We start from the raw sequence: 57,671 nt of genomic DNA on the forward strand, positions 1-57,671 counted from the left end.
AAAATGCTTTTGCGAGATTAAAACATTTCCGTGCTATTGCAACTCGATTTGATAAACTAGCACGCAATTATAAATCTATGATCCGTATAGCCTGCATATTTATTTGGTGCAAAGCCAAATGAGGACACACCCTAATCATATTTAAATAAAAAACCGGCGCCTAAACGCCGGTTTTTTACATCACTAACTTTCGTCAGTTCTGGAAAAGCTTAGATTGAAGCAAGTGCAGCATTAAATGTAGCACTTGGACGCATTACTGCATTTACTTTCTCTTGATCAAGAGCGAAGTAACCACCGATGTCTACAGCCTTACCTTGTACTTCTGCAAGTTCAGCAACGATCTTGTCTTCGTTTTCAGCAAGTGCTTTCGCAAGAGGAGCAAACTTCGCTTTAAGTTCAGCATCTTCGTCTTGTGTAGCAAGCTCTTCAGCCCAGAATTTAGCCAGGTAGAAGTGGCTGCCACGGTTATCCAGTTCACCTGTACGGCGTGAAGGAGACTTGTCGTTGTCCAGCAAGATACCGGTTGCTTTATCTAAAGTTTGAGCAAGAAGTTTCGCACGAGCATTGTTTTCTTTAATGCCCATTTCCTCTAATGACACTGCAAGTGCCAAGAATTCACCTAAAGAATCCCAACGCAAGTGGTTTTCTTCTACAAGTTGTTGTACGTGTTTAGGTGCAGAACCACCAGCCCCAGTTTCGTACATGCCACCACCGGCCATTAACGGTACGATAGACAACATTTTTGCAGAAGTACCCAGTTCCATGATTGGGAACAAGTCTGTGAGGTAGTCACGAAGAATGTTACCTGTTACAGAAATGGTATCCAGACCGCGAGCAACACGTTCAAGCGTATAACGCATTGCACGAACTTGAGACATGATGTGAATATCTAAACCAGTTGTATCGTGATCTTTCAAGTATTTTTGTACTTTCTTGATCAGTTCATTTTCATGTGGACGGTACGGGTCAAGCCAGAAGATTGCAGGCATGCCAGAGTTACGTGCACGAGTTACTGCAAGTTTCACCCAGTCACGGATCGGAGCATCTTTCACCTGACACATACGCCAGATATCGCCTTCTTCCACGTTTTGTGACATCAACACTTCACCTGTTTCAAGGTCAGTGATGTTCGCAATACCTGCTTCAGGAATTTCGAATGTCTTGTCGTGTGAACCGTATTCTTCAGCTTTTTGTGCCATCAAACCAACGTTTGGCACAGTACCCATGGTACGTGGGTCGAAGTTACCATTCCATTTACAGAAATTGATCATTTCCTGGTAAATACGTGCGAATGTAGATTCAGGCATGACTGCTTTAGCATCATACTGTTTACCATCAGCACCCCACATTTTACCACCGGCACGGATCATTGCAGGCATAGAAGCATCTACAATGATGTCGTTAGGAGAGTGGAAGTTGGTGATGCCTTTAGCTGAATCAACCATCGCTAGTGCTGGGCGGTGTTCTTGACACGCGTGCAGGTCACGGATGATTTCGTCACGCTGTGACTCTGGTAAGGTTTCAATCTTTTCGTAAAGATTAGCCATACCGTTGTTTACGTTAATGCCTAATTCGTCGAACAGTTTACCGTGTTTTTCAAATGCATCTTTGTAGTAAATTTTCACACAGTGACCGAATACGATCGGGTGTGAAACTTTCATCATGGTTGCTTTAACATGTAAAGAGAACAAAATGCCTGCTTCACGGCAATCTTCAAGTTCTTTTTCATAGAAATCGCAAAGCGCTTTCTTGCTCATGAACATTGAGTCAATGATTTCACCATCAAGCAAAGCAAGTTTCGGCTTGAGAACAATGCTTTCACCAGACTTAGTGATGAGTTCCATTTTTACATTGCGTGCACGGTCAAGTGTCATTGATTTTTCACCGTGGTAGAAGTCGCCTTCATCCATGTGTGAAACGTGAGTTTGTGACCATTGTTTCCACTCGCTCATTGAGTGCGGGTGTTTTTTCGCATAATTTTTTACAGCAGTCGGCGCGCGACGGTCAGAGTTACCTTCACGCAGAACCGGGTTTACAGCAGAACCGAGGCATTTGCTGTAACGTGTTTTAATTGCTTTTTCTTCCTCAGTCACCGGGTTTTCCGGATAGTCAGGAAGAGCGTAGCCTTTCGATTGAAGTTCCTTGATACAAGCTATCAACTGGCCAACTGACGCACTAATATTTGGGAGTTTAATGATATTAGTGTCTGGGTCTTGTGTGAGATTGCCAAGCTCTGCCAGGGTATTCGGTACTTTCTGCTCATCGCTGAGGAAGTCCGTAAATTCTGCAAGCACACGTACGGCTACAGAGATGTCTTTTTTAACAATCTCTACACCAGCTGGCTTGGTAAAGGTTTCAATGATCGGCAGCAGGGAGTAGGTCGCCAATAGTGGCGCCTCGTCGGTCAATGTGTAAATGATTTTTGACTTTCCACCAGCCATATATAGCCCCTTGCTTTAGATTGAGTTTGTCAGTACCGAGCTTTTGGCTCAGTTCTGCGAACCGGTTTGCTTAAATAAAACATTAAAAGTATTGGCGCTTATTTGCACCTCAGCCGAACAGCAATATCTTGCATATTGGTCTTTGGCTGAAAATTTGTATACATCAGTGTTGTTCACCAATCCCCCTATTCTACGTGAAATTTAGTTATTTTTCGAATCGGGGTGAGGCTTCCGGTCTCTCATGTGGCAATTCCCCGTATTTGGTCATATAAGTAGAGAATCTTGCTTAATAAGTTATATAATTTATTATTATCAATAACTTATTTGTATGAATTCCTCCTGCATAAAAAAAACCGGCGGGCGATTTTTTGCCGATTTATAAACTAATTACTTAGGACATGTTGGGTATCATGGAAATAAATTATCTAGCAGGGAAGAAGAGGCAAATTTTTCTTAGATTGATTGGACAATTATTGGGGGGAGATAAGCATTTATTATTGTTATTCATGACTGCACTGAAAAGTGTGCTGGCAACGATTATGATCATTACTGTCATCGAAAATGGGTTGCAGATCTGATGTAAAAGAAGAAGTTAAATAAATGAATAGCTGTTCTGAGCAGTAGTATTTGAACAGGAGAGTCTTAGAGGGACAGGAAATGCGTTGAGAGGGAGACTCAAAAAAACAGCAAGGCTAAAAAGATGATTTTTTAATTGTTGTGCAAGCAATATGGCAATTTACTGTATATGATTTCTGTAACATAGAGTATGCCTGAACAATTGAATGATGAGCTGATCAATTGTGCTGTGTTTTAAACAAATGGATGATGAGCTAAACACTTAATCATCGGACTGTCCCGATGAAAACTGGAAACCATGCTATTGTAGTCAAATGTTGACTAAGGATAGCTTTAGATTTTCGCTTCGAGTCCGACCCTCGAGATATATTCAAACAATATAAGTGATTAATAATAGATTGGTTTTTTATTGTTTGAATAGAATTGCGGTATGCTTTTGATGCTAAGGTGAAAACTAGAGTAAACATTAGGTGTAAATTGTCACTGTTTGTCTTTATTCATTGTCTTCAATATGAAACTTTGTTAATAAGATGAAACATGATAATTATTTCTTTAAAACAACAAATAATAGTGATTGGATGAATCAAATATGAAAATGCAGTTGCTTGAAATAGGCTCGGAAACTGAGCAGCTTAGTGCATGTAAAATCTCACTATTGTTAGGTGTTTTTACAGCAACGAATCAGCTTGAGCGTTTTTTAAGGTTTTCCCGCAACATGCTTGGTGCTGAACAGGCGGTACTGGCTTTTCATCATGAGCCTTATATCTGGTATTCCTCCAATCATGGTTTTAAGGCCTTTTGCTCGCCTGATGAAACCGGTTTAAGTTCTTATTTTGAAGAGCATCCTTTTATTGATCATCAGCATAGTCAATATCCGAATCTGGTGCAGCATGTGAGTCAATTCGGCGTAGAGGCTAAGCGTTATCTGGCTTTTGATTTGCGTTTAAGTAACGGTACTTCAATTGGTCAGGCGCTTTTTTTTGATCAGCAGAAAAAACCGTTTCATCCTGAAAGTATTACCAATGTCAGTGACTTGACCAACAGTCTGATCCATATGATTGAACTGAAGGCAGATCATGCTGAACTGAAGGAAATGTACGAGCAGCAAGCGGCGCTCAATTTCAGTAAAACCAAGTTTTTCCAGATTATTGCCCATGACCTGAGAGCCCCATTTCATGGTTTGCTCGGCTTTTCAGAAGTGCTGGCGCAAGAGCGTGAAACACTGGATGAATCCAGCATACAGAATATTGCTGAATATTTGTATGATACGGCACAATCGACTTATAACCTGCTGGAAAGCCTGCTGAATTGGGCAATGGCTGAAGGCGGACGTTTCATTTATCATCCCATAAATTTTGAATTAAAACAGTCAAGCAAGATTGTTTGTGATGTACTGAATAGTCTGGCCGTAAAGAAAAATATTCAGTTAATTGACCAGATTGAAGAAGGCATCAAGGTCTATGCCGATATCAACATGATTACTTCAGTGATACAGAACCTGGTTTCCAATGCTTTGAAATTCACCCCGACCGATGGTACGGGGCGCGTCATGATTCAGGCAAATGAGTCCGAAGCAGGGGTGCATATTTCTGTGCGGGATACCGGTCTGGGGATGAGTCGGGCACAAATGGATCAGCTGTTCCAGCAGTCGGTTACGGTCAGTATTAAAGGGACTGCAGGAGAAAAAGGTACCGGTCTGGGCCTGGTCTTGTGTAAGCGTTTTATTGATTTGAACCATGGGCAAATTTTTGTAGATTCTACAGAAGGTGAAGGTACGACATTTAATGTGATTTTACCGGCAGCCACCAGTGCCCATCAGGCTTTAGCCCAGGAACAGCCTAAAATTGAAAAAGTAAAAGTATAGAAAATCAATTTTTCTTTTCCACTATTTCTTTTCAGCTGCTATAACTAGAAAAAAATCAGGCTGAAGGTTTTAAGATGAATGCGGAACAATTGCACAACACATTGCGTGCGAGCCAATATGCAGAACAGGTGTTGGGAAAACACAGCGCTCTATTAGAACAAGATTATGCAATTGATCAATTTCTCCTTCCTTTAACCACCATTCAAATCCAGAACATTGTTCATGACACGCTAGAGCAGATTACAGATGAAAGCACCTGGATGCATGCCATTCGTGTGCTTCGCGCGCGCTTGATGTTCCGCTGGATTTGGCAGGATGCCAACCGGTTGACGGATGTGATAACCCTGACACGTGAGCTTTCCGATTTTGCCGATGCTGCTATTTGCGCGGCTAAAGATTTTGCCCGTGCTCCATTGGTGGCCAAGCACGGTGAGCCTATCGGCTACGGTGGGGCTGTGCAGGATTTAATCGTGGTCGCCATGGGCAAGCTCGGGGCACAAGAGCTTAACCTTTCAAGTGATATTGATCTTATTTTCGCTTTTGATGAACAGGGCGAAACCAATGGTCGCAAATGTATTGATGTACAGCAGTTTTGTATTTTATGGGGGCAAAAGCTGATTTATCTGCTTGATCATATTACCGCAGACGGTTTTGTGTTCCGTGTCGATATGCGCCTGCGTCCCTGGGGGGATGGTTCAGCTTTGGCGATTAGCCATGTGGCCCTGGAAAAATATTTAAGCCAGCATGGCCGTGAGTGGGAGCGCTATGCCTGGATTAAAGCCCGCATAGTCACCGGTGGAACAGAAGGTGATGAATTATTGGAGATGACCCGTCCTTTTGTGTTTCGTAAATATGTCGATTACACCGCCTTTGAAGCCATGCGTGAAATGAAGGCGATGATTGAACGCGAAGTACAACGCCGTAATATCGAAGATGATATCAAGCTTGGAGCAGGGGGGATTCGTGAAGTCGAATTCATCGTTCAAGTGTTTCAATTGATTTATGGTGGCTCAAAACTTGAATTGCAGGATCGCCAGTGTCTGGTCAGCCTGCATCATTTGGGTGAAGTGGGGCTTCTTGAACAAAATGCCGTACTTGAACTGGAAGATGCCTATCTGTTTCTGCGCCGGATTGAACATGCCATTCAGGCACTCAATGACCAGCAGACCCAGTCCTTGCCCAATGAACCTGATTTAAGAAATCGCATGATTGAAACGCTGGGTTTTGACAGTTGGGAGCAATTTTTAGAGATACTGAATCAAAAACGCGCCAAGGTCATCTACCAGTTTGAGCATTTGATTAAAGAAAAAGAACCTGATCCGTTAATTGAAAGCTTTACTCAATTAGAGAAACAGCTGGATGAAGTGCTGGATGAAGATGCCAAAAATCTGGTGCATGAATTCTGGAATGGGCATGCGCTGAAAAAATTGCCCGCCAAAGCGGTACAACGCCTGAAAACTTTTTGGCCACATTTGATTGAAGCGATTTTACAGTCTGATAAACCGCAAGTGGCACTGTTACGTTTGATGCCTTTGGTCGAATCGGTCCTGCGCCGTACCGTGTATCTGGTAATGTTGATTGAAAGTAAGGGTGCGCTACAGCGTCTGGTGAAAATGGCCACGGTGAGTCCATGGATTTGTGAGGAACTGACCCATTATCCGGTACTGCTGGACGAATTTTTATCGATGGATTTTGAATTGCCGAAACGTCAGGATCTGGAAGATTCACTGCGCCAGCAACTGTTGCGCATTGAGATTGATCAGGTTGAAGATCAGATGCGCGTGCTGCGTTTATTCAAGAAATCTAATGTATTGGCTGTGGCAGCCAGTGATGTGCTGGCGGAAAGTCCATTGATGAAAGTCTCCGATGCATTAACCGATATTGCAGAAGTATCCGTTAATGCGACATTAAATCTGGCTTATCAAATTACTGCTAAAAAGCATGGCTATCCTTTAGATGTAGAGGGGCAGCGCTGTTCACTCGATCATATGGCATTCGCGGTCGCAGGCTATGGCAAGCTAGGTGGCATTGAACTGGGTTATGGCTCGGATTTGGATCTGGTATTTATTCATTATATGAGTGAACAGGGTGATACCGATGCTATTAAACCGATTAGCGGTTTTGAGTTTGCCATACGCGTGGCACAGAAATTCATGTCGCTGATGACCACACAAACCTTAGATGGGCGCGTGTATGAAATTGATACCCGCTTACGTCCATCGGGTGAGGCTGGCTTACTTGTGACCAGCCTCAAAGCCTTTGAACAATATCAATTAAAAAGTGCTTGGGTATGGGAGCATCAGGCGCTGGTTCGTGCCCGATCCATTGCCGGTGAAGCTTCCCTGCGAGAAAAGTTTGAAGATTTACGCTGCCGCATTTTGACCCAGCCACGGGATGAGGCGAATGTTCGAGCAGAAGTGCTGAAAATGCGTCAAAAAATGAAAGACCATTTAGGCTCTTCCAAAGAGCAGCAAAAAGATGGGATTTTTCACTTAAAACAGGATGCAGGTGGTATCGTTGATATCGAATTTATGGCACAGTATGCGGTATTAGCATGGAGTGGGTCGAATCCTGATCTCGCCCATTACTCCGACAACGTACGAATCCTTGAGGATGCCGCAAAAACGGATCGCTTATCCAGCGCCGACGCGACAGCATTGATTCAAGCTTATCTCCGTGAACGAGCCGAGAGCCACCGTTTAGCCCTTGCAAATCAATCCATGCAAGTTGCAGCTGACGACTGGTACGATACCCGAGAGGTCGTTTGCAAGTTATGGCAAAGATTAATTGATCCAACTGCAACTTTTGCGTTGGATAGAAATGACTGTGTATAAAAATTTGGAGTGTGTGCCATGAATTTGGCTGATCGTGATGGTTTTATCTGGCAAGATGGACAAATGGTTGACTGGCGTGAGGCGAAAATCCACGTCCTAACTCATACATTACACTACAGTATGGGTGTCTTTGAGGGTGTCCGTGCTTATGAAACACCAAATGGTACCGCGATTTTCCGTCTCCAAGATCATACCAAGCGTTTGCTTAACTCTGCAAAAATCTATCAAATGAAGGTTCCATTTGATCATGCAGCACTTGAGCAGGCTCAAATTGATGTAGTACGTGAAAATAAATTAGCTTCATGCTATTTGCGTCCAATTATCTTTATCGGTTCGGAAAAACTCGGTATTGCTGCAACGGATAATACTATTCATGCCACTGTGGCAGCATGGGGCTGGGGTGCTTACCTGGGTGAAGAAGCGATGGCGAAAGGTATTCGCGTAAAAACTTCATCATTTACCCATCACCATCCAAACGTGACCATGTGTAAGGCAAAGGCTTCAGGTAACTACACTTTGTCTATTCTTGCCCATCAGGAAGTAGCACATTCGGGTTATGACGAAGCAATGCTGATGGATCCGCAAGGTTATGTATGTCAGGGTTCTGGCGAAAACGTATTCCTGGTAAAAGATGGTGCATTGCATACACCGGATATCGCTGGCGGTGCTTTAGACGGTATTACCCGTCAAACTATCATTACCATTGCCAAAGACTTGGGCATTGAAGTATTTGAACGTCGTATTACCCGCGATGAATTCTATATTGGTGATGAAGCCTTCTTCACCGGTACTGCAGCTGAAGTGACTCCAATCCGTGAATATGATGACCGTATCATTGGCGAAGGCTGTCGTGGTCCAATTACGACAAAAATTCAGAAAGCATTCTTTGATGCAGTTCAGGGTAAAGATCCTAAATATGCACACTGGTTAACTTACGTAAAATAAGTTGATCGGTTAAGATGAGGAGGCGGAACGAAAGTTTCGCCTTTTTTATTGCTTAATGGTGTAAAAGGAAACAATACAACATGCATATTGTCTACGTCAGTGATGCTAAAGCGGGGCACCGTTCGCAAGCAGTCGGTTTGTATAAGGCCATGCAGCGCATAAGCAATAGCGAAGTAACTTTCCAGGAAATCGCCATTCAGCAATTGCCAATTTTCACGCTGTTAACAGGTATATTGAGTCATCAATTGACACTGTTTGAAAAGCAGCCGGATTATATTTTGGGAGTCGGCAGCCATACCCAGTCACGGGTTCTGCTACTGGGTAAAGTATATCCTCAGGCGAAAACGGTTATTTTAATGAAACCGAATTTTCCTTTCAGCTGGTTTGATTATGCCATTATTCCTGAACATGATGGTGTACCTGAATCTAGGCATGTTATTACCACTCAAGGTGCTTTAAACCCGATTGTCAATGAGCAGCGCCATCAAGCCAATCGGATCTTGATTGCTTTAGGTGGTTCTTCCAAACGTCATCAATGGAATGAAGCAAAAGTGTTGTCAGCAATTCAGCAGATCGTAGAAAATCATCCTGACGGTAAAATTATTCTGACTACCTCACGTCGTACACCATCCGAATTTCTGGCTCATTTAGTTAAGCAACCTTATAGTCAGTATTTGCAAATTTTTCCGGTAGAACAAACCCCGCAAGGCTGGATCTTTGAGGAAATGCAGCAGGCAGAAGCAGTTTGGGTCACGGAAGATAGTGTTTCCATGATTTTCGAGACTTTAACAGCCGGTTGTAAGGTGGGAGTGATTGGGATTGATCGATTAAAAGAAGATCGGATTACCCAATCGATTGATCACATTATTCAATCTCATTTGGTTTCTGAGAGTACTTCAATTCAAGCGTTACCTGAACCTCATGCTTTTAAAGAAGCAGAGCGTGTGGCAACATATCTTTTAGCAAAATAATCAGGTTGCTCTTGTGATTTATATTTTTATTCTCCTGTTGGTCTTAGTCATGGCGTTTAGTTATAAATATGCATGGTGGAAACCAGCGGTAGACTGGAAACGACCTCGTGTGCTGATGTATCACATGGTCAGGAACCATATTGATGGTGCCAAGTTTAATAAATTACGGGTAAAACCGGCGGAATTTGAAAAGCAGGTAGCATGGATGAAAGCAGAAGGCTTTCATTTTGTGACTATGCAGGAATTACAACAAAATTGGGGTAGACACCCTGAAAAAACCGTCGCGATTACTTTCGATGATGGTTATCTGGATAATCTGGAAAATGCTTACCCAATATTAGAAAAGTATCAGGCTAAAGCGACCATTTATGTAGTGGTAGACCGACATGATCGAGATTGGTCAACCTATAAAAAAGCGCATCATAATAGTGGTGAACTGGCGCGTGAGCCAAAACTGAATGATGAGCAAGTAAAGTGGTTAGCAGATTCGGGCGTGGTCGAAATTGGTTCACATACCATGACCCATGCCAATTTGGCTAAACTGAGTGATGAAGAGTGTTTGGCAGAACTAACTCAATCCAAGCAAGCTCTTGAAACTGTAACCCAGCAACCGGTCAGCAGCTTTGCCTATCCTTTTGGTATTTATTCCGGGCGTGATGTGGATCTGGCAAAGCAAGCCGGTTATAGCAATGCAGTAACCACTGAAGAAGGTATAGATTTAGAGCAGCCCGATTTTATGCAGTTACAGCGAATTAAAATCAGCGGTAAGGATTCATTGTTTGCGGTGAAATTGCGTTTGAAACTGGGTAAACGGGAGGGCTAGTCGATGAAAGTAACATTGGTCATGGCAGGTGATGAAGAGGGGGGGCTGGAAAAACATGTTGTTGAATTGGCCAATAGTCTAATGAAACATCACCAAGTCACAGTTATTGCACATGAAAAGTACCGTAGTCGTTTAAAAACAGAATTTATCGCAATTGATCTGTCGAAGAGTAGAAGAAATATTATTATTCTGTATCAAATTTATAAAGCATTGAAAGGGCTTCAGTCTGATATTGTACATGTGCATGGGAATAAAGCTGCTGCAATGGTGGGGAATGTTTTAAAATTTCTATCGACTAAAAGTGTTGCCACTTTACATAGCCGTAAAAAAAATACCAAAATGTTTAAGGGTTTTGATGCGGTGATTGCAGTGAGTCCCAATGCCGCAGAAACCTTAGAACACCCTAATAAGTACATTATTCTAAATGGAATTGAACCGCCTGAGCTTAATTCCGATATTAATAAAATAACTCCACCTGTCGTTTTGGCTGTAGGAAGATTAGTGCCCGTTAAGGGTTTTGATCTTTTAATTCAAGCATGGCAAGACATACCAAATGCACAGCTTTGGATTGTAGGTGAAGGTTTTGAAAAGCAAAAGTTGGCAACACTTATTAATGAGCTTGCTCTGGAAAAGAGTATAAAGTTACTGGGTTTTCGTAATGATATTACTGATTTGATGCAGCAAGCTTCTCTTTATGTGATGTCATCTCATTATGAAGGATGTCCATATACCATGATAGAGGCTTTGCTTTGTAAAATACCTATGATATCAACAGCTGTAGGGGCAATGACCCAAATTTTACCTAAGCAGTACCTCTGTGCTGAAAATGATGCAAATGCATTACATCATCTGATCGTACATGCTTTAGAAAATTTAAAACAAGTAGAGCAGGATTTTATCCCGGTATTTGCTGATGCAGAAAAAAACCTAGTTTTAGATGGAATGGTCAAGAATATTGAAATGGTCTATCGTGAGGTGTTAGATGGAAAATAGTCACCTGATGATTTTAGCTTTAACGGATGGTAAAGCAGGACATGAAACACAAACCAAGGGGATAATCACCTTACTGAATAACGGAAATCAATATGAAGTACAGTGGCTCAAGATTTACAAAGTCAGTAAATTAACGAAGCATATACTCAAAGCTTTTTTGCCTATTGTAAGCCCGAAATGGGCATTAGGTTTTTATCTGGATACTGTTCAATTACAAGTTTTACAGTCAGATTGTGCTCTCCTTGTTTCAGCCGGTGGTGAAACACTTCTGCCAAATGCCTTGCTTAAAAAGTATTTTCAGCAGCAGGGGAAAGCTACCAAGAATGTGATTGCAACCTCATTAAGAGGGATTCCAGCTTGTTATTTTGATGCTGTATTTACTATTGATGATAAATACAAAAATCAAAAACCTTTTATTTATTACCCAATTGCACCAAATAAACAACTTACTTTTCAATTGGAACATAGAGTTCAGCAAGCAAAGCAAAATCTGGATTGTATGGAACAGAAAGTACTGATTATTTTAATTGGTGCAGATACTAAAACATCCAAAATTGGGACTTCTTCTGAATGGATTGAGTGGATTAAGTACTTGGCGCTGAATTATCCAGATTGGAAAATTCTGATCAGTACATCCAGGCGTACACCCGAAGCTTTTGAGAAGGATCTACAGCAAGCCTTCACAAGAAATCCACAGATAGCTTTAACACTAGTCAATCATGGTCAGCAATGTGATATTGCTGATTATATTTATGCAGCGGATTTAATCATTTGTTCACCTGAATCAACCTCGATGATCAGTGAGGCGTTGGTGAGTGAAAAGAAAGTATTGATTCCTGTATTCAAATCCAGTGTATTTCATAAGGAACTTGAAAATTATCTAGCTAAGTTTGAGCAAGAGCGATGGCTTAGTAAGGTTTATATAGATAAAATGGCAGACCTAATTGGAGTTGTTGAGAAGATTACACCGCAGAAACATAGAATGAATTTGCTCGATCAATTCAAAAATATTTAACTCTCACCATAGAAGTTAACTATTTATATTGATGTTCTAAAAATTCTTCTTTGATATGATTTGTGTGCTCTAGATTTTTGGGGGGAAAATGAGATTTTTAATTACAGGTGGTGCAGGCTTTATTGGATCTGCAGTGATTCGCCATATTATTCAGAATACAGAACATGAAGTCTTAAATGTTGATAAACTAACCTATGCCGGTAATCTAGAATCGTTAAGTTCCATTTCTAATTACTCTCGTTATCAATTCTCCCAAACCGATATTTGTAATCGTGCCGCACTAGATCAATTATTTACAGATTTCCAACCTGATGCAGTGATGCACTTGGCTGCAGAATCCCACGTAGACCGTTCGATTTCTGGGCCTTATGCTTTTATTGAAACCAATATCATCGGCACTTATCAAATGTTGGAAGCAAGCCGCGCTTACTGGTTAGGCTTAAATGAAAAAAAGAAGGCTACATTCCGTTTTCACCATATTTCAACAGATGAGGTCTATGGTGATTTAGAAGGAACAACGGACTTATTTACAGAAAAAACCCCTTATTCTCCTAGTTCACCTTATTCAGCAAGTAAAGCGAGTTCAGACCATCTGGTTCGTGCTTGGAATCGGACCTATGGATTACCGATTTTAGTGACCAACTGTTCCAATAACTATGGTCCTTACCATTTTCCAGAAAAACTCATTCCATTAATGATCTTGAATGCTTTGCAAGGAAAAGCACTTCCAGTCTATGGTAATGGCCAGCAAATCCGTGACTGGTTATTTGTGGAAGATCATGCCCGTGCACTTTATACTGTCGTGACTCAGGGGCAAGTTGGTGAAACCTATAACATCGGTGGTCACAATGAAAAAGCCAATATTGATGTAGTTCTTACCATTTGTTCTTTACTCGAAGAACTGGCTCCTAATAAACCACAAGGTGTTGAACGTTATCGAGACTTAATTACGTATGTAAAAGACCGCCCAGGCCATGATGTACGTTATGCGATTGATGCTTCAAAAATTGAACATGAATTGGGTTGGACACCGAAAGAATCATTTGAAACGGGATTACGTAAAACGGTTGAATGGTACTTAAACAATAATGAATGGGTTGAACACGTTCAAAGTGGTGAATATCAATCCTGGTTAAATAAGCAATACCAAGGATAAGCATGAAGATTTTATTGCTTGGAAAAAATGGTCAGGTTGGGTGGGAACTACAACGTGCTCTAGCTCCTTTGGGTGATGTTATTGCATTAGACCGGCATGGTCTAGCAGGACTGTCCGGTGATATGACCCAGCCACGGGCGATTTATAACACGATCATGACGGTAAAACCTGATGTGGTCGTGAATGCTGCTGCCTATACAGCCGTGGATTTAGCTGAAACAGAGCAGGATCAAGCCGATTTAGTGAATCATCAAACGGTAAAAGCTGCAGCTGAAGCGTGCCAACAAGTCAATGCACTGTTTGTGCATTACTCGACAGACTATGTTTTTGATGGCTTAGGTCAGACTTCATTTCTTGAAACGGATCGCATTGCACCCTTAAATGTTTATGGTCAAACCAAAGTGCAAGGTGAGCAGGCAATTATTGCAAGTGGTTGTGATTACCTAATTTTCAGAACCTCATGGGTCTATGCTGCTCGAGGAAAAAATTTCCTGAAAACTATGCTGAATTTGGCTCAGCAGCGAGAAGAACTCTCTATCATTGATGATCAAGTGGGTGCCCCTACCTCGGCTGAGTTGATTGCGGATATTACGGCACAGGCCATTCCACAAACAGCGGCTGACAGCATGAAAACAGGGGTTTATCACCTTGTAGCAAGTGGTGAAACTTCATGGTTTGGGTATGCCAATTATGTTTTTGAGCAGGCACGAGTCTTTGGATTGGAATTGGCTGTACAAAAGGTCAATCCCATTCCTACCACGGCGTATCCAACTCCAGCCACACGACCACATAATTCACGATTAAACAATCAAAAGTTACAGCAAACCTTCAGATTGAATTTGCCGCATTGGCAAGAAGGTGTAAAACGAATACTAGCGGAGCTATTAAGCAAATGAGTATAAAACGTAAGGGTATTATTTTAGCAGGCGGTTCCGGTACACGCTTACATCCGATTACCAAAGGTGTGTCCAAGCAACTTCTACCAATTTACGATAAGCCAATGATTTACTATCCGCTTTCTGTATTGATGCTGGCGGGTATTCGTGAAGTTTTAATTATTTCAACACCTGAAGACCTTCCAAACTTTGAAAAATTATTGGGCGATGGTTCCCAATTTGGTATTGAACTGAGCTATAAGGTGCAACCTTCTCCTGATGGTTTGGCACAAGCATTCCTGATCGGTGAAGAATTTATTGGTCAAGACAATGTCTGTCTAATTTTGGGTGATAATATTTACTACGGTCAACACTTCAGTGAGCAACTTGAGGCCGCGAATGCACGTGAGTATGGAGCCACAGTCTTTGGCTATCATGTTACAGATCCTGAGCGTTTTGGTGTGGTTGAATTTGACAAAACTGGTAAGGTACTCAGTATTGAAGAAAAACCTGTACAGCCAAAATCTCCTTATGCGGTTACAGGTTTATATTTCTATGACAATCGTGTCGTTGAATTTGCCAAGCAGGTTAAACCTTCAGCTCGTGGCGAACTTGAAATTACCGACATTAATAATGCTTACTTGAAAGATGGTTCACTTAACGTCGAACTACTTGGTCGTGGCTTTGCCTGGTTGGATACAGGTACGCATGAATCTTTGCTTGAAGCAGGCCAGTTTGTTTATACCATTGAAAAACGTCAATCGTTGAAAGTAGCTTGTCTTGAAGAGATTGGTTTTAACCAAGGTTGGATTAGTAAAACTCAATTACTAGACAGCGCTAGTGCTTTAAAGAAAACAGAATACGGTCAATATCTGTATAAGATTGCGGATGAAGTACAATGAAAATTGAACAAACCAAAATTGAAGGCTTGCTGATTATACATCCACAAGTGTTTGGTGATGATCGTGGCTGGTTTATGGAAAGTTTTAATCATCAACGTTTTGCTCAAGCGCTTGAAGAGTTAAATTTACCCGTACCAACATTTGTTCAGGATAATCACTCCCTGTCGCAAAAGGGAGTACTACGCGGTTTACACTTCCAAAAAACTCCATATGCTCAGGGCAAATTGGTTCGAGTTGTGCAAGGCCGGGTATGGGATGTGGCTGTGGATATTCGCCCTGAATCTAAAACTTATGGTGAATGGGTCGGTGTAGAACTTAGCGCTGAGAATAAAACCATGTTCTGGATTCCGGAAGGATTTGCCCATGGCTTTATTGCATTAGAGGATAATACCCAGTTCTTGTATAAAACTACCAATTATTATAATAAAGAAAGTGAGGGTGCTATTCTCTGGAATGATCCGACACTCGCAATTGATTGGCCTTTAAATCAGGTTAATGAAGTTTTGGTGAGTGAGAAGGATCAGGTTGCTTTACCATTTTCTAACATCTAAAATTTTTATTGAGAAAAACTTTTTTAATACCAATAAATTAACATTGTAGCAGGGCAAAACGCTACAATGTTAATGATGGTTTTTGCTAATTATATTCTGATATTTATATTAAAAAACTCATATAATTTTTCAATAATAAATAAAATTTCATTTTCTTTTATACCATACCATAATGGTAATCTAAGTAATTTTTCACTTTCAATTGAAGTGAATTTATCTACGCCATTGAAAATTGTATTTTTACATCCAAATGGAGATGTGTGTAATGGAACATAATGAAATACTGCTCCTATATTTTTTCCTTTCAAATATTCAAGAAGTTTTGTTCTTGTTTCTAAGTTTTTGACTTTTATATAGAACATATGCGCATTATGGTTGCAATTTTCAGGTATTTTAGGTAGTTGAATAATATTATCTTTTTCTAAATTCTTTAATCGATTATAATAGATATTCCAACTGTTTAATCTATTCAGATTAATTAGATCTGCATTTTCTAATTGTCCCCATAGATATGCTGCTTGTAATTCACTAGGTAAATAGCTACTACCGATATCACACCAAGTGTATTTATCTACCATTCCCCTAAAAAATTGGCTACGGTTTGTACCTTTTTCTCTAATAATTTCAGCCCGCTCAATAAAATTGACATCATTAATTAATAATAAACCACCTTCTCCACCACTTGTATAATTTTTTGTTTCATGGAAACTATAAGCTGCTAGGTGTCCTATTGTACCTAACTTTTTATTTTTATATGAAGACATCATTCCTTGTGCAGCGTCTTCTATTATATATAAATTATATTTTTCAGCCAACGCAATGATTTTATCCATTTCACAAGCTACACCAGCATAGTGGACTGGGACAATTGCTTTTGTCTTATTTGTAATGGCTGCTTCAATTTTATTTTCATCAATATTCATTGTGTCTGGACGTATATCAACAAATATAATTTTTGCACCACGAAGTACAAAAGCATTTGCTGTACTAACAAATGTATAACTTGGCATAATAATTTCATCACCAGGTTGTACATCAATTAATATTGCTGCTAATTCTAATGCATGTGTACAAGAAGGGGTGAGTAATGCTTTTGAGCAAGGTAAAATATCTTCAAACCATTTCTGACATTTTTTGCTATAAAATCCATCACCAGAGATTTTGTCACTTTGTATTGCATTTGAGATATGTTGGTACTCAATACCAATAAAAGGTGGTTTATTAAATGGGATCATTTGGTTTCTCTCATGAATTCTTCAGTTAAAGTAAGTAGCTTTTGACTCCGTTTTTTTAAAAATTTTGCTGGAGTTCCAATATAAATTCCCCATGCTTCTGTACTTTTTAGAACTAATGACATTGCCCCAATTGAAGTACCTTCAGATAATGTAACTCCTGGAAAAATGACAGAGTTAGTTCCAATTATCACATGCTTTTCAATGTTAACTTCTGAGTAAAATTCATTTTTATATTTTGAGGGGATTAATGAGTTTGTCATACTGTCCCCTGAATAATCATCACTTTGTGAAAAAACTTTAACTCCATAAGCCAAGGTGCTAAAGTCATTGATAAAAATACCAGGTTTTCCTCCTGCAATTAAACACATAGGAGTAATATGGCAAAAATTACCAATTTTAATTCTTCCAGAAAGTATACAAAAATCATCAACTCTAGAGTTATCTCCAATTTCTATTTCTGAACAGTTGTATATTGATGCTTTATCACTAATTTTTACATTACTGCCTAAAGATTTAAAGCCCATTCTATTCAATTCTTCAATTGATAAATATGCCATATGACTTTTCTCCTTTATATAGGTAAGATAAAAATATTATTTAGGAATGGCATTTAAAGTATTCCTCAATTTCCTGTAAACATAATAAAACTCTTTCCTCGCTTTTTTTATGTTCACTAATCACGTGTTCACGGACTTTGTGTCGAGTTTTTCTTGCCCATTCTAATTGTTCTTCATCAAGTCCATAAGCAATACCAAATCTATCACTTTCATTAGGATACCAAGTATTTAGAGGAGTATTTTCCTCTGGAACTACAATTGATTCACAGTCACATAAAATGGAAAATATAGAATAGGCAGTATAGTCGTCATAGCATATAAATCTTTTTGATCGTCTAAATATACTAGCTATCTCTTGATGTGTTTTCCCATCAAGTAATATTGAATTTTCATCATGAATAAATTTTTTATAATGTCCTTTTCTAATCATATAGCAGGATTCAATATCTTTTTTTTCTATTTTTTTTATATTGTATATATCTATAGGGTAGTAAATGACTTTTAACTCATTTTCCGATAAATATGAGTTTTTATGATAAAAGTCTTTAATTGCAGAATTGAATTTGAAATAAATCTCATTATCTCCATAATCAACTTCTCCAGTATGAAATCCAGGTTGATGTAAGAACCATCTCACTACATTTTTAATATCAAGTGGATTTCCATTTGTAATTTCTGGATATATAACTATCTCATTTTTTGGAATATTAGATGCCCCCCAAATAGGTGTTTCCCATTCAGGATGAATTTTAAAATTTTTAGGTTTTATTAAATTTCCTTTTAAAAGTGCTTGAAATCTCTTTGTAACTCCTTTTTTTGGATATCCAAAAGGAATTAGATAAGCATCATGCGAGCTTATAGTATTTATTATATGACATAGTCTATGTAATACGATAGAACCACCAATGTTTGGATTATAAGAATCTGTATAGATAAAGAATTTCATCTTGATTAAGTGAAACAAAAGAAAAAATATTATCATATTTCTGTTTTTATTTTTTATTTTTTTATTAAATGTTATAATATTGATAAAAATACTCTGGTTTAAATTAAATTTATGTTTAATAAAGATATTCGAAAAATAGATGGTGATTTAACCTTTTTTAAATCGTACACTTTTTGTACTCTCGTTACTAAGTTTGATGAATACATGGATATGGTTGAGAGTGCCAAAAAAGCAGGTTTTGATGGAGATGATATTGAATTTTTATATTTTGATAATAAAAATGAAAATAAATTTGATGGCTATAGTGGAATAAACCGTGCATTAAAAGAAGCGAAAGGCAGATATTTGATTTTTTGTCATCAAGATATTTTATTTAAACATGATAATAGAGCTATATTGGATCAAAGAATAAAAGAGTTAGAGGTATTAGATAGAGATTGGGCTGTTTTGGGTAATGCTGGCAAAACTAAATCAGGTAATACTAGTATCCGTATATCTGATCCTAATTTCCTTAACCTGCGAGAGGGAATTTTTCCGAGGGAGGTAATGAGTCTGGATGAAAATTTTTTGATTATTAATAGAAAGCATAACTTATCTACAACTGAGCATCTGTTAAAAGGTTTTCATTTGTATGCAATTGATTTATGTCAAAATTCTGAAAATTTAGGTCTTAAGAATTATGTTATAGATTTTCACTTATTTCATAAGAGTCCTGGAAATGTAGATGAAAGCTATTTCACTGCACAAAAAAAATATATTGATATGCAATATAATAGAAAAAGACCTCAATTTTTTTGGGCAATGTGCTCAAATTTTTATGTTTCGAATAATTCATTAAAAAATATTTTTTTTAATTTTAAAAGAATAATTCGATTATCTAGATCTATTTTAAAAAAAATAGATAAAATGTAAAAATATTTAAGAAATAGGATTAATTGTGTATATTTATTATTTTTAAAATATAATTAATCCTGTCTTTATAAGTATGATTTTCTTTAACCTTATACATTAATAGTTTAGGGTTGATTTTTGAATTTTTGATTTTATTTTTTAATTCTATATGATCTGAAAAGTAAATAAGATCATTTCTTATGTCGAAGTTAAATTCTAGATCCTTAACATATTCACTGACTAATATACATCCACACGCCGGTGCTTCAAAGCATCGCATATTCATACCTTGCCTAATATTTTTTTTGTTAATCAGATTCAAAATATATTTATGTTTTCGGTAAAGATCTGCTACTTGAGTTAAAGGAATATTGTATGGATGTATAATGCTATCTGCTTTTTTGAGTTTATCCCAACCTTTACCATAAATTGTAAGCGGAAGAGGAATTTGTTCAATCAGTTCTTGTCTGTTAGGTGACCATGCACCAATAAATAATAAGCGTTCATCTTTCGACTCATTGCCTTCAAAAAAGATATTGGGATTATAGGCTAATGGCAAATACAGGCTATTTGTAATACCTATTTTTTTTGCATCCTCTATGAAGCTGGAGTCTGTAAAGCAAAATAAATCGATAATCTCTTTAGATTTAGCTAATCGTTGATCAAAGAAGTCACCAATCCAATGCGCTTTTTTACATGGATATTTTGATAAAACCTTTAGTAAAGAGGGTGAGAAGTAAAATAAATCGACAATTAAAATTAAGTCTGGTTGAAATGAAGATAACTTTTTCTCTAGTAATTTCGCTGTGTATACGTCTTTGTTGGGAATAATTTTTTTTAAAAAACGTTCTAGTGTATTGTTATGATTGAGAGCAAAGCCTGAAATTACATAGTCAGCGCTTTGATCATTTGAGTCCAATATATTTTCATACCATTGGAGAATGCCATTTCGTTTGCCAATCACTAAAATCTTTAATTTTGCCATTATTATTTATCCAGATTCCTATTCAACACTATATAAACTATCCTATAAAATTACCAGTGCACCTAAAATACTCTTTAAGAAATAATAGACTAATGGGGTATTGGAGTATAAAGATATCATTCGCAAGTATAGAGTACATAAATAACCACTGAGCGACTAAAAAATCAGCATGATTCTATGGTTGTGTATGGCAATATAGCATCGCTATTTATCTAGTGCCTGAGATGTATAAAGATTTTTATTCCCTTCAACATTTCTAAACCGCTTATAAGACCAGACATATTGCTCAGGTGCAACATTAATCATATTTTCAAGGTTTTGATTTAGGCTATCAACTGAAGTTTGTAAATCTTTCGATAAAATCTGATCGGATAGTGGTGAGCAATACACATTAAAACCTGATGTTTCATCCCGAATACAACTGAGGCCCACTATGTTGCATTGGGTCTTACTGGCCAGTTTTGACACCAGCGTAGTAGATAAGGTCTTTTGTCCAAAAAATTCTGAATAAATACCTCCCGATGCTTTAGGAAGATGATCCGGTAAAATGACCGTTAATCCTCCTTGCTTCAGATGTTTAAAGATGGCACGCACGCCATTTTCATCGGTGGGGACAAGCGTGGCATTCAATCGCTGGCGCGCTTCTAGCATAAAGCGATCCACCGCTTTATGCTTATTGGGCTTGTACATGATCATCGGGGCGGCATGTAAATTCAGCCATGCATTTAAAAGCTCCCAGCAGCCCAAATGTGCAACCACAACTATAACGCCTTTTTTATTGGCTAAGGCTTCTGTAAGATGCTGTTCTCCGTAAATATTTTTGATTTGATTTAAGCTGTATTCAGGTGGCATACCCCAACATTTGATTGATTCTATATACGTCATGCATTGACTTTTTAAGCTTTTCTTGAAGAGAGCCTGGTAGGCTGTTTCATCCAGTTCTGGATAAGCCAGCTTTAAATTGATGCCAGTAATTCGTTTGAGTGAGGAATTGAAGGAGTACAGCAGAATTGCAATGCAGGATGCCAGAAGCTGTAAAAAAGACAACGGAAATCGGGAAATGACTTTGAGGAAAAAATACATAATGGCGTAACTCTTTGAAAACTAAACTGGTTATAAGAAGAAAATTTTGCAAAGAGTTTTATTACAGCAAGGATGCTGCTGCCCCATGTCTAAATCACAGATCAGGAGTTAAACATTTTCAGAACAAAATAAAACAAGATAAAACCACTGAGGAATGTCACCAGTCAGTGGCTAAAGAAGGGAGTTATTCGGCTTTGTCGGCATTGCCTTTTAAAACCATATAAATCAAGCCGACAAAAATAAGTAAGGCCCCACCTAGACTACTTACACAAAAATAAAGAATACGTTGATTAGTATCCATGTTAAATAAGTCATTGGCCAAGATATAACGCATAAATAGCCACTGTACAATAGAAAACACAATGAGCATAATGCCACGATTACGAACAGCGGGACGCATAGCCATAGCTTGTTTAACTCAATAATAAAAAAACAGCATTATTATGCCACTACCCGGAATCAATCTCAATTCAATAAAAAACCCTGCATCAAGCAGGGTTTTTGATCACTGAATCAGGCAAGAATTAAGCTTCTTGTTGAGCTTCAGCTTTTGGTTTTTCACGTAAGCGAATACCCAAATCACGTAATTGATTACCTTCAACTGGTGCCGGTGCTTGAGTCAACGGACATTCAGCAGTTTTGGTTTTCGGGAATGCAATCACGTCACGGATTGAAGATGAACCTGTCATCAACATGACAAGACGGTCCAGACCGAATGCCAAACCACCGTGAGGAGGTGCACCGAATTTAAGTGCATTGAGCAAGAAGCTGAATTTCTCTTCTGCTTCTTCTTCAGAAATACCTAGTGCTTCGAAGATCGCTTTTTGCATCTCGAGCGTATAGATACGAAGTGAACCACCACCGATTTCAGTACCGTTCAATACCATATCGTAAGCCACAGACAATGCTTGACCTGGGTTGTTCTTCACTTCTTCAACACTTGATTTTGGTAGTGTGAATGGGTGGTGAACAGAAGTCCATTTGCCATCGTCAGTTTCTTCGAACATCGGGAAGTCAACCACCCAAAGCGGAGCCCACTCACAAGTCGCCATGTTCATGTCATGGCCGATCTTGATACGTAAAGCGCCCATTGCATCGTTTACAACTTTAGCTTTATCTGCACCGAAGAATACGATGTCACCATTTTCAGCGCCAACACGTTTCAATAGATCAAGCACGATTGGCTCGATGAATTTAACGATTGGAGATTGCAGACCTTCGATGCCTTTTTCAAGTTCGTTGACTTTAATGTAAGCCAAACCTTTCGCACCGTAGATACCCACGAATTTAGTGTATTCATCGATCTGGCTACGTGGAAGAGAACCAGCACCCGGTACGCGAAGCGCAACGATACGGCCTTTAGGATCTTTGGCAGGACCTGCGAATACTTTGAACTCAACGTCTTGCATCATGTCTGCAACATCAACAAGTTTCAAAGGAATACGTAAGTCTGGTTTGTCAGATGCATAGTCACGCATTGCATCTGCATAAGTCATGCGCTGGAATTTGTCGAATTTCACGCCAAGAAGTTCATCGAACATCTTAACGGTTAAACGCTCCATCAAATCCATGATGTCATCGTCACTCATGAACGATGTTTCAACGTCGATTTGGGTGAATTCAGGCTGACGGTCAGCACGTAAGTCTTCATCACGGAAACATTTAGCAATTTGATAGTAACGATCAATACCACCTACCATCAACAACTGTTTGAACAGCTGTGGGGATTGTGGAAGTGCGTAGAAGCTACCGTTAGAGACACGACTTGGTACTAAATAGTCACGAGCACCTTCTGGAGTAGCACGGGTCAAGATCGGAGTTTCAACGTCTAAGAAACCATTTTCTTCGAAGTAGTTACGAATCAGGTTGGTCAATTTAGAACGGAAACGTAGGCGATCTAACATTTCTGGACGACGGATATCCAGGAAACGATATTTCAAACGGATTTCTTCAGAGATGTTGGTATTTTCATCATTCAATGGGAATGGAGGCGTTTCAGAAGTAGCAAGAACTTCGATGTCTTTTGCTAAAACTTCGATTTGACCACTCACCATGTTGGCATTTTCTGTGCCTTCATAACGGCGACGTACACGACCTGTGATTTTTAATACGAATTCAGAACGTGCCTTGTCCGCAGTTGAGAATGCTTCTGGTGTATCTGGATCGATAACCACTTGAACAAGACCGTCACGGTCACGCATGTCAAGGAAGATAACACCACCGTGGTCACGACGACGGTGTACCCAACCGCATAATGTTACGGTTTGGTCAATTTGGGCTTCAGTTAATGAGCCACAGTAATGAGTTCGCATCATAGCGTAAAAATCCAACTATATGGGTTAAGGTCAGCGTATACGTAAACAGCGTACCGCTTTTTTCGAATGTTGAATTATGCCTCTTTGGGCATATAGTCACAAGAACTTGAGACAAAAACAGCAACAATTTAAAGTGAATAAGCGGAAAGTGGGCTATTTGATTAGTCCATGCGCTGATTCTGGTCCAGAAATAAAAACAGTAAACAGCCCAGGCTAAATACCATCAAAAAGCCCTGACTGAATTCATTGATGGAACGGCCGGTAAAATAATACAGCTCAGATTGCCACACCTCATCAGGAATATAGTGCATATAGTCCCAGACCGAGAACAAGGCAGTGAGGATCGACAGTCCGAATAAGCCCCAAGCAAAAACTTTGATCTTGTGGCTAAGGGCCAGGGATTGCCGATGGCACCGATAGTAATGCAGGCTCATCCATACAATAAATGGCAGGGCTGCGAAGGAGCTCCCAAGCTGCAAAATGCGGTGCAGGGGATAGCTTTGTCCTAAAATCTGAAACTGCTGACTGAGAAGGTCATGCAAGGCAAAGGTACGAAAATCCACATGGGTCAGACCATCCCAAATCAGATGGGTTGCTGTACCCAGCATCACGGCCAGACAGACTCCTGTAAAAAACTTAAATGCTGCAAAGAAGCTGGTGATATTCAGTTCATGCCGGATACCGAGAAAGCGGTAGATCACCGGCCGGTAAATCAGATACCAGATGGCACAAAAAGCCAGCCCGATCCACAAGTCTGGATGAATCAGGGAGGACCATAAATGAGTGCTATTGGAATGATCTTGGCTAAACAGACGATAAAGGTCTGGCACCATGCAGCCAATCGTCAGTGCGGCAACCGGAAGCCGGTTTCCAGTCAGGTAGGAAATGGGTGGGGCAAGGACAGCATGAGATAGGGTAAAGGGCATAAATAAAATAATGTTTTAATGCGATAAAAAGTATTTAAAAACATTCTAATAAAATATGTAGCTGTTTATCGTAAAGGATTGCAAAAAAAATGCAATGTTATATTATAACGTTATTTAGAAATTACAGCCTTGAGTCCGTTCCATGCTTGTTCATAAGAATTTAATTACACTCTCTATTTTTGCCGTCATTGCACCTGCTGTTTTTGCTGATGAGGATACTCAGACTCAACAACTTGCCACCCTCACATTGCAGGCACATCCCCTGGTACAGTCGGCTGCAGATTTTGCAGTGGCTGATCAGGTCATTGATCATAAAAAGCTTGCCGAAGGCAGTACGACTATTGGTGATGCTTTGGCAGGTGAGCTTGGGGTATCTTCCAATCAGTATGGTTCAGGTTCCAGCCGTCCGGTAATTCGCGGGCAGGATGGCGCGCGGGTAAAAATATTGCAACATGCCTCTGAAACAGCGGATGTCTCTACGCTTTCACCAGACCATGCCGTCACTGTTGATCCGATTCTGGCAAAACAGGTTGAGATTATTCGGGGACCATCGACTTTACTGTATAGCGCAGGAACAGTGGGTGGACTGGTCAATGTCACCGATAATAAAATTCCAACGCAAATGCCTGACAAGGGTTATGAAGGTCAGCTAGGCTTACGTTACAACACGGGTAGTGATGAAAAACTCGCTAGTGCGGGTGTCACGGTTGCTTTAGCCGATCAGGTTGCATTACGGGTTGAAGGTTCAAAACGTAAAGCCAATGACTATATTGCACCGGATTATTTCCATGATCATGAAGGCGAATTAGAAAAAGAACGCCGTGTCGGGAATACCTTTGCTGAAGGTGAAACGGTCAATGTCGGTTTATCCTGGATTCATGACCGAGGCTTTAGTGGTATTTCATACAGTAACCGTCAGGACCAGTATGGTTTACCGGGGCATAGTCATGAATATGAAGATTGTCAGGTGTCCGGTAATGCCTTAATTGGCTGTGGCCAGCAACCCGGGCATACGCATGAAGAGCATGCGGCGGGACCATGGGTCGATTTAAAATCAGAACGTTATGATTTCCGTACCGAACTCAATGATCCTTTTGCCGGGTTTCAAAAGCTTCGTGCCCATGCCAGCTATACCGATTACAAGCATGATGAAATTGAAGAGAATGCTGCGCAAACTACCTTTAAAAGCAAAGGCTATGATGCACGTTTAGAATTGGTCCACAATCCGATTGCCAGCTGGGAAGGGATGATCGGTGCTCAATATAATCAGCAAAAGCTGGATATTAGCGGTGAAGAAGCTTTGCTGGATCCGACTAAAACCCGGAAGTGGAGTCTGTTTGCCTTAGAACATAAACAGTTTGATGATGTACATGTGGAACTCGGTGCACGTTTGGATCAGCAAAAAATTGACATTGATTCTGATAAAAAAGACTTTGATGATTATGGTTTTTCCTACTCAGGCGCGCTGAACTGGGAATTTGTACCCAACTATAAATTATCATTGGTTGGTTCTCATCAAGAACGTCTGCCTTTGGCGCAAGAACTGTATGCCAATGGCAAACATTTTGCGACCAACACTTATGAACGCGGCAATGAAAATCTGACTGCAGAAAAATCCAATAATCTGGAGCTTGGACTGCATTATGAAAATGGTCCGCTGGATTATCATGTGCATGTCTATCACAACTGGTTTGATCACTATATTTATGCCCAAACCCTGGATAATTTTAAAGATTTCCGTCTGGTTGAATATACCCAAGACAAAGCCAAGTTCTATGGAGCCGAAGCAGCGGCCTCTTATGCTCTAAACGATACCTACAAAGTAGGTGTGTTTGGGGATTATGTGCGTGGAAAAATCGAGAATGAAAATGCACCTCGTGTTCCGGCAGGTCGTTTAGGTACCAAAGTGGACGCAAGCTTTGACGATCACTGGTCGGGTCTGGCTGAGTATTACCATGTGTTTAATCAGGACAAAATTGCCAGCTATGAGGATGAAACTCAGGGCTATAACATGGTTAATCTGGGCTTGAGTTATGCCAATACTCTTGCTGATAAAAATACTTATCGTGTCTACTTTAAAGCCAATAACCTGCTGGATGATCAAGTTTATTCACATGCTTCATTCCTGTCGAATATTCCGCAAGTGGGACGTAACTTTACTGTTGGTCTCGAATTCGGTTTCTAGGCAAAAGTCATCCTGAAATCTGCTGATTCAAGCAGGTGAAACAGAAATCCTCTTGATAAATCAAGCAATAAAACCTAGTCTGATGATATTGGACTAGGTTTTTTGTTATGCGTATTTTTCAACGAATTCATCAGAAATTGAATTGGTCAGGCCGTCGTTATGCCAGCGTGATCATCGGTTTGTTGGCATTGGGATATCTCTCATCGGCCATTTATCATACCTATAAACCCTTGCCTGAAGGCCTGAATTTTACCGGTAAGTTACGTCATGCCGAGGTGAAGTTTATTGCAGATCAAACCTATCTGGATGCAAGTGGAAAACAGCAGCAAGACCATCATATTTTTAATGAAATGTTAAAATTGATTGATGAAGCGCAAACCACCATTGTACTGGACATGTTCTTGTTCAATAGTGAAGTCGGGGAGTCAACGCTATCTCATCAGGCATTGGCGCAACAACTCACGGATGCCTTGATTTTAAAACGCGGTGTGCAGCCCAATATTGAAATTAAGGTGATTACCGACCCGATTAATTCAGTCTATGGTGGTCTTGCACCCGAGCATTATCGTCAGTTACGTAGTGCAGGCATTGACGTGATTGAAACGGATTTAAGACCGCTGCGTGCATCCAATCCAGTATGGTCTGGCTTCTGGTATCTCTGTTGTCAGGATGTCGGCAATAACCCTGAAAAAGGCTGGCTCGCCAATCCGTTTGGTCAGGAAAAAATTACCCTGCGCAGTTATTTTAATCTGTTTAATTTTAAGGCCAATCACCGTAAAACTCTGGTGGTGGATACGGCTCAGGGCTGGAAAGCTTTGGTGACTTCAGCCAATCCGCATGATGGCAGTTCACGTCATTCTAATGTGGCTTTGCTGGTAACGGGCAATACAGCCATTGATGTATTGAAGACCGAACAGGCTGTAGGCCGGATGTCCAAAGGTGATATTCCGATGGTCATTATTGGCGAGTTTGAAGGGGATCGGTCTTTACCTCAAGTTCAGGTACTGACTGAAAAAGCGATTTACGATGCAACACTCAAACTGATTGAAACTGCCAAGCCTAAAGAGCAGATTGATTTGGCCATGTTCTATTTGTCTGAACGGCATATTGTTAAAGCCCTGATTGCTGCACATGAGCGTGGGGTAAAAGTCCGTGTGCTGCTTGATCCGAATAAGGATGCGTTTGGGCGTAAAAAAAATGGTATTCCTAACCGGCAGGTGGCTTCTGAATTAAATGCTGCCGGTGTGCCGGTACGCTGGTGCAATACTCAAGGTGAACAATGTCATAGCAAGATGATTATTAAATCAAATGCACAGCAGTCGGATCTGATTTTGGGTTCAGCCAATTTCACTGCGCGTAACATCAAAAACTATAATCTGGAAACCAATTTACGCGTGGTCGGTTCATCGCAGGCAGCAGTGTTTACCGATGCCCAAGCTTATTTTGATATGGCTTGGGCCAATTTGAATGGCAAAAACATGAGTGTCGATTACAGGCAATATGCAGATGAATCGACATTGAAATATGGAATTTACCGTTTTATGGAATGGAGCGGATTGTCGACGTTTTAGATAATCTCCCTAAATCCCTCTTTTCCAAAGAGGGACTTTCCTCCCTTTATAAAGGGAGGTTAGGAGGGATTTCAGTGCATCACGCGTTTTTAATTTTTTGGCTCAGGATTAGGTGGAACCATCTGATCTAGATCTTTGTCAGAGAGTTTATCCAGCTCTTTTAAATCCGTTTTAATTTTCCACTGGCTTTCATCTTCAACTGGCTGCGGTAAACGTGCTTCTAACCAGTCACAGACCACATCAGGTGAAAAATCGGGGTGATTGCACTGAATGACCCAAGCCAAAAACTCTTTGGCTTCACCATTCATATACGGTGGCGGAGAAACCGGCAAAAATTGTGTCGGTAAACGTTCATTCTTGGAAATGTAATTTAATACATGACCCAGTTCCTGTACGGTTTGCCATGCTAGAGGATGTTCCACATTGATTTGAAATTTAAACCACCAGGCATGTTGACCATCTGAACCATAGGCATTAATTAAAGATTCTTGAATACTTGGAACCTTGCAAAAGAATTGATGTAGGCGGTCAAAACTTAAATCAGACACTCTGTTTGATCCCATAATAAAAAACTGCATTTTAGCATATTCATCATTTGAGCCGGGATGTGTCTCAAGAGAAAACTCGAGAAATATTTCATTTACAAAACTTTGCATTTGCTGTTTTTTTATTCATTTTTTATCCTAAACTAGGAATTACAATAAGCTTTATAATGTATGGTAGGTGGCTCTTATGAAATTAACAGCTCTTTGTGCTTTGATTGGCATGATGCTTTTGGGGGCTTCTGCAATAACGCAAGCAGAAAATCGCTGGTCAAATTATCGTGGGGTAGATACTACTCGCTACCAGCCTCGTCCTTATTATCCGCAAAATAGTTATCCTCAAAATCACTATCCACATCAGCAGCAACATTATCCACAGCACTACCCGAATTATCCGCAGCGTCCACCGCATCATCAGAATTATCCGACCATTCAGAATGGCATCAGCATTCAATATCAGGCACCCACGACCATTGCACAAAATTCTCAAAGCTATAGCTGGGTGAATGGTGATCCGAGAACCGCCCGAATTGAAAGCTCAAACACGACCTTTATCTCCGACTGGCAACGTTTGGGTTTGCCTGCACCACCGACTGGCAGCCATTGGATATTTGAAAATGGTCGTTATGTGTTGGTGCCGAATCGTTAAAGATTCATTTTTAATGATTCAATCTCCCCTCTTGCGCCATATATGGCTCATCTTTAAAAAGAGGGGCTTTTAACATATTAAGCTAATTCATCATCTTGCGGTTGTGGAGTTTTATCTGCAGGGAGTGGCTTTTCTGAATGTTTATCACGAATCACAGACGGGTAGGTCCAGGAAGAGAAACGCACCACCAAAATCGAAAATGCCAAGATCAGGATTGAACCGGTAATAATCACCAGATCCATATCGGCTTTATGGTCATGCTGGATATCTGAAATAAGTAAACGAGTCAGAGCCGTAATGGCAATATAAATTAAAAAACGTACCGGCATATGATTGGTTTTGAAGTAAATACCTACCATGGCACCCAGTTCAAGATAAATAAACAGCAGCAGAATATCGTCGATGGTTGCAAACTGTTTAATGGTTAAAATTTCAAATACCGTATGTCCGGCAGACCAGATCACCATACAGCCAATAATAAACAGGGCAATATAGTGAAAACTTTCTACGGCAATATTTCCGAAACGGTCGAGGAGGGTCTCAATTTTTTCAACTTTGCTATTAGGTTTTGACATTTTTTTCCTCCTGTATCTTGAATGATTGTTTGTATGAAATTGATTATTAAATAGTATGCAAGTTTCATGCACATTAAAGAATAAAAAATGAAAGATGATAAAAAATTAAGTGATTGTATTTTTTTTATACGAAATTCATGTAATGTATGAAGGGTTATTTCATTGATCAGGGAAAAGAAAATGTTAGCAACAATTCAAACAAAAATTGATAATTTACAAAATGGCAAAAAACTTATTTTGGGTTCAGGGGTTAAAATGGATGAAATGCACAAGCTGGTTACGTTATGCGAACATCTACAAGCCGAGGGCGTAATTAAAATTGTGAAAATTAATCAAGATGCACAGAGTAATAAAAAAGTTTCAGATTCCATTATTGTTGAAAAAATCTAATTGATATCTTGAGTCATAAAAAACGCCTGCATTTGCAGGCGTTTTTTATTGCTTATCTTTGTGCAGGATTAAGCCTGGTTAGTAAAGTAGTCTTCAGAGAAGTTCATGACCACTTCAGCACCGGCTTTTACTTTAGTAATGCGCATTGCAAGTTCAGGCAGAATACGTTGTACAAAATAAAGCGCCAGCGACAATTTATTTTGATAGAACTCGCCGTCTTTGGCTTTTGCTACATTGGCAATTTTTGCAAACATGTAAGAGAAGCTGAGCAGACCCACTGCATGCAGATAATCCACAGCTGCTGCATTCGAGAAGTCAATATTTTCTTTGCTGGCTTGCAGAATATATTGCGTTACCGATTCAACTTCTGCTGCTGCATCTAAAGTGGCATCTTTAATGAAGTTCAGATCAGCATCCAGACCATTGGCAAAATCACGGATTTCCTGGATGTATTCTGCAATGAATGCACCGCCACATTTAATGGTCTTACGGCCAATCAAATCCTGGGACTGAACACCATTGGTCCCTTCGTAAATCTGCGAGATACGCAAGTCACGGATACATTGTTCCATACCCCATTCACGAATGAAGCCATGACCACCGAAAACTATTTGTGCATCTAAAGTTGCGTTAAATGCAGTATCGGTCAGGTAAGCTTTTGCGATTGGGGTTAATAGCGCAACACGGTCATTGGCTTTTTTTACCGCTTCGGCATCAGTCGAGAACTTGGTAATGTCGAGCTGTTGACCGACATACACCGCAAAGGCACGAGAGGCTTCGTTGTTAGCACGTGCATTCAGTAACATACGACGCACGTCGCCATGGACTAAAATGCTGTCCGCCACTTTATTTGGAGATTTCACCCCAGAAGCACTACGACCTTGAAGACGGTCAGTCGCATATTGCGCAGCATTCTGATAAGCAAATTCAGAAGCGCCTAGACCTTGGATCCCCATAGACAGACGTTCATAGTTCATCATCACGAACATGGCAGCCAAGCCTTCATTTTCTTTGCCGACCAGATAACCTTTGGCACCATCAAAGTTCATCACGCAAGTTGCAGAGGCTTTAATACCCATCTTATGTTCGATTGAACCTGGACCTGCATGGTTACGCTCACCCAAAGAACCATCTTCATTCACCAGGAATTTCGGTACGATGAACAATGAAATACCACGTGAACCGGCAGGGGCATCCGGAGTTTTCGCAAGCACCAGATGAATGATGTTTTCAGCCAGGTCATGGTCACCACCGGTAATGAAGATTTTGGTACCGGTAATGTTATAAGTACCATCTTCGTTACGCTCAGCTTTGGTTTTAATAATGCCCAAGTCTGTACCGGCATGTGGCTCGGTCAAGCACATGGTTCCTGACCATTCGCCAGAGTAAATTTTAGGTAAATAGGTTTCTTTTTGCTCTTGGGAAGCATAGCTGTTTAAGGCCATACCTGCACCGACAGAAAGAAGCGGGTAGAGCATAAAAGATGGATTAGTGGCAAACAGCATTTCATCAGAAAGTACGGTCAGCATTTTTGGCATTTCCTGACCGCCCCATTCAGCATCAGCACCCAAGCCAATCCAGCCGCCTTCTGCATATTGCTTGAAGGCTTCTTTAAAGCCAGCAGGTGTAGTCACATTACCGTTGCTATATGTTGCACCTTCTTCATCACCAGTACGGTTCAAAGGCAAAGTCACGTTTTGCGCAAATTTCGCCATTTCTTCAAGAATAGCTTCTGCTGTTGCTGCATCAACATGAGCAAGATTTTCATTGTTTTGCCAGAATTGTTCTGCATTAAAAACATCATTAAGGATGAATTTCATATCCGCAAGAGGCGCATTATAGATTGGCATAGTGAGTCACCTGTTTATTGTTTGATTCAGTTCGGTTTTATCAGTCTAATGCATGAAAATTCATGTTGTTAGACGACTAAAGATTAATTTTTTGCATGGGTTATAAAGAAAAAGGACTGCCAAAAACATGACCGTCCTTTTTCTCACATCAGTTTAAGCATCATGCACTTAGAATGCGAAGTGTTCAGCATCTAAAGCAAGTAATGGCTCAACACCACCCGCGATCACGTCAACGTGTGAGCGAACGCGTGGAAGAATTTTCTTGAAGTAGAAACGGGCAGTGGTCACTTTCGCATTGTAGAAATCTACATCAGTTGTACCTGCAGCCAATGTTTCTTGAGCAACCAGTGCCATACGAGCCCATAGGTAAGCTAAAGTTACGTAACCAGCGAAGTACAGGTAATCTACCGCAGCAGCGCCCACTTCATCCGGGTTTTGCATGGCACGCATACCAATCTGCATAGTCAAGTCACTCCACTCTTTATTCAGAGCAGCGAGCGGTTCAACAAATTCTTTCATTGCAGCATTGTCTTTGTTGGCCTCGCAGAATTTATGAATGACCTTGGTGAAGTCTTTCAACATTGCACCTTGAGTACCCAACACTTTACGACCTAACAAATCAAGTGCCTGAATTTCAGTGGTACCTTCGTACAAGCAAGCGATACGTGTATCACGAACAATCTGTTCCATGCCATGTTCAGAGATGAAGCCATGACCACCGAATACTTGAACGCCGTGTTTCGCAGATTCAGAACCCGTTTCAGTCAAGAATGCTTTTGCGATCGGAGTCAGTAGCGACAACATGTTGTCCGCAGCTTTACGTTCTTCTTCAGTTGCACCTTGCTCAACAGTGTCTGCATAGAAAGACAATAAGTAAACCAATGCACGACCAGCTTCCGCAAAAGATTTTTGCGTGAGCAGCATGTTACGTACAGCAGGATGCACAATAATTGGATCAGCTTCTTTTTCTGGCGCTTTAACACCTGAAAGTGAACGCATTGCCAAACGGTCTTTGGCATAAGCCAATGCACCCTGGAAAGCACCTTCAGATGCTGCAAGCCCCTGTACCGCAGTACCAATACGGGCAGTGTTCATGAACGTGAACATACAGTTTAAGCCGCGGTTTTCAGGACCAATCAGGAAGCCTTTTGCGTTATCAAAATTGAGTACACAGGTTGCGTTACCGTGAATACCCATTTTGTGCTCGATTGAACCGCAACGAACGCTATTACGCTCGCCTAAAGAACCGTCTGCATTCAGGGTGAATTTAGGCACGATAAATAAAGAGATCCCTTTAGTACCTTTCGGTGCACCCGGAAGACGCGCTAACACGATGTGAACAATGTTGTCCGCCATGTCGTGTTCACCAGCAGAGATAAAGATTTTCTCGCCAGAAATTGCATAGCTGCCATCTGCATTCGGTTCAGCTTTGGTACGGATAATTCCCAGGTCGGAACCTGCATGAGATTCTGTCAAGCACATGGTACCGGTCCACTCACCTGAAACCAGCTTAGGCAAGTAAGTATCTTTTTGTTCTTGAGAGCCGTGATGTTCCAAGGTACGCACTGCACCGTGTGAAAGGCCAGGGTACATGCCCCATGCCCAGTTTGCAGTACCCACCATTTCAGAGATCACGTTGCCTAAAGAAACTGGCAAGGCTTGACCACCGTATTGCTCTTCAGCAGATAATGACGGGAAACCCAACTCGATATATTTTTGATAGGCTTCTTTAAAGCCTGTAGGTGTGGTTACCACACCATCATTCCAGGTACAACCTTCGCGGTCACCACTTTGGTTGATTGGAGACAATTCATTTTCACAGAAGTCAGCCGCAGCTTCTAGATATTGATCAACCAATTCACGGCTTACGGTGTCAGAAAATGCAGGCAGGTTTGCATAATGTTGTTCAGCATTTAACAATTCATGTAGAACAAATTGCATATCACGTAAGGGCGCTTTGTATTGTGGCATATCGGTTTCCTCAATACTGGTTTAACCAGCTTATAATCCTAATAAACATTGGAACGTGCCTTCTATGACACGTATTTGTATGGCTCAATCGTGCAACATCTTCTTACTTGGTACAAGCGGTTCCATGCCTTTTCTTAGTGACTGTAAAGTCAAAGATTTCTGCTTTGAAAGTGCTAAGTATGTTGAGTGTAAATGCTTTTATGTTTTATTCGATGTAATAAATAGTCAAAAACGTAAAAGTTTATGAACAATAAAAAAGGCGCAGAGTTGCGCCTTTTTGACTTCGGATGGATTTTTTTACGATGCTGGTTTCGCCGTTACAGGCGCGGCAGGTGCTTTAGGCTGGAAGCGAACTTCGCATGTGCCATTCATGCTCTGGGTGCCGACTTTGACTTGTACCGCAGTACCATTGGCTTTGCCTTGACAGGCTTTGAACACGGCTTGCTGATGCGCTTGATGTTCTGCTAGGCGCTGATCAAATTGTTTGGTCAGTTCTGCGCGTTTTGCATCAGTCAGGGGTTCATGGTATTGCATCATAGGCATACCTTTCATTTCCCCCTGCATGGTACGATGTTCGCGCCACATTTTCTTCATCTCTGCACGATCAGGAGTGAAGATCATCACGCAAGTCCCATTAATGGTTTTTTCACCCGCCTTGATTTGTACCGCCGAACCAACGGCTTTACTTTCACAGGCTGTTTTCATGCTTCTCATCATGTGCTGGCGTTCGGCTCGGGCTTGCTGGAACTGCTCACGCTGTTCGGGTGTCATGTTGCGCTCATGCTTTTGATGATGATCCCGCATCATGCGCGGGTGGTCGCCATCTTTATCCTGAACCGTGTTGGTCGATTGGCATGCTGTTAAAGCGCCCATACTGATTAGGCTTGCGCTCACTAAAGCTATTTTTGTCATGGAATTCATTGTTGTTATCTCCAATGAAAAAACGAAATTTGATAAGTTAAAGATTAAACAATAATGATGAAGAAACAATGGAGAGTTTTTTTTTACCGGGTTAGTTACAATAATCCATTGGGAAAAATATTGAGACCTCACTTTTGAAGATTCGCCGTGTTCCGATTGCCTTACGCCTGTTCCTGACTGTGCTGCTCACCACCCTGGTGATTACGACGGTGAGTCTGGGGGTATTGCATTGGACCATGCAAAAGAACTTCGCCCGCTATGTGGCCGATGTCGAAATGCAGAAGCTGGACCATGTGATCAGTAATCTGGCAGGCGTCTATGCAGTTTATCATGACTGGGGTAATGCCATTCAGGCGCAAATCCTGCAAATAGAAGGCACTGCTGCACCGGATGACTATGACCGTCTGTCTCGTTGGTGGTTACGCCGTCAATATGATATTGCTTTGCAGCAGCGTTATTTTCAGGAAAATACCCTGATCAGCGTTTCTCCGGGTTTAAATAAAACCGGGCAGAGCAAACCGATTTTAGATGCAGAAGAATTGCGCCTCATCAAGTTAAATTTACCTTCCGAATATCAGCCTTTTGAAGGACTTAAATTTCCACTCAGTGCCAATCAAAATATCTTCCGCTCTGACCGGAAAACTGAAGATAAACCTGCCGATACAACATCCAGTCAAGCTAAGAAAAAACAGTTTATCTCTTTGCCGGACCGTTTGGGCTTAAGTTCTCGATTGTCGTTGTATGATGCCAAAAAACAGTTTGTGGTGGGTGAGCCATCTGATATTCCAGTGTCATATCGCCCAATTATGGTGAATAACCAGGTGGTTGGTTATTTAGGCTTAAAGCCGGTGCTGGATCAGGATGATGCTTCAAGTATTAACTTTTTTAGTAATCAAAAACGTTATTTATTATTGGTGTACGGTTTAACTTTCCTGACCAGCCTGATCGCAGCTTTATTGTTGGCCACTTATTTTAAAACGCCAATTCAGCGTTTGCTGCAAGGGACCCGTGAACTGACCAAAGGCAATTTCCAGCATCAGGTGACGGTTAACCGCAATGATGAACTGGGTGATTTATCGACAGAGTTAAACCATCTTGCGGTCATTCTGGATCAACATGAAACCTCACGCCGTCAGTGGGTGGCGGATACTTCACATGAATTAAAAACACCTTTGGCGGTACTGCAAGCACAAATTGAAGCGATGCAGGACGGTATTCGTAAACCGACGCCGGAACATTTTGAATCGATGCTGTGTCAGGTCACCAGTCTGAAAAAACTTACTCAAGATCTGGCCGATTTGGCTCAGGCTGAAGCACAGCAGCTGAAATGCTATATGGCGGAAGTCAATCCGTGGACTGTAGTGTTGCAGGAAGTTGAAAACTTCAAGCCTAAATTTGCCCAGGCTGATCTATCCATTTCGGTGCAGGGTGAAGGTGCGAATTTACAATTAGATATAGATCGTTTTAAACAAATTATGGTCAACTTGCTGGGTAACAGTATTCGTTATACTGAAGCAGGCGGTGAGGTTCGTGTGCATACCGAGCAATCAGCCACCCATTGGAGTGTAATTGTGGATGACAGTCCACTTGGCTTGAGTGACGAACAGTTGGCACGTTTAGGCGAGCGTTTTTATCGTGTGGATGATTCCCGCACCCGCAGTACCGGTGGTACAGGTTTAGGACTGGCATTATCTGGTAAAATTGCGCAGGCAATGGGCGGACAGTTGAGTTTTGATCATTCTCCATTAGGTGGTTTGCGTTGCAAACTGACTTTCCCAAAACAATTGAACAAATAAAGGAATAACATTCATGAAACATGTCATGCTGGTAGAAGATGAAGTTGAACTTGCACAACTGGTGCGGGACTATCTGGAAGCTGCGGGTTTTGAAGTCAGCATGTTTCATGATGGGCAAGAAGCCTATGACAGCTTTTTGCAACGTAAGCCCAGTTTGATGATTCTGGATCTGATGGTGCCACGTATGGATGGTTTGACCATTTGCCGTAAAGTGCGTGAACAATCCGATTTGCCGATTATTATGGTGACTGCCCGCACTGAAGAAATTGACCGTGTACTGGGTTTGAACATGGGCGCAGACGATTATATCTGCAAGCCTTTTAGCCCGAAAGAACTGGTTGCACGGGTACAAGCGGTGTTGCGTCGTCTGGATCGTCAAGTTGAGCCTGAACAAAACAGCCTGTTCCGGATGGACAAAGCCCAGCAACGCATCTGGTATCAGCAAAAAACCTTGAACCTGACCCCAACGGAATTCCGTTTATTGGAGTTGTTTCTGGAACATGTCGGTCAAGTCTATTCACGTGCGCAATTGCTCGACCATATTAATCCGGACAGTTTTGATGTGGCAGACCGGGTGATTGACAGTCACATTAAAAACCTGCGCCGTAAAATTTCCGATGCAGCGGAAACCGGCAACCGTCATGAGTGGATTCAGGCAGTGTATGGTGTGGGCTATCGTTTTGAATATCCTGAGGATTGAATTGATTTTTTAATTAAATCTAAACGAGGCGAGCCATGAGAATGGCTCGCTTTTTTTATATTGCTGACTTTAATAGGGCAATACGTTTTTGTTGTATTTTATTCAGTTTGCTGACCACCAAATCATAAGAATTTCTTATCAAATCCTGAACCAAAGTTGCATCCAGATGTTCATCCTCATAAACAGTTATCCAGTGCTGTTTATTCATATGCCATCCGGCACGAATATAAGGATAAATATCCCGTAGCATGGCACCATCATCCGGGATAACTTTTAAGTTAATTGCTGCCTGGCTTTCTAAATGAAAACTCAGCATAAAGACTTTATCCATGACTTTAAATACGTCACAGTCCGGGCCAAAAGGCTGGGTACAGGTCACTTCAGGCAATTGAAGTGCAATTTGGTATGCAAGACGATGTAAGGACATAGTTAAGTTCTGGCTTTAATCTTTTTATTGTCAAATAGACTCTGTGGATAATGCTGAAATTATCCACAGTTCTCAAGTTGGCTGTGGATTAACTTTAGGAAGAACAGCTCACCATCACTTCAGGCACATCACTGGGTAAAGGAGCTAAATCTTCAGGCTGTTCTAAATCAGGCTGTTTAATATAAGGTTGGCTTAGCAATTTAAACAGACGCTCGACTTCGGAAAAATCATCCCGTTCTGCCAGTTCAATGGCTTTCTGAGCCATGTGATTACGTAAAATATATTGCGGATTGGCTTTGGCCATTTCGGCATTCAGTTCATCAGTATCCTGATTCGCCCGAATGTTTTCATACTGAGCCAGGAAACTTTCAAACTGGCGTCGGTCCAGGCAGTCATCTTTAAGCGCTTCAAACTGTTTGTTCTGCAGTCGAATAAAGCTTTGAGTATAGTCGAGCTGTTCACTTTGCAGAATTCTTAAGAAAGCCATGCCACAATCAAAACTATCTTTATGGAAATTTGGCAGTCCCATTTTCTGACACAGTCCAAGGGTGTAATGCTCAAGAAAAGTGGTTTCAAAATGCTCTAAACATTTAGCCAAATCTTCTTTGAACTGTTCTTTTTCTGCAGGATCTTTTTTTAGCCGAATCAGGTTGTTCAGCCACATCCATAAGTTCCAGTGCCCAATACTCGGTTGTTGCTGGTAGGTGTAACGACCTTGGTAATCCGAGTGGTTATTGATCCAGTTCGGACGGAAACGCTCCATAAATCCATAAGGACCAAAGTCGAGGGTTGAACCGGTGATATTCAGGTTGTCGGTATTCATCACCCCATGAGCAAAACCGATCAGTTGCCATTTGGCAATCATCACTGCAGTGCGTTGGATGACCTTAGTGGCAAAAGCCAAAATTGGCTGTTCAGCTTGCAGACATTCAGGATAGTGCCATTCCATGCATTTCTGTACGAATTCTTCTAGAAGGTCGGGCTGATATTGGTTGATCCATTCAAAATGTCCAAAGCGAATATGGCAGTCTGAGGTCCGCAGCATCATGGCACCGGGTTCCATTTTTTCCCGTTGTATGCCTTGGGTGGAAGAGGTGAAACCCACGGCATTACTCGATGCAATGCCTAAAGCATTGAGTGCATGACCCGCCAGATACTCCCGAATGACGGAACGCAAGACCGCACGGCCATCGCCCATACGGGAGTAGGGGGTAGAGCCGGCGCCTTTTAAATGCAAGTCGATGGTTTGATTGTTCTTATCTAGAATTTGCCCGATCAGCAAGCCACGACCATCACCCAATTGTCCTGCCCATTGTCCGAACTGATGACCGGCATAGACCATGGCCAAGGGGGGGAATTCAGCAAAGGTTTTTTGTCCACTACAGATTTCCACCCATTGAGCTTTATCCTGTTCTGACCACTGTAATTCATCAGCCAGTGCTGCATTGAAATGACCAGCTTTTGCTCCCTTTAAGGGAACAGGCATTTGATGATGATAAAGCTTGGGATTGAGCGAAGGGTAACGCGGATTAAATTGCATGGGACAATCTAAAAATTGGGGGAGATGTGATCACTATAGCAAATTTAAACCACAAAAATGAATAAAGCCCCATTGTTGGGGCTTTATATTGAAGCAGCTTTTATTCTGAAACAGGATTCTTTTTAATACTACGCATTAAAATTTTCAAGCTGTCGCGATGATGAACAAGGCGCTGTTCAACCAATTGGAAATCAACTTTAAGTTTGTTATCCATTTGATGAATTTTTTCAGCAACAGAGGCTTTCTTGACTTGAATCTCTTGCTCTTTCAGCGTTGCCCAGTCATTTAAAGTTTGGGTAAAAGCTTCGTATTCCTGAGCAATACGAAGTTTAGCCGTTGCCATATCTTCATTGACATTATGGCCATATACTGCCAAGTCTTGCTCAGCATATTTAAAGCGCATTGCCAATTCTGCTTTTTTGATATTAAAGCTTGGAATGCGGCGTAAGTTTTTAGCTAAGCCCAGTTTTGAACAGGACCAGATCAACCATTTTGTCGGGTCATACTGCCACCATTTCACGCCGTTACGGTAATCGTACTGGAAAATGTGGTGGTAGTTGTGATAACCCTCACCCCAAGTGGCAATGGCTAAAATGAAATTGTCACGTGCAGTGTTTTCGTCGGTATAAGGACGTTTGCCCCACATATGACACAGTGAGTTAATGAAGAAAGTTACATGATGGCTCAAGATCAGACGGAGTAAACCACCCAATAACACGACGCCCCACATGTCACCCACAGCCCAGCCTACAGTGGTCAGAATGACTACGTGTACGGCAATCACCAGCGGAATGTAATATTTGTCTTGGAACATCACCACTTTGTCGTTTAACAAATCAGGTGCATTTTTATAGTTTGCTTCTGCTGCCGGATAGTTACGAAGCATCCATCCCATATGCGCATACCAAAAGCCATTATTAATTGAATATGGGTCTTTCTCGACATCATCAACATGACGATGATGAGTACGGTGACCTGAAGCCCAGAACAAAATACTGTTCTGAACAGCAAAAGTACCCATAATCATTAAAATAATTTTTAATGGAAGAGTTGCTTCATAAGCACGGTGTGCCCATAAGCGGTGATAACCCGCGGTAATCCCTAAACTGCTAAAACCAAGCAGTACAAATAAGCTGATCCATGCGCCTAAGCTAAAATCATGATGATAAGCATATAAAGGGATAGCGATTACAGCCACAATTGGTAAAAAAACCAATGCAAACACTGCAATCCAGTTAATTGGGGCTTTGGGTAAGGGAGCATTCATCTCCAACAGCACTCCTAGAACCGTATAAGGGTAAGGTATAAATGAATTCTTAATTCAATACAAATTATAGGGATTAAGACTTCTTCAATATTAGCATGAGCGAACAAATCTTCACTAGCATTATTCTACAGGTGTATTGTACTAAACAGTAACAGAATACAGGGAAGGGTTGATTGATTTTATCGAAGGTCAAAGCTGCTTCTGGCAACTGCAACGATGTGGGGCATTTTTGATAGAATAAATTGACGATTGAATCACAATTATGGGGACGAACACTGTATTTTAAAGCTGCTCGAGCATCATTTTGGGAAAGTCGGTAATTAATCCGTCTATTCCCAAGCTTTGCAGATGCTTGGCACGCTCAACCTCATTGACTGTCCAGACACTGATATCTAAATGTGCCTGTTGGGTAGCCTGAATCATCTCATCGCTTCCCAGCTGGTTCATCCAGCCAATTTGACAGCAACCGAGTTCTAAAGCCTGTTCAATAGCCAAGTATTGAATGTCATCTTCAACCAGTAAGCCGCGTTTAAAAATGGAGTATTGCTGTTTTAAAGCCTGATGGATTTTTAAATCAAAACTGGTGATGACCGCCGTTTGCTTAAAATCGTGTAACTGTTTTTGTAATTCTAAAACCAGTTTTTCAGCGTCTAACATGGTTGCCACTGCTTTGACTTCAACTTCAATATGTTCAAAGTCATGAATAATGCTCAGGGTTTGACGGAGTGTCGGGGTAAGCTGTTTTTCCCAGTCCATCCAGATATGTGCCTGGTTATAGGCTTCAAGCTGTTGGCTGTTTAATTCGTAAAGTTTTTGATCGATACCTGTAGTTCTTAGGAAATTGTCATCGTGCATGATGATGAGTTCACCGTCTTTGAGCTGATGCACATCAAATTCGACTGCCCGGATGCCCAAGTCATGAATATATTGAAAGCCACCGAGTGTGTTTTCAGGGGCTTCTCCGCGTGCACCACGATGTCCGATGATTCGCATGTGTATCTCTAAGACAATTTATGAAAGTTATTTTACTTCAAATTTTAAATATGGATTTATCAATTTATTTAAGGAATATTGTTACTACAGCGTCTTTTCATTTGAATTATATCTTGAAAATTAACCTTCGGTTCGACCTACTTTTGTTTCGGCAAAAGTAGGCAAAACCATTGTCATCTGCAAAACTCGTCAAAAACCGTAATTTTTTTAAGTTTTTCGTAAAAACATTAGACTTTGAATATAGTCCTGCCTCGAACAGTTGCAGATGACGTGGCCGAGTATCAAATAGCAGATTTAAATTTTAATTTGTTCAAATCGTCTCATTAATATTTTTTTGCCAAAGCACTTCAGATCCGCCTTCAGCACGTTGCAAGGTACGCGATGCAACAAATAACCAGTCGGATAGGCGATTGAGCAATTGTAGCGAGTTGGCCTGGATATTCTGGTCACGGCTATGTACCGACATCACACTGCGCTCGGCACGACGGCACACTGCACGGGCCTGATGGGCATAACTGCAAGCTAAAGTTCCGGCAGGTAAAATGAAGTCTTTCAGCATTGGCAACGCTTCGTTCATACGGTCAATGTCATTTTCCAAAAACTCGATAGAAACCGCTTGAACCAGGTTAAAGTTTGGAATGCAGACTTCACCGCCGAGGTCGAATAACCAGTGTTGAATCAGGCTTAAGGATTTATCCCAGCTGGCTTTTTCTGCAATAGTACTGCTGGCAATCTGTGAGCGAAGTATACCAATACAGGCATTCAGCTCATCCACATCGCCTAGTGCTGTAATACGCAAGTCATCTTTGGCGACGCGAGAACCGTCTCCGAGTCCAGTTGTGCCTGAGTCGCCGGTACGGGTATAGATTTTACTTAAACGGTGGCCCATATCTGTTCCTTGAGTTTTTGATGAATACAATAAAAAAGGATAATGTCGGTCATAACATTATCCATAAACTGCGCTGTTTTAAAATTTTTTGCTGTTAAGAGCTTAGTAACGGAAGGTTACACCCGCAGAAGCGAGGCGACCGCCGTTGACATAGTAATAACCTTGGTCTTGGTATGCAGTCTTATATTCAACATCCCCAATATTTTGAATATTGGTAAATAGTTTCACATTTGGGTTTACATTCCAGAAAGCATTTACATCAACCGTCGCATAGCCCGGGTTCTTGTAGTTTTTATCCCAATCTTTAGATTTGGATTTAGCGACCAAAGATGCACTAATACCATATACTTCGTTTTGTAAGCCTGTTGTTAAGGTAAAACCTTGACGAGGGCGACGATTTAAATCTTGATGAGTTGCTTCATTTTGAGGTTTAACGTAGCTATAGGTTGCTTTTGCAAATAAATCATCTTGCTGCCAGCCTAAATAAGCTTCACCACCTTGATAAGTAGCCTTTTGAATATTTGTCAGTTTGCCATTGCTGCCCGAGGCGATCAAATCTTCAACTTCTGTGTAGTAAGCAGATAAACCTGTTTGCAAACCATAAGCCAGATTTTGGTCAAAACCAATTTCATAAGATGTACTTTCTTCAGGGTTCAGATCAGGGTTGCCATTCCATGAATTATAAAGTTCATTCAAGGTTGGAGATTTAAATGCTGTACCTACATTTACATATGCGCTGGTTGATGGTAGCAATTGATAGCGAGCAGCAATTTGACCTACAGTATGAGTCCCATATTTTTCATTGTCTTCTACACGAACACCCACTTGGGTGTTGAGTTTAGTCCCGTTAAATTGATGCTGAATATAATATCCAGTTGAGTCCACATCTTCATTATAAGGTGTGCCATAAGACAGAATATCGCCATCCAGATTGCGATGAGTCACACCTGTAAGTAAAGTCTGCTGAGGCATGAGGTTCCATTTACCATAGAGTTCTGCTTCTTGAGTTTTACCATGTACAAAGTCGGTTGAATCTTTTTGGTCGACTTCATCCGTAAATTGAGATAAACGTGCATTCAGTTCAAATTGATCAGTCAGGTTTATACGACCACGAAGATTGATAATTTCATTTTCAAAGTCTTGTTTCAGCAATGCACCATTAAATGAATAAGCATCATATAGGCTGGTGCCTTTATTGGTACTGTAGTCAATTGATGTTGCAAATTTTTCTTTTTCCACACCAAATTTAGTACTAAATCCTTTTTGATCAAAAGAAGCAGTTTCATGGCTGTTGGTTTTTTGGTTGGTTACTTTTGTTGCATCAGATTCTAATCGTTGGCCGCGAATTTGAGCATAAAAACCGTCTTCATATAAATCAGCACCGATGACAGATTTATAGGTTTTATGTTCTCCTATTTCACCTGTAATGAATGCACCTGTTTTTTCAGGTTTTTTTGAAATCAATTGAACCACACCGCCAATAGCATCTGTACCATATAGAACAGACGCAGGACCTTTTAGAATTTCGATTTGTTTGATATCTGTGGTATCAATAAAAGCAAGGCTTGCTGTACCCGAAGATGCATTATTTAATCGTATGCCATCACGTAAAATCAAAGTATGGTCTGATTCAGTACCACGTAAATAAATATCGGCAAGTTGCCCCATACCGCCACTTTGAACCATGTTGATGGTAGCATCATGTTTGAGCAAATCAGGAAAAGAGGCAATTGGTGATTGTTCAACAATTTGGGGTTCAATAATTGAAATACGCGCAGGCACATCTTTAATTTTTTCTTCAGAACGAGTTGCGGTAACGACTAAAGTGTCTAAAGAAGCATTCACAGTCGTTGTATTGTCTTGTGCAGAGACAGATGTAGAGAAACCCATCGCAATAGCGATTGCACCCGCTAAGGCAGCAGGCTGAAATTGAATAGACATAATGTGCTCCATACATTCACTCCCCGTGAATGATTGAGTTAAAGAACACAACAAGCAGGTATCCGGACTTAAATGTGCAGGGCAGGCACCATGCTGCCAATCCACCTTCCCACATTTTCATGCAGTGGTGTAAACCAGAGGTTTAAATTGATTGACGTTTCATTTTTTACCGTTGCGGGGGCAGTGTTGGATTTGCACCAACTTCCCTAAAGCTTTAAGGCTTTGACTTGTTGCAAGATGGGCGCAGTATAAAGATTGTATGGCTGATAAACAACGTCAGACAAGAATTATTCGGATGAACTTTACGCAAGCTAAAGAAATTGCATTACAATGATTCGCCCTCATATTTATAGCATGACTATAAATTGGCAAAGTTAAGGTTAAAAAATTAGAGCGAATTGTATGCGAACCCGTGCCAAAATTTGCGGAATCACACGAATAGAAGATATACATTCAGTTGTGAATGCAGGAGCAGATGCGATTGGTTTTGTATTTTTTCCACCTAGTCCACGTAGTGTGACCAAAGAGCAAGTGAAAGAACTGATCCAGCATGTACCTGCCTATGTGCAAACAGTGGGTTTATTTGTCAATGCATCTGCGGATGACATTCAACACGTTTTAAAAGATGTGCCTCTGGATATGCTGCAATTTCATGGTGATGAAAGTCCTGAGCAGTGTCAACAGATTTCCAAACAGGTCGGCCGCCGCTGGTACAAAGCCATCCAGGTGAAACCGGGTTTAGATATTCAAGCCGAAATTCAAAGTTATCAGGATGCAGGGGCAAGTGCTGTGCTGTTAGATGCCTGGCATCCAGATTTAAAAGGGGGCACCGGGCATAGCTTTGACTGGACCACTTTTCCAAAATTAAATATTCCGCTCATCTTGGCAGGGGGCTTAAACCCTGACAATATCGAGCAGGCAATTCTCACCACACAAGCCTATGCTGTGGATGTGAGCGGCGGTGTCGAGTCCGCAAAAGGTATAAAAGACCAACAACTCATCGAACGCTTTATGCAAGGAGTCCTACGTGGATCAGCAAAATAATGTGATTGACTATACCCAATTCCCTGATGCAAAAGGGCATTTCGGTATCCATGGCGGACGTTTTGTGTCAGAAACCCTGATGGCAGCTCTAGAAGACCTAGAAAAGCTGTATCTCCGTATGAAAAATGACGAACAGTTTCTGGCAGAATTCGACCGTGATCTGGCTTACTATGTAGGTCGTCCTAGTCCTTTATATTATGCTGAGCGATGGTCAAAAGAGTTGGGTGGTGCGCAAATTTACTTAAAACGTGAAGACCTGAACCATACCGGCTCACATAAAATCAACAACACCATTGGTCAGGCACTGCTGGCAAAACTTTCCGGTAAAAAACGTATTATTGCGGAGACCGGTGCAGGTCAGCACGGTGTTGCAACAGCGACGATTGCAGCGCGTTTAGGTCTGGAATGCGTCGTATATATGGGTGCCGAAGACGTGAAACGTCAGGCCATGAACGTGTACCGTATGCGTTTGCTTGGTGCTAAAGTGGTGCCAGTAGAAAGCGGCTCTAAAACCCTGAAAGATGCATTAAATGAAGCGATGCGTGACTGGGTAACGAATGTAGACAGTACCTACTATATTATCGGTACAGTGGCGGGTCCTCACCCGTATCCAATGCTGGTGCGTGACTTCCAGTCTGTAATTGGCCGTGAAGCACGCCGTCAGATTCTGGAACAGGCAGGCCGTTTGCCGGATGCATTGGTGGCTTGTGTCGGTGGTGGCTCGAATGCGATTGGTCTGTTCTATCCATTCCTGAACGATCAGGACGTGAAAATGTATGGTGTCGAAGCAGCAGGTTTGGGGATTGAAACCGGTAAGCACTCTGCTCCACTAAATGCAGGTCATGTCGGTGTATTGCATGGTAACCGTACTTATCTGATGTCTGATGAGCAAGGCCAGATCATTGAAACGCATTCAATTTCTGCCGGTTTGGATTATCCGGGTGTTGGTCCTGAACACAGTTTCTTGAAAGATATGCACCGTGTTGAATATGTGCCGATTAATGACCAGGAAGCATTACAGGGCTTCCGTGATTTAACCCAGATTGAAGGGATTATTCCTGCACTGGAAAGCTCGCATGCGATGGCGTATGTGACCAAACTTGCGCCAACGATGTCTAAAGATCAAATTATTATTGCGACTGTTTCAGGTCGTGGTGATAAGGACTTGATGACTGTGGCACGTATTGATGGCGTGGAAATGGTAGAGATGTAATTTGCCTTGAAGCCCTCCTTTTTTAAAGGTGAGGACTTCAGAATATATTCTGAATCCGCAAGGGTGGATTTTATAAAGAATAAAATCGTGCTGAAGCAATTCAGCACGATTTTTTTATACATACAGAAAAACTTTTCCTTTTTAGAAGGGTATTGAAGATGCAAGAACATATATTCTTTACTTTTGATGGGGCAAAAGTAACAAAACCCCTTTGTTTGGCAGAGAATACATCCTTGTATTCCTGCCAAACGGGCGACATCCATGTCGCCAGCGCATATCATATTGAGATGTCATAATTATTTTCCTAACTAAATTTTGTCATGTAAAGTTCCCCCTCCTTTGAAAAAGGATGAGAAACACTGTTTCGCAAGGGAGGAGGATTAAAATTAAGGAGAGAATCATGCCCAGCCTATTTATCGTCATGCTCGGTGGTCGTCATGCACGTGCCAATACAGAAGTCCATGATGTGGTTTTAGCAGTTGGTGAAACTTTGCAAGAAGTCTATCCACAACTGAAAAATGCATGGTTTGGGGAACAAAAAGGGTTGCATATTGATGCCTGGGCGCAAATCAATGGGATTGAATTTGACGGAAAACACTATCAAATCCAATTTAGCGATGCAGCACCGAATTCATCTTCAGAACATCTGTTTTTAATTAATCTGGGTGGCTACGATGCCCAGGAGTTTGGAGAACTGCATCGTTATGTTCTGGTTGTGGCACAAAATGCCATGTTGGCAAAACAACGGGGGAAGGCTTATTTTGCCAAGCATTGGCAGAAGCAACATACTGACCGAATATTAGATGTAGATGATTGTATTGTGATTGATCATATTCATGGCCGTTATGTAGAGCTGGTCGAAGGCCAGTTTTCAGCGAACCTCTGGGAAAATACCTATTTAATGCTGGATGAGGGTTGATTTATATCTAATTGATTAATAAATTATATTTATCAAATATTAGACCAGGTGAAATATTATAAATTTTTGTATTTTTCGATGAAATATGCTTTTTGACACTTTCAAGTTCCGCTTATATAGGCATAATAACGCTAAGGAATTGTTATCTCTTGGCTAGATGGAATTTGATAAATGGATTTGATTCAATCAAATGGACAACCGCATTATGGACGTTTTAGCGCCCTCCCCAAAACCATCGATTTGAATCAATACCAGTACAAGACACCTTATGGCGATGTCTTAACTGGTTGGCGCAAGCGATTAAAATATAAAAAGTTTAAATTTTGTTGTATTCAGCATGGCCATTATACGATTGGTCTGGCCATTGCCGATATTGCATGGGCTGGGCATGCCTTTTTCTATATTTATAATCATCAAAACCATGAGGTTTTAGAGTGGAATGCGATTAACCTGTTATCACGCAATACCGTGGTAGATGAACAGCCGCTTTATAACCAGAGTTTTTTTTCCAAGTCGCCTTTTCAAATTGATATCCAGCATGCCAATGGCGTGCGTTATATCCACGTCACCAAATATGGTGAAATCAGGCTTAGTGCGCGAATTTTCTGTGCTGGTACAAACCCGCTTAGTATGTGTAGCCCGACGGGAATTAATGGCTGGACTTATACGCAAAAACTGACGACTTTGGCCTGTGAAGGTTTTTTTATCAATAAACAGCGTGAAACCATACAGTTTAATGAAAGAACTTTTGCATCACTAGATGATACCTGTGGTTTTCTACGGCCGGAAACGGCCTGGTTCTGGTTATCCTGCAATTTTTGGGATGCGCAAAATAACCGGATCGGTTTGAATCTGGCTTCCGGGGTCAATGAAAGTTTTGGCAATGAAAACTGCTTATGGGTGAATGGCGTGTTGTATCCTGTCAGTGATGTTTTATTCCAGCATCAGGATGAGGGGCACTGGACAATTCGCTCACTGGATGAAAAATTAAATCTGGATGTCAAAACGGGCTGGCGACGTTATGAAAATCTGAATTTAAGACTGGTGGGCAGTCAGTTCAGCCAATGGCAAGCTAAAATTAGCGGGACCATTCAGCAAGATGATCAGGAAATTGTCTTGATCAATGAATATGGTTTGCTCGAACAGCATTATGCCAAGTGGTAACACACTGACTAAAAAACCAAGTGGAGGTGAGTCTGGACTTGGTTGGTCTCAATTTAATTCAATTCATATAAGGCCTAGTCTTTAGCTGCCTGCCAAAATGCTTCTCCAGCCTGGATCGGATCACCGGTCTGTTGCAGGGTTTTGACCCAGACATCATATTGGGCAATCACCGGATGCTGGCTGGGATGAAAATCCTTTTTAAACCAGTCGCGATATTGTTTGCTCATTTTGCTGAGCGTGCCCTTTCTTCCAAAGAACCACGGTAATCCGCGAATATTCATTTGCAGACGTTGTAATGAGCTAAACCCGTCATGCTTTAACATGACATTGGCACGGTAAAGGGTAAAGCCGAACATTAATGCCGTGGTCCAGACCAGAACAAATTTACGGGTACTTTCAGGCACATTGCCGACCTGCTTCATGACATCAAAAGCGACATCCCGGTGTTCCATTTCTTCAATCGCATGCCAGGCAAATAGTGCCCGTACATAAGGATGGGCATCTCTTAACGTCTCTTTATGGCTGTAAAAGGTTTCTGCCATTAAGGCGGTCAGGTGTTCAGCGGCAGCCGTCATGGCAATATTGTATTGTGGAGAACGTTTTTCCAGCTCGAATTTAAAAATTTTATTCAAACGCTGAATAAACTGATCGACCGGCATGCCTTGTTCTTTCATGACCTGATTCATTTTGTCATGCGCAATGCCGTGCTGTGCTTCCTGACCGATAAATTCTGCCACACGCTGCTTTAAATCTGGATCGGTAATCTGCTCCCGAAACAGACGGACTGACTGAATGAAGTAACGTTCGCCATCGGGAAAAGTCAGGCTGAGTGCATCAAACATCCGGGTAATAAACGGGTCACCTCCGAACCAGAAACGCGGAACCTCATTCAGCTTGAAATCCAGATTACGACGTACGACGGGAATAATCTGCGCTTGGACAATGGCATTCATGTTGTTTTACTTCAATTGCCTTAGACTATTGCAGTATGTCAGGATTTTTATCTTTTGTTTTGACAGTTGTTGCCATTTTTTATACATTTTACGCCAAAGTAAAAATATAAAATGTCAAAAATAATCAAGGTACATCGTGCAAGAATTGCAAATTCCAAATGGCTATTTTCAGTTGCTGCACATGTATTTGCAGCAACAGGATATGGATATCTTTAGCCTGGCCTGTCTAGAGCCACATCAGGCACAACTGCGCTATGTCTTATCTTTGCCTATCGATTCGCAATCGACCTATTCATTTTTTGCAGAAGTCATGCAGCTGACTCAAAAACAGATGGATTGTCCGCAATTGGTGTTTGAAATGGCCTGCCTGATCCGTCCTGAACATTTTGGTGTACTGGGCTATATGGCGACTCGAAGTAACAGTGTGGCAGAGGCATTGCAATATGTGATTCGCTTTAGCCGTCTGGTCATTGACGGGGCAGATGTTAGCCCGATACAGATGCATCAACGGGACAAAAAGATCTGTTTAAGCTGGCCTTTTCATGATTTAAAATATGCCTTGCTCAATGAGATGACCATGGCCTGTATGGTGCATTTGGCCCGGCAGATTTTTCCGGCTCAAAAATTCCAGCTATTGCAGATCAATTTTGCCCATAGTCCAGAAATGGCAGATGATCATTATCAAAGGTTTTTTGCTTGCAAAGTGGAATTTAAACAGTCGGATTATTCTTTTGAGATCAATGTGGAAAACTTAGAGCTGAAGTCCGAGCTGGCTGATCCCTCTTTAATGCAGCTTCTACTCAGGCAGGCAGAAGATGCCATTGCTGCCAAACCCCATTATGAAAATCTATTGCTGCATATTCAGCAAAAACTGGCTGAATATTTGCGGGTTAAGGAACAGTCCCCGAAAATAGAATGGCTGGCGGATGAATTGCATGTATCTGTACGGACCTTGCAGCGTCAACTGTATAAACAAAATACTTCCTTTAAAAAACTGCTTGAAACCGAGCGCATGAAACGCTGTGAACAGTTACTGTTGCAAAGCATGAATTTTACGGAAATGGCCATGTGTCTGGGCTATTCAGATCAGTCGGCTTTGGCACGTGCTTATAAAGCCTATAGTGGTCAAACCTTATTACAGCGAAAACAGCAACTGAAAGCACAATCTGAACGATAAAAAGGGCGTATTTAAGGTACTTTGAAATGCAGCGCAACTACGCAGACATGCAGTTCACCTTTGCATTCGGCAATCTTATAAAATAAAAAATAAAAAGTCTGTGTCCTAGAGTGCAGGTTTTTGCTATTGCATGAAACTTTAAATTTAAAAGACAACATATTTATTTTTATCAATTTTTTATGAATAAGAATAAGTTTATCTTCATCAGGGATATTTGTTTACATGGCAAAATTAGGCATCTTTGATCATTGAGAAAAAGTCGTAAATATCAGTAAATGGTGCTCTCGGATTGTTCTGAAAAAATGAGATGCTGAGTCGAAAGTAGCGTGAAATGCTCAGGCTCTATTCAATGAGTAAAAAATAGCGTTACAATGCGTTGTCTTGTATTTCTACAAAGCCAACTCCTCAGTTCTTTAATAATTCAAGGAAAGTACAACCCTATGTCACGTTTAGCCACTCGTTTCGGACAGCTTAAATCTCAGCAGCGTAAAGCGCTCGTTTCCTATGTGATGGCTGGCGACCCTCATCCACAAGTAACCGTTCCATTGTTACATCAAATGGTTGAGGCTGGGGTAGATGTGATTGAGCTTGGTCTACCATTTTCAGACCCTATGGCGGACGGTCCCGTGATTGCCCTTGCAGCAGAACGCGCATTGGCAGGTGGAACCAATACCCTGGACGCTTTGAACATGGTGAAAGAGTTCCGTCAAAAAGATGCAGAAACACCGGTGGTTTTGATGGGGTATCTCAACCCTGTAGAAGTGATCGGTTATGAAAAGTTTGTGTCAATGGCCAATGAATGCGGTGTCGATGGTGTACTTCTGGTAGATTTACCTCCTGAAGAAGCCAAAGATTTTGATGATGTATTGAAGAAATTCAATATGGATCAAATTTTCTTGCTGGCGCCTACATCGACCGATGAGCGTATCCAGCATGTGGCGAACCAAGCCAGTGGTTTTATCTACTATGTATCCTTGAAAGGGGTCACAGGTGCTGCAACTTTAGATGTTGCTGAAGCAGCAGCCCGTATCCAAAAAATTAAAGCTGTGACTGACGTTCCTGTGGGTGTCGGTTTTGGGATCAGCGATGCTGCCTCGGCAAAAGCCATGGGTGTAGCGGCTGATGCTGTGATTGTTGGTAGTGCATTTGTAAAACAGTTTGCGAACTTAGCGCCAGAACAAGCCGTTGTTGAAACGGTCAATAAAGTCAAGGAGCTTCGAGCTGCGCTCGATGAGTTAGTATGAATCAAGAAGTGAAACCAGGCAAAATTCTTAGCCCAGCGCAGCCGTGGACGGAACGTCATGTTCCGGGTATTCACACGCCAGATGAGCAAACCGCACTCAAGGCAACCTTTACTGAACCAACAATTGAGTGCCCTGAATGTCACGCACTGGTTACACGTACCGCGATGACATTTAACGCCTATGTTTGTCCACAATGCGATGAACATTTGCGCATGAAAGCACGTGACCGTCTGAACTGGTTCTTTGACCAGGTACAAAATGAATTGGGTCAGGAATTTATTGCTAAAGATCCACTGCATTTTGTCGATAGCAAAGCCTATCCGGACCGTATGTCTGAAGCGCAAAAGAAAACCGGCGAAACTGAAGCATTGGTGGTGATGCAGGGTTTACTTAAAGATATTCCTTTAATCGCATGTGCATTTGAATTCGACTTTATGGGCGGTTCAATGGGTACAGTGGTGGGTGACCGTTTTGTGCAAGCAGCTGAAAAAGCGATTGCAGATAAACAACCTTTGATTTGCTTTGCTGCATCAGGTGGTGCACGCATGCAGGAAGGTATGTTATCTCTTATGCAAATGGCGCGTACCTCTGCTGCAATCCAACGCATGAAAGATGCCGGCCTACCATATTTGGTGGTATTAACTCATCCAGTTTATGGTGGGGTAACTGCATCATTGGCAATGTTAGGTGATGTACATATTGCTGAACCTAAAGCCATGATTGGTTTTGCTGGTAAACGTGTAATTGAGCAAACCGTACGTGAAAAACTGGAAGAACCGTTCCAGCGCGCCGAATATTTGCTTGATCATGGTGTAATCGATCAAATTGTTCATCGTCACGCATTACGTGATACTGTATATCGTATTGTAGCGAAACTGATGAATTTGTCTTGAACACAGCACCACTTGCAACAGACTCTTTAAACACATGGCTCGATTATTGGAGCCATGTTCACGTTACGGGTATTGATTTAGGTCTGGAACGGGTTATTCCTGTGGCTGAAAAGCTCGGTGTAACGCGTCCGCATGCTAAAGTGCTGACTGTAGCGGGAACCAACGGAAAAGGTTCAACCACCACCGCTTTGGCTGCCATTTTAAATGTGCAAGGCTATAAAGTGGGGTTATACCAGTCACCGCATATTTACCGTTTCAATGAACGGGTAAAACTGGCTGGCATTGAAGTGGATGATCAAACCCTGGTGGATGCGTTTGTGCAGGTGGATCAGGCCCGTCGTGACTGTGACCTATCCCTTTCCTTCTTTGAAGCCACCACACTCGCGGCTTTTGTAATTTTCAAGGCCAAGCAGTGTGATGTCTGGGTGCTTGAAGTCGGACTGGGTGGTCGTCTGGATGTGGTCAATGTGATTGAGCCGGATGTCGCCGTGATTACCAACATTGGCCTGGATCACACCGACTGGCTCGGTGATACGATTGAAAAAATTGCGTTCGAGAAAGCCGGGATTATTCGTCCGAATATTCCGGTGATTTTTGGTGGTTCGCAAGAGCTTCCTCAAGCCATACAAAATAAAGCCGATGAATGTCAGGCGCAACTGTTTGCCGTCAATCGTGATTATTTCTATCAATATACGGATGATGGTCAAGCCTGGATGTTTGCCTCATCGGGCAGCACTTTAAAACTTCCCCTCGGTGCTCTGGCACTGGAAAATATTTCCACAGCTGTGGCCGCGATTTTGGTCAGTGGTTTAAATGTGACTCAGGATGCCATTGCACACGGCATTCAGAATGCAAAATTACCAGGTCGCTTTGAAATACGCCATATTCAAGATAAAACCGTTATTTTTGATGCTGGACATAATCCCCATGGCGTAGAATTTTTGTTAAATCAGTTGCGAAAATTTTTGGAATACAATAAACAGTACACAGAAGTGATCAGCGTTTTTTCCATGTTGGCGGACAAAGACATCAATTCTGTCGTAGATTTGTTGAAAGATACTGTTTTAACATGGAAAATTTCCCCGTTAACCGTTCCGCGAGCAGCCACAATCGGGCAGCTTGAGGAAGCATTACAGGGCGAAACAGTACAACACTTCAATAGTGTTCAATTGGCTTTTAAATCAGCGCTAAATGAAACAAAAAATAATCAGTTGATCTTGGTATGTGGTTCATTTCATACCTTAGAAGCGGTATGGGAGTATTTGGAAGAATGTCAATGAATAGCAAACAACGCTGGATGGGAGGCGTTGTTTTATTAGGTGGTGGTGTTTTATTGGCAGCATTGCTTCTAAAGGGTAAAGAAGAAATATATCAGAACCAACTCAGAACTCCGGATTTAGCCGCTCAAGTTGAGCAAAAAAAGCCGGCAGCAGAAGGGGAAATGGTTCAGCTGCAACCTTTAACAGTTGATGTTGAAACAGAAAAACGTTTACTTGAAGAACAACGCCGGGCACGTGAAAAAGCGGTTGCAGAACAGGAAGCACGTGCAGCCGAGTTTCTAGCGATGCAGCAACAGGCTGAGGCAGATGCGGCACGTAAAGCAGCTGAAGAATATGCCGCTTTAAATGCTCTGCGTAGTGGAGCACAGCAGAGTTCGGATAATATTCCCCCTGAACTGGTAGAAGATGAAAAAGCTAAACAAAAGCGTTTGGCTGATGAAAAGTTGCTCGCTGAAAAAAAGTTACAGCAGCAGATAGTTCAACAACAACGAACTGATGCTGATAAAAAAATAACCGAAGAAAAACGTAAGGCCCAATCTGAAGCCGCAAAGCAAGCAGCCGAGAAAAAAGCAGCTGAGGACAAGGCAAAGCATGATGCGGAGCTAAAACGTAAAGCAGAAACTGAAAAACAGCTGGCTGCAAAGAAAGCACTGGAAGCCAAGAAAAAAGAACAGGCTGAGCAAGAACTGGAAGCCAAGAAAAAAGCTGAAGCCAAGAAAAAAGCAGAAGCTGAAAAAGCCCGAGATTTGCTGGAAAATGGCGATAAACAATGGATGGTTCAAGTGGCCTTGGCGGCCAATGAAGCCAATGCAGATGCACTGGCCTCCAGGTTGCGTGCCAAAGGTTATAAGGTGACCAGGAGCCCAACATCGAAAGGGGTTCGCATTATGGTTGGGCCGGCTAAAGACCGTGATGCCGCTGATGCTGCACGCAAGAAAATTACCAGTGATGCAAGTTTGGGTATGAAGTCGGCATGGGTGATTGACTGGGTTCCGCTCGATAAGCGCTAAACATGGCTTGAAGCTAAACTAAGGTGGATTCAACAGTTGCTGTTGAATCCATTTTACGTTTTCAGGACTGAATATTTTTTCAATATGAATCCAGACGGGGTGAAAACCGTAGCCACCATGTTTCATTTCATTGAGTGCATCTGCAATCGGCCAGTTTTCAAAAATAATCCGGTACATGGCAATACTTGCACCGGTACGGTCCGAACCATGATAACAATGAATAAGTATCTTGTGATTTAAGGCCTTGGCTTGCTGAATCTGCCGCATGACCTGTAATAAATCTTCACGGTTCATTGCCCAGGTGTGGATGGGGATATGAACCAAGTTAAAATCCGTGGAGGGCAGCACGGTCAGATCTTTATTTCTTGATCTTAGATTAATCACCACATCAATATCATGTGCCTTTAATTGCGGAATCAGCTCAGTTGAGGGCTGCTCACTACGAAACACATGCTCGCTAATTTGATAAAAATTATCTGTTTGATTAATTAATGTTCCCCAGTGCGTAGGGCGTTGTTCAGGTGGAAGTGCGGGTGTGGTCATGCATCCCATCAAGCTTGAGCTACCCAGTAAAATGGCAACAACTGTTCTTTTGATCATGCTAGATAACGCGCCAATTCAATCGGATCATGCGCACAGATAATCTCGATATTTTTTTCATTTTGTGCCAGTTGCTGGATGTTGTGCAAGTTATCTATACGCATCTGGTTATTTTCAGTAAAAAAACGCTCCAGTTTATCCAGTGTTCTCAGCCTGTTTTTAGGGTCAAGTTGCAGGTGAGAGTAATAGGCATCGCCACAGAAAAAAAGCCATCCATCCTGCTGTTTAATGGCAATTCCACAATGCCCTTGGCTATGACCTAAAAGTGGAATCATTAAAATTTCGTCTTGAAATAAGCGGAAGCCTTTTACTTGATGCAGGTTAAACCAGGTTTCACCCTGATCGGGTTCGATGAAGTTCCAGTATTGGTGTTGCTTGAATTGCTGGGTTTTATAACGGGCTTTATTTTTTAGGGAAAAAAAGCTTTGAGTAGTATTATATTCGCTGGAAAGCACATGCACGGTGGCATGCGGAAAATCGGAAATACCACCGGCATGATCAAAATCAAGATGGGAGATCAGTATATGCTTCACATCTTGAGGGCTAAACCCGAGCTTTTGAATCTGCGCAATTGCCGTGAGTTCTAAATTGTTTTCGATGCGGCCTAGCCGTGAGACCAGATTGCCTAAACGGGCTTTGCTATGCAGATAATCTTGTACGCCTAAACCGGTATCCACCAGCACTAAGCCTTGATCGGTTTCCAGCAGCAGGCAATGACAAACCACTTTGGCATGTAAGCCCTTTTGTCCGAAGAGTGGACCACAAACCGGGCACATGGTGCCGCAATGCAAATGATGGATGTTATAGATCACAATATTTATTCTTAAGATGATTAGGCGTATTTATAAACGGGCTGTGAAATAAACACCAACCTGATTTTGTAATTTAATTTTTGAGCAGCATAAAAAAGCCCGTCATCAGACAGGCTTGAACAAGATCAGGACATGGCTCGTCATTTTAGTCCTGATTTTTAGCATAGCTGTTCATATTGTGTTCGGAGCGAACATTATTTGTTTATTTTAACTCGAAGCATAGCTTCTCGTCTTGCGTTCGGGCGGCAGTGCCTTGCTGATCCTCACTCAG

51 protein-coding genes, 1 pseudogene and 1 riboswitch (1 of these 53 running past the window's edge) are annotated in these 57,671 nt (G+C 41.4%); of the genes and pseudogenes, 28 read left to right on the forward strand and 24 right to left on the reverse strand.

All coding sequences use genetic code 11. The features are described 5' to 3' along the window. A pseudogene (locus tag GTU69_RS13520) lies at nucleotides 1-122 on the forward strand (IS5/IS1182 family transposase); the annotation flags it as partial. A gap of 87 nt (nucleotides 123-209) precedes the next feature. Here the strand turns inward: GTU69_RS13520 and GTU69_RS13525 are convergent. Then, nucleotides 210-2,441 (reverse strand): NADP-dependent isocitrate dehydrogenase, encoded by a 2,232-nt coding sequence (locus tag GTU69_RS13525; protein WP_166171240.1) that lies wholly within the window; start codon nucleotides 2,439-2,441, stop codon nucleotides 210-212. Nucleotides 2,442-3,606: 1,165 nt separating this feature from the next. Between GTU69_RS13525 and GTU69_RS13530 the strand changes: the two genes are divergently transcribed. The 11 genes from GTU69_RS13530 (at nucleotide 3,607) to rfbC (ending at nucleotide 15,946) form a co-directional block, all read left to right on the forward strand. Next, nucleotides 3,607-4,881, forward strand: coding sequence for a HAMP domain-containing sensor histidine kinase (locus tag GTU69_RS13530; RefSeq protein WP_166171242.1), 1,275 nt, complete (start codon nucleotides 3,607-3,609; stop codon nucleotides 4,879-4,881). Between the two features lie 74 nt (nucleotides 4,882-4,955). Next, on the forward strand, nucleotides 4,956-7,715 hold the full coding sequence (gene glnE / locus GTU69_RS13535) for a bifunctional [glutamate--ammonia ligase]-adenylyl-L-tyrosine phosphorylase/[glutamate--ammonia-ligase] adenylyltransferase (protein ID WP_166171244.1): 2,760 nt from the start codon (nucleotides 4,956-4,958) through the stop codon (nucleotides 7,713-7,715). An 18-nt stretch (nucleotides 7,716-7,733) separates the two neighbouring features. Continuing rightward, entirely contained in the window at nucleotides 7,734-8,660 is a 927-nt protein-coding gene (locus GTU69_RS13540; protein WP_166171246.1) for a branched-chain amino acid transaminase, read from the forward strand. 80 nt (nucleotides 8,661-8,740) lie between these two features. After that, the gene (locus GTU69_RS13545) at nucleotides 8,741-9,631 is read left to right on the forward strand and encodes an ELM1/GtrOC1 family putative glycosyltransferase (RefSeq protein WP_166171248.1); all 891 of its coding nucleotides are present in this window, start codon (nucleotides 8,741-8,743) and stop codon (nucleotides 9,629-9,631) included. Nucleotides 9,632-9,644: 13 nt separating this feature from the next. Next, a complete protein-coding gene (locus tag GTU69_RS13550; RefSeq protein WP_166171250.1) occupies nucleotides 9,645-10,454 on the forward strand; it encodes a polysaccharide deacetylase family protein in 810 nt (269 codons plus the stop codon). 3 nt (nucleotides 10,455-10,457) lie between these two features. Further along, nucleotides 10,458-11,447 (forward strand): glycosyltransferase, encoded by a 990-nt coding sequence (locus GTU69_RS13555; RefSeq protein ID WP_166171251.1) that lies wholly within the window; start codon nucleotides 10,458-10,460, stop codon nucleotides 11,445-11,447. After that, nucleotides 11,437-12,462 (forward strand): ELM1/GtrOC1 family putative glycosyltransferase, encoded by a 1,026-nt coding sequence (locus tag GTU69_RS13560; protein WP_166171253.1) that lies wholly within the window; start codon nucleotides 11,437-11,439, stop codon nucleotides 12,460-12,462. Before GTU69_RS13555 ends, GTU69_RS13560 begins: the two co-directional genes overlap by 11 nt. An 88-nt stretch (nucleotides 12,463-12,550) precedes the next feature. Continuing rightward, nucleotides 12,551-13,618 carry a dTDP-glucose 4,6-dehydratase gene (gene rfbB, locus GTU69_RS13565; RefSeq protein WP_096901154.1) on the forward strand — a complete coding sequence of 356 codons (1,068 nt, stop codon included), beginning with the start codon at nucleotides 12,551-12,553 and terminating at the stop codon, nucleotides 13,616-13,618. A 2-nt stretch (nucleotides 13,619-13,620) separates the two neighbouring features. After that, a complete protein-coding gene (gene rfbD, locus GTU69_RS13570; protein WP_166171255.1) occupies nucleotides 13,621-14,514 on the forward strand; it encodes a dTDP-4-dehydrorhamnose reductase in 894 nt (297 codons plus the stop codon). Further along, on the forward strand, nucleotides 14,511-15,395 hold the full coding sequence (gene rfbA / locus GTU69_RS13575; protein WP_166171257.1) for a glucose-1-phosphate thymidylyltransferase RfbA: 885 nt from the start codon (nucleotides 14,511-14,513) through the stop codon (nucleotides 15,393-15,395). Before rfbD ends, rfbA begins: the two co-directional genes overlap by 4 nt. Next, a complete protein-coding gene (gene rfbC / locus GTU69_RS13580; RefSeq protein ID WP_166171259.1) occupies nucleotides 15,392-15,946 on the forward strand; it encodes a dTDP-4-dehydrorhamnose 3,5-epimerase in 555 nt (184 codons plus the stop codon). Before rfbA ends, rfbC begins: the two co-directional genes overlap by 4 nt. A gap of 89 nt (nucleotides 15,947-16,035) precedes the next feature. Here rfbC and rffA read toward each other — a convergent pair whose 3' ends face one another. Genes rffA through GTU69_RS13595 form a run of 3 tightly spaced genes read right to left on the reverse strand, consistent with a single transcriptional unit; the run spans nucleotide 16,036 to nucleotide 18,684 of the window. Next, entirely contained in the window at nucleotides 16,036-17,181 is a 1,146-nt protein-coding gene (gene rffA, locus GTU69_RS13585; protein ID WP_166171261.1) for a dTDP-4-amino-4,6-dideoxygalactose transaminase, read from the reverse strand. Then, on the reverse strand, nucleotides 17,178-17,738 hold the full coding sequence (locus tag GTU69_RS13590; RefSeq protein ID WP_166171263.1) for an acyltransferase: 561 nt from the start codon (nucleotides 17,736-17,738) through the stop codon (nucleotides 17,178-17,180). The genes rffA and GTU69_RS13590 overlap by 4 nt, the downstream gene beginning before the upstream one ends. Nucleotides 17,739-17,778: 40 nt before the next feature. Further along, nucleotides 17,779-18,684, reverse strand: coding sequence for a WavQ (locus GTU69_RS13595; RefSeq protein ID WP_166171265.1), 906 nt, complete (start codon nucleotides 18,682-18,684; stop codon nucleotides 17,779-17,781). Nucleotides 18,685-18,795: 111 nt separating this feature from the next. Between GTU69_RS13595 and GTU69_RS13600 the strand changes: the two genes are divergently transcribed. Next, complete coding sequence (locus tag GTU69_RS13600) at nucleotides 18,796-19,596, forward strand: glycosyltransferase (protein ID WP_166171267.1); 801 nt, start codon at nucleotides 18,796-18,798, stop codon at nucleotides 19,594-19,596. Nucleotides 19,597-19,615: 19 nt separating this feature from the next. Here GTU69_RS13600 and GTU69_RS13605 read toward each other — a convergent pair whose 3' ends face one another. From GTU69_RS13605 to GTU69_RS13625, 5 genes are all read right to left on the reverse strand, one after another. After that, a complete protein-coding gene (locus GTU69_RS13605) occupies nucleotides 19,616-20,560 on the reverse strand; it encodes a glycosyltransferase (protein WP_166171269.1) in 945 nt (314 codons plus the stop codon). Between the two features lie 204 nt (nucleotides 20,561-20,764). After that, a complete protein-coding gene (locus tag GTU69_RS13610; protein WP_166171271.1) occupies nucleotides 20,765-21,643 on the reverse strand; it encodes a lysophospholipid acyltransferase family protein in 879 nt (292 codons plus the stop codon). A gap of 184 nt (nucleotides 21,644-21,827) precedes the next feature. Next, a complete protein-coding gene (locus GTU69_RS13615) occupies nucleotides 21,828-22,049 on the reverse strand; it encodes a hypothetical protein (protein ID WP_086197527.1) in 222 nt (73 codons plus the stop codon). Nucleotides 22,050-22,167: 118 nt separating this feature from the next. After that, complete coding sequence (gene aspS, locus GTU69_RS13620; RefSeq protein ID WP_086197526.1) at nucleotides 22,168-23,958, reverse strand: aspartate--tRNA ligase; 1,791 nt, start codon at nucleotides 23,956-23,958, stop codon at nucleotides 22,168-22,170. A 161-nt stretch (nucleotides 23,959-24,119) separates the two neighbouring features. Continuing rightward, nucleotides 24,120-24,884: a DUF4184 family protein gene (locus GTU69_RS13625; RefSeq protein WP_166171273.1), complete on the reverse strand. Its 765-nt coding sequence runs from the start codon at nucleotides 24,882-24,884 to the stop codon at nucleotides 24,120-24,122. Between the two features lie 142 nt (nucleotides 24,885-25,026). Between GTU69_RS13625 and znuD the strand changes: the two genes are divergently transcribed. Both znuD and GTU69_RS13635 read left to right on the forward strand, forming a co-directional pair. Continuing rightward, a complete protein-coding gene (gene znuD / locus GTU69_RS13630) occupies nucleotides 25,027-27,069 on the forward strand; it encodes a zinc piracy TonB-dependent receptor ZnuD (protein WP_166171275.1) in 2,043 nt (680 codons plus the stop codon). 107 nt (nucleotides 27,070-27,176) lie between these two features. Further along, nucleotides 27,177-28,640, forward strand: coding sequence for a phospholipase D family protein (locus GTU69_RS13635; protein WP_166171277.1), 1,464 nt, complete (start codon nucleotides 27,177-27,179; stop codon nucleotides 28,638-28,640). 89 nt (nucleotides 28,641-28,729) lie between these two features. On the opposite strand, the gene GTU69_RS13640 is transcribed toward GTU69_RS13635, so the two are convergent. Further along, nucleotides 28,730-29,188: a hypothetical protein gene (locus GTU69_RS13640; protein ID WP_166171279.1), complete on the reverse strand. Its 459-nt coding sequence runs from the start codon at nucleotides 29,186-29,188 to the stop codon at nucleotides 28,730-28,732. A gap of 184 nt (nucleotides 29,189-29,372) precedes the next feature. Here GTU69_RS13640 and GTU69_RS13645 point away from each other — a divergent pair, with 184 nt between their 5' ends. Beyond that, nucleotides 29,373-29,831: an RcnB family protein gene (locus GTU69_RS13645; protein WP_166171281.1), complete on the forward strand. Its 459-nt coding sequence runs from the start codon at nucleotides 29,373-29,375 to the stop codon at nucleotides 29,829-29,831. 77 nt (nucleotides 29,832-29,908) lie between these two features. Here GTU69_RS13645 and GTU69_RS13650 read toward each other — a convergent pair whose 3' ends face one another. Then, nucleotides 29,909-30,406, reverse strand: a complete 498-nt coding sequence (locus GTU69_RS13650) for a phosphate-starvation-inducible PsiE family protein (RefSeq protein WP_166171283.1) — start codon at nucleotides 30,404-30,406, stop codon at nucleotides 29,909-29,911. A 180-nt stretch (nucleotides 30,407-30,586) separates the two neighbouring features. Between GTU69_RS13650 and GTU69_RS13655 the strand changes: the two genes are divergently transcribed. Then, nucleotides 30,587-30,796, forward strand: a complete 210-nt coding sequence (locus GTU69_RS13655) for a hypothetical protein (protein ID WP_166171285.1) — start codon at nucleotides 30,587-30,589, stop codon at nucleotides 30,794-30,796. Between the two features lie 68 nt (nucleotides 30,797-30,864). On the opposite strand, the gene GTU69_RS13660 is transcribed toward GTU69_RS13655, so the two are convergent. The 3 genes from GTU69_RS13660 to GTU69_RS13670 form a co-directional block, all read right to left on the reverse strand. Then, nucleotides 30,865-32,646 carry an acyl-CoA dehydrogenase C-terminal domain-containing protein gene (locus GTU69_RS13660; protein ID WP_166171287.1) on the reverse strand — a complete coding sequence of 594 codons (1,782 nt, stop codon included), beginning with the start codon at nucleotides 32,644-32,646 and terminating at the stop codon, nucleotides 30,865-30,867. A 168-nt stretch (nucleotides 32,647-32,814) separates the two neighbouring features. Further along, nucleotides 32,815-34,617, reverse strand: a complete 1,803-nt coding sequence (locus GTU69_RS13665; protein WP_166171289.1) for an acyl-CoA dehydrogenase C-terminal domain-containing protein — start codon at nucleotides 34,615-34,617, stop codon at nucleotides 32,815-32,817. 297 nt (nucleotides 34,618-34,914) lie between these two features. Beyond that, nucleotides 34,915-35,538: a hypothetical protein gene (locus GTU69_RS13670; RefSeq protein WP_166171291.1), complete on the reverse strand. Its 624-nt coding sequence runs from the start codon at nucleotides 35,536-35,538 to the stop codon at nucleotides 34,915-34,917. Nucleotides 35,539-35,672: 134 nt separating this feature from the next. Between GTU69_RS13670 and baeS the strand changes: the two genes are divergently transcribed. Both baeS and GTU69_RS13680 read left to right on the forward strand, forming a co-directional pair. After that, the gene (baeS, locus tag GTU69_RS13675) at nucleotides 35,673-37,334 is read left to right on the forward strand and encodes a sensor histidine kinase efflux regulator BaeS (RefSeq protein WP_166171293.1); all 1,662 of its coding nucleotides are present in this window, start codon (nucleotides 35,673-35,675) and stop codon (nucleotides 37,332-37,334) included. Between the two features lie 13 nt (nucleotides 37,335-37,347). After that, nucleotides 37,348-38,034: a response regulator gene (locus GTU69_RS13680; protein ID WP_086175456.1), complete on the forward strand. Its 687-nt coding sequence runs from the start codon at nucleotides 37,348-37,350 to the stop codon at nucleotides 38,032-38,034. 55 nt (nucleotides 38,035-38,089) lie between these two features. Here GTU69_RS13680 and GTU69_RS13685 read toward each other — a convergent pair whose 3' ends face one another. The 6 genes from GTU69_RS13685 to GTU69_RS13710 form a co-directional block, all read right to left on the reverse strand. Then, entirely contained in the window at nucleotides 38,090-38,461 is a 372-nt protein-coding gene (locus GTU69_RS13685; protein ID WP_166171295.1) for an MmcQ/YjbR family DNA-binding protein, read from the reverse strand. Nucleotides 38,462-38,555: 94 nt separating this feature from the next. Beyond that, entirely contained in the window at nucleotides 38,556-40,001 is a 1,446-nt protein-coding gene (locus GTU69_RS13690) for a protein adenylyltransferase SelO family protein (protein ID WP_166171297.1), read from the reverse strand. Between the two features lie 100 nt (nucleotides 40,002-40,101). Then, the gene (locus tag GTU69_RS13695; RefSeq protein ID WP_086197513.1) at nucleotides 40,102-41,268 is read right to left on the reverse strand and encodes an acyl-CoA desaturase; all 1,167 of its coding nucleotides are present in this window, start codon (nucleotides 41,266-41,268) and stop codon (nucleotides 40,102-40,104) included. Nucleotides 41,269-41,550: 282 nt separating this feature from the next. Further along, a complete protein-coding gene (locus GTU69_RS13700) occupies nucleotides 41,551-42,261 on the reverse strand; it encodes a glycerophosphodiester phosphodiesterase (RefSeq protein WP_166171299.1) in 711 nt (236 codons plus the stop codon). 310 nt (nucleotides 42,262-42,571) lie between these two features. Then, a complete protein-coding gene (locus tag GTU69_RS13705; protein ID WP_166171301.1) occupies nucleotides 42,572-43,150 on the reverse strand; it encodes a cob(I)yrinic acid a,c-diamide adenosyltransferase in 579 nt (192 codons plus the stop codon). 102 nt (nucleotides 43,151-43,252) lie between these two features. After that, entirely contained in the window at nucleotides 43,253-45,091 is a 1,839-nt protein-coding gene (locus GTU69_RS13710) for a TonB-dependent receptor (RefSeq protein WP_166171303.1), read from the reverse strand. Nucleotides 45,092-45,126: 35 nt separating this feature from the next. Further along, a riboswitch (cobalamin riboswitch) is annotated at nucleotides 45,127-45,337 on the reverse strand. Nucleotides 45,338-45,493: 156 nt separating this feature from the next. On the opposite strand from GTU69_RS13710, the gene GTU69_RS13715 reads away from it, so the two are divergent. From GTU69_RS13715 to GTU69_RS13730, 4 genes are all read left to right on the forward strand, one after another. Further along, on the forward strand, nucleotides 45,494-46,135 hold the full coding sequence (locus tag GTU69_RS13715; RefSeq protein ID WP_166171305.1) for a phosphoribosylanthranilate isomerase: 642 nt from the start codon (nucleotides 45,494-45,496) through the stop codon (nucleotides 46,133-46,135). Further along, the gene (trpB, locus tag GTU69_RS13720; RefSeq protein ID WP_166171307.1) at nucleotides 46,119-47,348 is read left to right on the forward strand and encodes a tryptophan synthase subunit beta; all 1,230 of its coding nucleotides are present in this window, start codon (nucleotides 46,119-46,121) and stop codon (nucleotides 47,346-47,348) included. The genes GTU69_RS13715 and trpB overlap by 17 nt, the downstream gene beginning before the upstream one ends. A gap of 400 nt (nucleotides 47,349-47,748) precedes the next feature. Further along, the gene (locus GTU69_RS13725; RefSeq protein WP_166171309.1) at nucleotides 47,749-48,267 is read left to right on the forward strand and encodes a DUF1543 domain-containing protein; all 519 of its coding nucleotides are present in this window, start codon (nucleotides 47,749-47,751) and stop codon (nucleotides 48,265-48,267) included. 171 nt (nucleotides 48,268-48,438) lie between these two features. Then, complete coding sequence (locus tag GTU69_RS13730) at nucleotides 48,439-49,431, forward strand: DUF2804 domain-containing protein (protein ID WP_166171311.1); 993 nt, start codon at nucleotides 48,439-48,441, stop codon at nucleotides 49,429-49,431. 74 nt (nucleotides 49,432-49,505) lie between these two features. Here GTU69_RS13730 and GTU69_RS13735 read toward each other — a convergent pair whose 3' ends face one another. Continuing rightward, nucleotides 49,506-50,384 carry a metal-dependent hydrolase gene (locus GTU69_RS13735; protein WP_166171313.1) on the reverse strand — a complete coding sequence of 293 codons (879 nt, stop codon included), beginning with the start codon at nucleotides 50,382-50,384 and terminating at the stop codon, nucleotides 49,506-49,508. 136 nt (nucleotides 50,385-50,520) lie between these two features. Here GTU69_RS13735 and GTU69_RS13740 point away from each other — a divergent pair, with 136 nt between their 5' ends. The 5 genes from GTU69_RS13740 (at nucleotide 50,521) to GTU69_RS13760 (ending at nucleotide 55,988) form a co-directional block, all read left to right on the forward strand. Next, nucleotides 50,521-51,561, forward strand: a complete 1,041-nt coding sequence (locus GTU69_RS13740; RefSeq protein WP_166171315.1) for an AraC family transcriptional regulator — start codon at nucleotides 50,521-50,523, stop codon at nucleotides 51,559-51,561. 440 nt (nucleotides 51,562-52,001) lie between these two features. Next, the gene (gene trpA, locus GTU69_RS13745) at nucleotides 52,002-52,805 is read left to right on the forward strand and encodes a tryptophan synthase subunit alpha (protein WP_166171317.1); all 804 of its coding nucleotides are present in this window, start codon (nucleotides 52,002-52,004) and stop codon (nucleotides 52,803-52,805) included. After that, complete coding sequence (gene accD, locus GTU69_RS13750) at nucleotides 52,802-53,698, forward strand: acetyl-CoA carboxylase, carboxyltransferase subunit beta (RefSeq protein WP_166171319.1); 897 nt, start codon at nucleotides 52,802-52,804, stop codon at nucleotides 53,696-53,698. The genes trpA and accD overlap by 4 nt, the downstream gene beginning before the upstream one ends. After that, a complete protein-coding gene (gene folC / locus GTU69_RS13755) occupies nucleotides 53,695-54,978 on the forward strand; it encodes a bifunctional tetrahydrofolate synthase/dihydrofolate synthase (RefSeq protein WP_166171321.1) in 1,284 nt (427 codons plus the stop codon). Before accD ends, folC begins: the two co-directional genes overlap by 4 nt. Then, the gene (locus tag GTU69_RS13760; protein ID WP_166171323.1) at nucleotides 54,975-55,988 is read left to right on the forward strand and encodes an SPOR domain-containing protein; all 1,014 of its coding nucleotides are present in this window, start codon (nucleotides 54,975-54,977) and stop codon (nucleotides 55,986-55,988) included. The genes folC and GTU69_RS13760 overlap by 4 nt, the downstream gene beginning before the upstream one ends. An 18-nt stretch (nucleotides 55,989-56,006) precedes the next feature. Here GTU69_RS13760 and GTU69_RS13765 read toward each other — a convergent pair whose 3' ends face one another. The 3 genes from GTU69_RS13765 to GTU69_RS13775 form a co-directional block, all read right to left on the reverse strand. After that, nucleotides 56,007-56,588, reverse strand: a complete 582-nt coding sequence (locus GTU69_RS13765; protein WP_166171325.1) for a dual specificity protein phosphatase family protein — start codon at nucleotides 56,586-56,588, stop codon at nucleotides 56,007-56,009. Beyond that, nucleotides 56,585-57,400, reverse strand: coding sequence for an MBL fold metallo-hydrolase (locus GTU69_RS13770; RefSeq protein WP_166171327.1), 816 nt, complete (start codon nucleotides 57,398-57,400; stop codon nucleotides 56,585-56,587). The genes GTU69_RS13765 and GTU69_RS13770 overlap by 4 nt, the downstream gene beginning before the upstream one ends. Nucleotides 57,401-57,663: 263 nt before the next feature. After that, nucleotides 57,664-57,671: the 3' end of a peroxiredoxin gene (locus tag GTU69_RS13775; protein WP_166171329.1), read on the reverse strand. It continues 628 nt past the right edge of the window; the window shows 8 of its 636 coding nt (coding positions 629-636); its start codon lies off the right edge, out of view — the gene reads right to left on this strand; its stop codon occupies nucleotides 57,664-57,666.

Origin of the sequence: Acinetobacter sp. SA01, from assembly GCF_011319235.1 — a bacterium.
Classification (GTDB): Bacteria; Pseudomonadota; Gammaproteobacteria; order Pseudomonadales; family Moraxellaceae; genus Acinetobacter.

Bases quoted from the DNA above. Each gene is read 5' to 3' on its own strand.
- GTU69_RS13695 (WP_086197513.1), bottom strand. From the start codon at position 41,268: ATGAATGCTCCCTTACCCAAAGCCCCAATTAACTGGATTGCAGTGTTT.
- GTU69_RS13715 (WP_166171305.1), top strand. From the start codon at position 45,494: ATGCGAACCCGTGCCAAAATTTGCGGAATCACACGAATAGAAGATATA.
- GTU69_RS13610 (WP_166171271.1), bottom strand. From the start codon at position 21,643: ATGTATTTTTTCCTCAAAGTCATTTCCCGATTTCCGTTGTCTTTTTTA.
- GTU69_RS13635 (WP_166171277.1), top strand. From the start codon at position 27,177: ATGCGTATTTTTCAACGAATTCATCAGAAATTGAATTGGTCAGGCCGT.
- GTU69_RS13660 (WP_166171287.1), bottom strand. From the start codon at position 32,646: ATGCCAATCTATAATGCGCCTCTTGCGGATATGAAATTCATCCTTAAT.
- GTU69_RS13665 (WP_166171289.1), bottom strand. From the start codon at position 34,617: ATGCCACAATACAAAGCGCCCTTACGTGATATGCAATTTGTTCTACAT.
- GTU69_RS13655 (WP_166171285.1), top strand. From the start codon at position 30,587: ATGTTAGCAACAATTCAAACAAAAATTGATAATTTACAAAATGGCAAA.
- GTU69_RS13760 (WP_166171323.1), top strand. From the start codon at position 54,975: ATGAATAGCAAACAACGCTGGATGGGAGGCGTTGTTTTATTAGGTGGT.
- GTU69_RS13625 (WP_166171273.1), bottom strand. From the start codon at position 24,884: ATGCCCTTTACCCTATCTCATGCTGTCCTTGCCCCACCCATTTCCTAC.
- GTU69_RS13690 (WP_166171297.1), bottom strand. From the start codon at position 40,001: ATGCAATTTAATCCGCGTTACCCTTCGCTCAATCCCAAGCTTTATCAT.
- rffA (WP_166171261.1), bottom strand. From the start codon at position 17,181: ATGATCCCATTTAATAAACCACCTTTTATTGGTATTGAGTACCAACAT.
- GTU69_RS13600 (WP_166171267.1), top strand. From the start codon at position 18,796: ATGTTTAATAAAGATATTCGAAAAATAGATGGTGATTTAACCTTTTTT.
- trpA (WP_166171317.1), top strand. From the start codon at position 52,002: ATGTCACGTTTAGCCACTCGTTTCGGACAGCTTAAATCTCAGCAGCGT.
- GTU69_RS13595 (WP_166171265.1), bottom strand. From the start codon at position 18,684: ATGAAATTCTTTATCTATACAGATTCTTATAATCCAAACATTGGTGGT.
- GTU69_RS13765 (WP_166171325.1), bottom strand. From the start codon at position 56,588: ATGATCAAAAGAACAGTTGTTGCCATTTTACTGGGTAGCTCAAGCTTG.
- GTU69_RS13670 (WP_166171291.1), bottom strand. From the start codon at position 35,538: ATGAATTCCATGACAAAAATAGCTTTAGTGAGCGCAAGCCTAATCAGT.
- GTU69_RS13605 (WP_166171269.1), bottom strand. From the start codon at position 20,560: ATGGCAAAATTAAAGATTTTAGTGATTGGCAAACGAAATGGCATTCTC.
- GTU69_RS13680 (WP_086175456.1), top strand. From the start codon at position 37,348: ATGAAACATGTCATGCTGGTAGAAGATGAAGTTGAACTTGCACAACTG.
- GTU69_RS13560 (WP_166171253.1), top strand. From the start codon at position 11,437: ATGGAAAATAGTCACCTGATGATTTTAGCTTTAACGGATGGTAAAGCA.
- GTU69_RS13590 (WP_166171263.1), bottom strand. From the start codon at position 17,738: ATGGCATATTTATCAATTGAAGAATTGAATAGAATGGGCTTTAAATCT.
- GTU69_RS13650 (WP_166171283.1), bottom strand. From the start codon at position 30,406: ATGTCAAAACCTAATAGCAAAGTTGAAAAAATTGAGACCCTCCTCGAC.
- GTU69_RS13530 (WP_166171242.1), top strand. From the start codon at position 3,607: ATGAAAATGCAGTTGCTTGAAATAGGCTCGGAAACTGAGCAGCTTAGT.
- rfbC (WP_166171259.1), top strand. From the start codon at position 15,392: ATGAAAATTGAACAAACCAAAATTGAAGGCTTGCTGATTATACATCCA.
- GTU69_RS13525 (WP_166171240.1), bottom strand. From the start codon at position 2,441: ATGGCTGGTGGAAAGTCAAAAATCATTTACACATTGACCGACGAGGCG.
- GTU69_RS13555 (WP_166171251.1), top strand. From the start codon at position 10,458: ATGAAAGTAACATTGGTCATGGCAGGTGATGAAGAGGGGGGGCTGGAA.
- GTU69_RS13700 (WP_166171299.1), bottom strand. From the start codon at position 42,261: ATGCGAATCATCGGACATCGTGGTGCACGCGGAGAAGCCCCTGAAAAC.
- GTU69_RS13735 (WP_166171313.1), bottom strand. From the start codon at position 50,384: ATGAATGCCATTGTCCAAGCGCAGATTATTCCCGTCGTACGTCGTAAT.
- accD (WP_166171319.1), top strand. From the start codon at position 52,802: ATGAATCAAGAAGTGAAACCAGGCAAAATTCTTAGCCCAGCGCAGCCG.
- GTU69_RS13645 (WP_166171281.1), top strand. From the start codon at position 29,373: ATGAAATTAACAGCTCTTTGTGCTTTGATTGGCATGATGCTTTTGGGG.
- aspS (WP_086197526.1), bottom strand. From the start codon at position 23,958: ATGATGCGAACTCATTACTGTGGCTCATTAACTGAAGCCCAAATTGAC.
- GTU69_RS13615 (WP_086197527.1), bottom strand. From the start codon at position 22,049: ATGGCTATGCGTCCCGCTGTTCGTAATCGTGGCATTATGCTCATTGTG.
- glnE (WP_166171244.1), top strand. From the start codon at position 4,956: ATGAATGCGGAACAATTGCACAACACATTGCGTGCGAGCCAATATGCA.
- GTU69_RS13540 (WP_166171246.1), top strand. From the start codon at position 7,734: ATGAATTTGGCTGATCGTGATGGTTTTATCTGGCAAGATGGACAAATG.
- znuD (WP_166171275.1), top strand. From the start codon at position 25,027: ATGCTTGTTCATAAGAATTTAATTACACTCTCTATTTTTGCCGTCATT.
- GTU69_RS13725 (WP_166171309.1), top strand. From the start codon at position 47,749: ATGCCCAGCCTATTTATCGTCATGCTCGGTGGTCGTCATGCACGTGCC.
- GTU69_RS13705 (WP_166171301.1), bottom strand. From the start codon at position 43,150: ATGGGCCACCGTTTAAGTAAAATCTATACCCGTACCGGCGACTCAGGC.
- rfbA (WP_166171257.1), top strand. From the start codon at position 14,511: ATGAGTATAAAACGTAAGGGTATTATTTTAGCAGGCGGTTCCGGTACA.
- GTU69_RS13685 (WP_166171295.1), bottom strand. From the start codon at position 38,461: ATGTCCTTACATCGTCTTGCATACCAAATTGCACTTCAATTGCCTGAA.
- rfbB (WP_096901154.1), top strand. From the start codon at position 12,551: ATGAGATTTTTAATTACAGGTGGTGCAGGCTTTATTGGATCTGCAGTG.
- GTU69_RS13730 (WP_166171311.1), top strand. From the start codon at position 48,439: ATGGATTTGATTCAATCAAATGGACAACCGCATTATGGACGTTTTAGC.
- GTU69_RS13710 (WP_166171303.1), bottom strand. From the start codon at position 45,091: ATGTCTATTCAATTTCAGCCTGCTGCCTTAGCGGGTGCAATCGCTATT.
- rfbD (WP_166171255.1), top strand. From the start codon at position 13,621: ATGAAGATTTTATTGCTTGGAAAAAATGGTCAGGTTGGGTGGGAACTA.
- GTU69_RS13545 (WP_166171248.1), top strand. From the start codon at position 8,741: ATGCATATTGTCTACGTCAGTGATGCTAAAGCGGGGCACCGTTCGCAA.